Origin of the sequence: Acetomicrobium sp. S15 = DSM 107314, assembly GCF_016125955.1 — a bacterium.
GTDB lineage: Bacteria > Synergistota > Synergistia > Synergistales > Thermosynergistaceae > Thermosynergistes > Thermosynergistes pyruvativorans.
The window spans coordinates 1-57,224 of the sequence record NZ_JADEVE010000221.1; the positions used below are offsets into that span (position 1 = coordinate 1).

53 protein-coding genes, 1 tRNA gene, 1 pseudogene and 1 riboswitch (1 of these 56 running past the window's edge) are annotated in these 57,224 nt (G+C 55.0%); of the genes and pseudogenes, 32 read left to right on the top strand and 23 right to left on the bottom strand.

Features of this window, described 5'->3' with window-relative positions; all coding sequences use genetic code 11:
• Nucleotides 1–459: 459 nt before the first annotated feature.
• From aroF to aroD, 7 genes are read left to right on the top strand one after another with little or no spacing between them, the layout of a single operon-like run.
• A complete protein-coding gene (gene aroF, locus EZM41_RS06305; protein ID WP_232619139.1) occupies nucleotides 460–1,515 on the top strand; it encodes a 3-deoxy-7-phosphoheptulonate synthase in 1,056 nt (351 codons plus the stop codon).
• Nucleotides 1,491–2,366, top strand: coding sequence for a prephenate dehydrogenase (locus EZM41_RS06310; RefSeq protein WP_198470282.1), 876 nt, complete (start codon nucleotides 1,491–1,493; stop codon nucleotides 2,364–2,366). Before aroF ends, EZM41_RS06310 begins: the two co-directional genes overlap by 25 nt.
• Entirely contained in the window at nucleotides 2,363–3,652 is a 1,290-nt protein-coding gene (gene aroA / locus EZM41_RS06315; RefSeq protein ID WP_198470283.1) for a 3-phosphoshikimate 1-carboxyvinyltransferase, read from the top strand. Before EZM41_RS06310 ends, aroA begins: the two co-directional genes overlap by 4 nt.
• A complete protein-coding gene (aroE, locus tag EZM41_RS06320) occupies nucleotides 3,649–4,503 on the top strand; it encodes a shikimate dehydrogenase (protein ID WP_198470284.1) in 855 nt (284 codons plus the stop codon). Before aroA ends, aroE begins: the two co-directional genes overlap by 4 nt.
• Nucleotides 4,500–5,672 (top strand): chorismate synthase, encoded by a 1,173-nt coding sequence (gene aroC / locus EZM41_RS06325; RefSeq protein ID WP_269778871.1) that lies wholly within the window; start codon nucleotides 4,500–4,502, stop codon nucleotides 5,670–5,672. Before aroE ends, aroC begins: the two co-directional genes overlap by 4 nt.
• Nucleotides 5,665–7,266, top strand: coding sequence for a 3-dehydroquinate synthase (aroB, locus tag EZM41_RS06330; RefSeq protein ID WP_198470285.1), 1,602 nt, complete (start codon nucleotides 5,665–5,667; stop codon nucleotides 7,264–7,266). Before aroC ends, aroB begins: the two co-directional genes overlap by 8 nt.
• Nucleotides 7,263–8,039: a type I 3-dehydroquinate dehydratase gene (gene aroD / locus EZM41_RS06335; protein WP_198470286.1), complete on the top strand. Its 777-nt coding sequence runs from the start codon at nucleotides 7,263–7,265 to the stop codon at nucleotides 8,037–8,039. Before aroB ends, aroD begins: the two co-directional genes overlap by 4 nt.
• Here the strand turns inward: aroD and EZM41_RS06340 are convergent.
• The 13 genes from EZM41_RS06340 to EZM41_RS06400 form a co-directional block, all read right to left on the bottom strand.
• Nucleotides 8,006–9,037, bottom strand: coding sequence for a branched-chain amino acid ABC transporter permease (locus EZM41_RS06340; RefSeq protein ID WP_198470287.1), 1,032 nt, complete (start codon nucleotides 9,035–9,037; stop codon nucleotides 8,006–8,008). The genes aroD and EZM41_RS06340 overlap by 34 nt on opposite strands.
• Nucleotides 9,038–9,043: 6 nt before the next feature.
• The gene (locus EZM41_RS06345; protein ID WP_198470288.1) at nucleotides 9,044–9,940 is read right to left on the bottom strand and encodes a branched-chain amino acid ABC transporter permease; all 897 of its coding nucleotides are present in this window, start codon (nucleotides 9,938–9,940) and stop codon (nucleotides 9,044–9,046) included.
• Between the two features lie 19 nt (nucleotides 9,941–9,959).
• Nucleotides 9,960–10,676, bottom strand: a complete 717-nt coding sequence (locus EZM41_RS06350) for an ABC transporter ATP-binding protein (RefSeq protein ID WP_198470289.1) — start codon at nucleotides 10,674–10,676, stop codon at nucleotides 9,960–9,962.
• Entirely contained in the window at nucleotides 10,673–11,434 is a 762-nt protein-coding gene (locus EZM41_RS06355; protein ID WP_198470290.1) for an ABC transporter ATP-binding protein, read from the bottom strand. Before EZM41_RS06355 ends, EZM41_RS06350 begins: the two co-directional genes overlap by 4 nt.
• 73 nt (nucleotides 11,435–11,507) lie before the next feature.
• Nucleotides 11,508–12,734 (bottom strand): ABC transporter substrate-binding protein, encoded by a 1,227-nt coding sequence (locus EZM41_RS06360; protein ID WP_198470291.1) that lies wholly within the window; start codon nucleotides 12,732–12,734, stop codon nucleotides 11,508–11,510.
• 26 nt (nucleotides 12,735–12,760) lie between these two features.
• Nucleotides 12,761–13,750, bottom strand: coding sequence for an ornithine cyclodeaminase family protein (locus EZM41_RS06365; RefSeq protein ID WP_198470292.1), 990 nt, complete (start codon nucleotides 13,748–13,750; stop codon nucleotides 12,761–12,763).
• A 22-nt stretch (nucleotides 13,751–13,772) separates the two neighbouring features.
• Nucleotides 13,773–14,909, bottom strand: coding sequence for an NAD(P)/FAD-dependent oxidoreductase (locus EZM41_RS06370; protein ID WP_198470293.1), 1,137 nt, complete (start codon nucleotides 14,907–14,909; stop codon nucleotides 13,773–13,775).
• A 106-nt stretch (nucleotides 14,910–15,015) separates the two neighbouring features.
• Nucleotides 15,016–16,176: an NAD(P)/FAD-dependent oxidoreductase gene (locus tag EZM41_RS06375; protein WP_198470294.1), complete on the bottom strand. Its 1,161-nt coding sequence runs from the start codon at nucleotides 16,174–16,176 to the stop codon at nucleotides 15,016–15,018.
• On the bottom strand, nucleotides 16,173–18,248 hold the full coding sequence (locus EZM41_RS06380) for a 2Fe-2S iron-sulfur cluster-binding protein (protein WP_198470295.1): 2,076 nt from the start codon (nucleotides 18,246–18,248) through the stop codon (nucleotides 16,173–16,175). The genes EZM41_RS06375 and EZM41_RS06380 overlap by 4 nt, the downstream gene beginning before the upstream one ends.
• 352 nt (nucleotides 18,249–18,600) lie before the next feature.
• Nucleotides 18,601–19,830, bottom strand: a complete 1,230-nt coding sequence (locus EZM41_RS06385; RefSeq protein WP_198470296.1) for an amidohydrolase family protein — start codon at nucleotides 19,828–19,830, stop codon at nucleotides 18,601–18,603.
• A 51-nt stretch (nucleotides 19,831–19,881) separates the two neighbouring features.
• Entirely contained in the window at nucleotides 19,882–21,270 is a 1,389-nt protein-coding gene (locus EZM41_RS06390) for a sodium:solute symporter family protein (RefSeq protein WP_198470297.1), read from the bottom strand.
• Between the two features lie 521 nt (nucleotides 21,271–21,791).
• Nucleotides 21,792–22,202 carry an ImmA/IrrE family metallo-endopeptidase gene (locus EZM41_RS06395; RefSeq protein WP_198470298.1) on the bottom strand — a complete coding sequence of 137 codons (411 nt, stop codon included), beginning with the start codon at nucleotides 22,200–22,202 and terminating at the stop codon, nucleotides 21,792–21,794.
• Between the two features lie 95 nt (nucleotides 22,203–22,297).
• Nucleotides 22,298–22,450 (bottom strand): hypothetical protein, encoded by a 153-nt coding sequence (locus tag EZM41_RS06400; protein WP_198470299.1) that lies wholly within the window; start codon nucleotides 22,448–22,450, stop codon nucleotides 22,298–22,300.
• 252 nt (nucleotides 22,451–22,702) lie between these two features.
• Between EZM41_RS06400 and EZM41_RS06405 the strand changes: the two genes are divergently transcribed.
• Nucleotides 22,703–22,778: transfer RNA gene (locus EZM41_RS06405), tRNA-Thr, on the top strand.
• Nucleotides 22,779–22,849: 71 nt separating this feature from the next.
• Here the strand turns inward: EZM41_RS06405 and EZM41_RS06410 are convergent.
• Entirely contained in the window at nucleotides 22,850–23,305 is a 456-nt protein-coding gene (locus EZM41_RS06410; protein WP_198470300.1) for a pyridoxamine 5'-phosphate oxidase family protein, read from the bottom strand.
• A gap of 234 nt (nucleotides 23,306–23,539) precedes the next feature.
• On the opposite strand from EZM41_RS06410, the gene EZM41_RS06415 reads away from it, so the two are divergent.
• Together EZM41_RS06415 and EZM41_RS14180 are read left to right on the top strand one after the other, a co-directional pair.
• Complete coding sequence (locus EZM41_RS06415; RefSeq protein WP_198470301.1) at nucleotides 23,540–24,472, top strand: hydroxyacid dehydrogenase; 933 nt, start codon at nucleotides 23,540–23,542, stop codon at nucleotides 24,470–24,472.
• A gap of 144 nt (nucleotides 24,473–24,616) precedes the next feature.
• Nucleotides 24,617–24,748, top strand: a complete 132-nt coding sequence (locus tag EZM41_RS14180; RefSeq protein WP_269778872.1) for a hypothetical protein — start codon at nucleotides 24,617–24,619, stop codon at nucleotides 24,746–24,748.
• On the opposite strand, the gene EZM41_RS06420 is transcribed toward EZM41_RS14180, so the two are convergent.
• Nucleotides 24,745–25,188: an MOSC domain-containing protein gene (locus EZM41_RS06420; RefSeq protein WP_198470302.1), complete on the bottom strand. Its 444-nt coding sequence runs from the start codon at nucleotides 25,186–25,188 to the stop codon at nucleotides 24,745–24,747. The two genes, EZM41_RS14180 and EZM41_RS06420, sit on opposite strands and share 4 nt — an antisense overlap.
• A 42-nt stretch (nucleotides 25,189–25,230) precedes the next feature.
• Nucleotides 25,231–25,947 carry an SIMPL domain-containing protein gene (locus tag EZM41_RS06425; protein ID WP_198470303.1) on the bottom strand — a complete coding sequence of 239 codons (717 nt, stop codon included), beginning with the start codon at nucleotides 25,945–25,947 and terminating at the stop codon, nucleotides 25,231–25,233.
• A gap of 212 nt (nucleotides 25,948–26,159) precedes the next feature.
• Nucleotides 26,160–26,283, top strand: a riboswitch (molybdenum cofactor riboswitch).
• Between EZM41_RS06425 and EZM41_RS06430 the strand changes: the two genes are divergently transcribed.
• From EZM41_RS06430 to pruA, 3 genes are all read left to right on the top strand, one after another.
• Entirely contained in the window at nucleotides 26,276–26,968 is a 693-nt protein-coding gene (locus EZM41_RS06430) for a response regulator (RefSeq protein WP_198470304.1), read from the top strand. It overlaps the preceding riboswitch by 8 nt.
• Before the next feature lie 130 nt (nucleotides 26,969–27,098).
• Entirely contained in the window at nucleotides 27,099–28,532 is a 1,434-nt protein-coding gene (locus tag EZM41_RS06435) for an aldehyde dehydrogenase family protein (RefSeq protein ID WP_198470305.1), read from the top strand.
• 156 nt (nucleotides 28,533–28,688) lie between these two features.
• On the top strand, nucleotides 28,689–30,320 hold the full coding sequence (gene pruA / locus EZM41_RS06440) for an L-glutamate gamma-semialdehyde dehydrogenase (RefSeq protein WP_198470306.1): 1,632 nt from the start codon (nucleotides 28,689–28,691) through the stop codon (nucleotides 30,318–30,320).
• Between the two features lie 153 nt (nucleotides 30,321–30,473).
• Here pruA and EZM41_RS06445 read toward each other — a convergent pair whose 3' ends face one another.
• From EZM41_RS06445 to thiE, 5 genes are all read right to left on the bottom strand, one after another.
• Nucleotides 30,474–31,643 (bottom strand): M20 family metallopeptidase, encoded by a 1,170-nt coding sequence (locus EZM41_RS06445; protein ID WP_198470307.1) that lies wholly within the window; start codon nucleotides 31,641–31,643, stop codon nucleotides 30,474–30,476.
• Between the two features lie 79 nt (nucleotides 31,644–31,722).
• A complete protein-coding gene (locus tag EZM41_RS06450) occupies nucleotides 31,723–32,412 on the bottom strand; it encodes a hypothetical protein (protein ID WP_198470308.1) in 690 nt (229 codons plus the stop codon).
• A 12-nt stretch (nucleotides 32,413–32,424) separates the two neighbouring features.
• Nucleotides 32,425–33,126, bottom strand: a complete 702-nt coding sequence (locus EZM41_RS06455; protein WP_198470309.1) for a DUF5058 family protein — start codon at nucleotides 33,124–33,126, stop codon at nucleotides 32,425–32,427.
• A 202-nt stretch (nucleotides 33,127–33,328) separates the two neighbouring features.
• The gene (locus EZM41_RS06460) at nucleotides 33,329–34,129 is read right to left on the bottom strand and encodes a hypothetical protein (RefSeq protein ID WP_198470310.1); all 801 of its coding nucleotides are present in this window, start codon (nucleotides 34,127–34,129) and stop codon (nucleotides 33,329–33,331) included.
• A gap of 5 nt (nucleotides 34,130–34,134) precedes the next feature.
• On the bottom strand, nucleotides 34,135–34,791 hold the full coding sequence (gene thiE, locus EZM41_RS06465) for a thiamine phosphate synthase (RefSeq protein WP_198470311.1): 657 nt from the start codon (nucleotides 34,789–34,791) through the stop codon (nucleotides 34,135–34,137).
• A 123-nt stretch (nucleotides 34,792–34,914) separates the two neighbouring features.
• Between thiE and EZM41_RS06470 the strand changes: the two genes are divergently transcribed.
• Both EZM41_RS06470 and EZM41_RS06475 read left to right on the top strand, forming a co-directional pair.
• Nucleotides 34,915–36,003, top strand: coding sequence for an outer membrane protein assembly factor BamB family protein (locus tag EZM41_RS06470; RefSeq protein WP_198470312.1), 1,089 nt, complete (start codon nucleotides 34,915–34,917; stop codon nucleotides 36,001–36,003).
• A 172-nt stretch (nucleotides 36,004–36,175) separates the two neighbouring features.
• On the top strand, nucleotides 36,176–37,021 hold the full coding sequence (locus EZM41_RS06475) for a UDP-2,3-diacylglucosamine diphosphatase (protein WP_198470313.1): 846 nt from the start codon (nucleotides 36,176–36,178) through the stop codon (nucleotides 37,019–37,021).
• A gap of 102 nt (nucleotides 37,022–37,123) precedes the next feature.
• Here the strand turns inward: EZM41_RS06475 and EZM41_RS14660 are convergent.
• A pseudogene (locus EZM41_RS14660) lies at nucleotides 37,124–37,316 on the bottom strand (transposase); the annotation flags it as partial.
• Nucleotides 37,317–37,396: 80 nt separating this feature from the next.
• Here EZM41_RS14660 and EZM41_RS06480 point away from each other — a divergent pair.
• The 6 genes from EZM41_RS06480 (at nucleotide 37,397) to EZM41_RS06505 (ending at nucleotide 43,609) form a co-directional block, all read left to right on the top strand.
• The gene (locus EZM41_RS06480; RefSeq protein WP_198470314.1) at nucleotides 37,397–37,927 is read left to right on the top strand and encodes a hypothetical protein; all 531 of its coding nucleotides are present in this window, start codon (nucleotides 37,397–37,399) and stop codon (nucleotides 37,925–37,927) included.
• Between the two features lie 196 nt (nucleotides 37,928–38,123).
• On the top strand, nucleotides 38,124–38,531 hold the full coding sequence (locus EZM41_RS06485; RefSeq protein ID WP_198470315.1) for a hypothetical protein: 408 nt from the start codon (nucleotides 38,124–38,126) through the stop codon (nucleotides 38,529–38,531).
• Between the two features lie 165 nt (nucleotides 38,532–38,696).
• Nucleotides 38,697–39,365: a protein-L-isoaspartate(D-aspartate) O-methyltransferase gene (locus EZM41_RS06490; RefSeq protein ID WP_198470316.1), complete on the top strand. Its 669-nt coding sequence runs from the start codon at nucleotides 38,697–38,699 to the stop codon at nucleotides 39,363–39,365.
• Between the two features lie 84 nt (nucleotides 39,366–39,449).
• Entirely contained in the window at nucleotides 39,450–42,239 is a 2,790-nt protein-coding gene (gene ileS / locus EZM41_RS06495) for an isoleucine--tRNA ligase (protein WP_198470317.1), read from the top strand.
• 18 nt (nucleotides 42,240–42,257) lie between these two features.
• Nucleotides 42,258–42,635: a TraR/DksA family transcriptional regulator gene (locus EZM41_RS06500; RefSeq protein WP_198470318.1), complete on the top strand. Its 378-nt coding sequence runs from the start codon at nucleotides 42,258–42,260 to the stop codon at nucleotides 42,633–42,635.
• Nucleotides 42,575–43,609: an RluA family pseudouridine synthase gene (locus EZM41_RS06505; RefSeq protein ID WP_342449252.1), complete on the top strand. Its 1,035-nt coding sequence runs from the start codon at nucleotides 42,575–42,577 to the stop codon at nucleotides 43,607–43,609. Before EZM41_RS06500 ends, EZM41_RS06505 begins: the two co-directional genes overlap by 61 nt.
• Here EZM41_RS06505 and EZM41_RS06510 read toward each other — a convergent pair.
• Nucleotides 43,539–45,212, bottom strand: a complete 1,674-nt coding sequence (locus tag EZM41_RS06510) for an NFACT family protein (protein WP_198470319.1) — start codon at nucleotides 45,210–45,212, stop codon at nucleotides 43,539–43,541. The two genes, EZM41_RS06505 and EZM41_RS06510, sit on opposite strands and share 71 nt — an antisense overlap.
• A 410-nt stretch (nucleotides 45,213–45,622) precedes the next feature.
• Here EZM41_RS06510 and lat point away from each other — a divergent pair, with 410 nt between their 5' ends.
• From lat to flgL, 11 genes are all read left to right on the top strand, one after another.
• Complete coding sequence (lat, locus tag EZM41_RS06515; RefSeq protein WP_198470320.1) at nucleotides 45,623–46,984, top strand: L-lysine 6-transaminase; 1,362 nt, start codon at nucleotides 45,623–45,625, stop codon at nucleotides 46,982–46,984.
• Between the two features lie 84 nt (nucleotides 46,985–47,068).
• On the top strand, nucleotides 47,069–48,133 hold the full coding sequence (locus EZM41_RS06520) for a DUF3084 domain-containing protein (RefSeq protein WP_198470321.1): 1,065 nt from the start codon (nucleotides 47,069–47,071) through the stop codon (nucleotides 48,131–48,133).
• A 17-nt stretch (nucleotides 48,134–48,150) separates the two neighbouring features.
• On the top strand, nucleotides 48,151–48,387 hold the full coding sequence (locus tag EZM41_RS06525; protein WP_198470339.1) for an alcohol dehydrogenase: 237 nt from the start codon (nucleotides 48,151–48,153) through the stop codon (nucleotides 48,385–48,387).
• A 12-nt stretch (nucleotides 48,388–48,399) separates the two neighbouring features.
• Nucleotides 48,400–48,825: a GNAT family N-acetyltransferase gene (locus EZM41_RS06530; protein WP_198470322.1), complete on the top strand. Its 426-nt coding sequence runs from the start codon at nucleotides 48,400–48,402 to the stop codon at nucleotides 48,823–48,825.
• Between the two features lie 156 nt (nucleotides 48,826–48,981).
• Nucleotides 48,982–50,184: a methionine adenosyltransferase gene (metK, locus tag EZM41_RS06535; protein ID WP_198470323.1), complete on the top strand. Its 1,203-nt coding sequence runs from the start codon at nucleotides 48,982–48,984 to the stop codon at nucleotides 50,182–50,184.
• 5 nt (nucleotides 50,185–50,189) lie between these two features.
• Complete coding sequence (locus EZM41_RS06540) at nucleotides 50,190–50,864, top strand: ComF family protein (protein WP_198470324.1); 675 nt, start codon at nucleotides 50,190–50,192, stop codon at nucleotides 50,862–50,864.
• 31 nt (nucleotides 50,865–50,895) lie between these two features.
• Nucleotides 50,896–51,216 (top strand): hypothetical protein, encoded by a 321-nt coding sequence (locus tag EZM41_RS06545; protein WP_198470325.1) that lies wholly within the window; start codon nucleotides 50,896–50,898, stop codon nucleotides 51,214–51,216.
• 89 nt (nucleotides 51,217–51,305) lie between these two features.
• A complete protein-coding gene (flgM, locus tag EZM41_RS06550) occupies nucleotides 51,306–51,596 on the top strand; it encodes a flagellar biosynthesis anti-sigma factor FlgM (protein ID WP_198470326.1) in 291 nt (96 codons plus the stop codon).
• A gap of 4 nt (nucleotides 51,597–51,600) precedes the next feature.
• Complete coding sequence (gene flgN, locus EZM41_RS06555) at nucleotides 51,601–52,050, top strand: flagellar export chaperone FlgN (protein WP_198470327.1); 450 nt, start codon at nucleotides 51,601–51,603, stop codon at nucleotides 52,048–52,050.
• Between the two features lie 13 nt (nucleotides 52,051–52,063).
• A complete protein-coding gene (flgK, locus tag EZM41_RS06560) occupies nucleotides 52,064–54,547 on the top strand; it encodes a flagellar hook-associated protein FlgK (protein WP_198470328.1) in 2,484 nt (827 codons plus the stop codon).
• Nucleotides 54,548–54,571: 24 nt separating this feature from the next.
• A protein-coding gene (flgL, locus tag EZM41_RS06565) for a flagellar hook-associated protein FlgL (RefSeq protein ID WP_198470329.1) crosses the window boundary here: on the top strand, nucleotides 54,572–57,224 show its 5' portion. It continues 320 nt past the right edge of the window; 2,653 of the gene's 2,973 nt are visible here — the first part of the coding sequence; the start codon lies at nucleotides 54,572–54,574; the stop codon falls past the right edge of the window.

Here is a 57,224-nt window from a genome sequence, read left to right on the forward strand (position 1 = left end):
GTATCTGGATAGCCTCAAAACCCCCTTAAAGAAAATTTCATCCAAAAGGGATTGTCGGAGTGGTTGCCCTTTTCGTCAATTGTGGGGAAACAATGAGATTTCGAAGAGATTATTTTTGAGGAAAACCGGGGGGTTGACAAAGGCGTTACAGGTGTGTAAGATACATCAAAATTGAGATTTTATGGCGGAAGGGGAGCAAAAGGTGATCGATCTGCCGCGTAACAGCGGTTCCGCGCATGCATACTTTAACTATTACTTTAGCTACGGCCAGTGGCGATATTATTACGCCAGTGGCCTTCCAATGCGTGGAAATCGATCACCGGCATGCCGAGGCGGTCCATAGAGTAAAGCTAAAGTAGCCTAAGCATACGAGTAACAAGATAAAGTAAAGAGATAGCCGGAGTTCGGTTTCCACATCCGAACCCGGCTATTTTGTTATATAAAGGGAGGGCATGAGCGATGAAAAGAGTGGTAGTGAAGATGAGAAAGAGCGCGACGAAATTGGAAGTGGCTCAAGCGTTGCGGTTGATGGAGTGCAGAAACTTAGAAGCCCGCTTCGTCAATCATCCGGATGGGTGCATGGTAGTTGCGGAGGGGGAGGTAAGGGACCTCTCTTGGCTGGAAGATTTGGCGGGGGTGGAGGAGGTTGTCGAGACCAAATCGGCCTTTCCCTTGGCGAGCCTCGATGTGAGGACGACGCCCACGACAGTTTCTCTCGCACCAGGCGTGTGGATTGGCGGCGGCGAGGTGGCCGTGATCGCCGGGCCCTGTGCCGTGGAGGATAGGGATCAGATTTTGACGACGGCTGAATCGGTAAAAGCATCAGGCGCCAAGGCTTTAAGGGGCGGGGCATACAAACCCAGGACAAACCCTTATTCGTTCCAGGGCCTCGGAAGCGAAGGCATATCGCTCTTGGAGGAGGCGCGATCTCTCACTGGGCTTCCGATCGTTACGGAAGTTATGGCCCCTGAGGACGTGGAGTGGCTCCTGCCTCACGTGGATGTCTTTCAGGTGGGTTCGAGGAATATGCAAAACTTTTCTCTCCTGAAGACGTTGGGCAGGGTGGACAAGCCGGTCTTGCTCAAGCGCGGCATGATGGCCACCATAGACGAGTGGCTCCAGGCAGCTGAGTACGTATTGGCCGGTGGAAATTCTAACGTCATCTTATGCGAGCGCGGCATACGCTGCTTTGAAAAGCGCACCCGTAACGTTTTAGATCTCAGCGCGGTTCCTCTTATAAAATCACTGAGCCACCTCCCCATCGTAGTGGATCCGAGTCATGGCACCGGATGCAGAAACCTCGTCCCGAGCATGAGCCTGGCTGCGATCGCTGCGGGCGCCGATGGCCTGATCGTAGAGGTTCACCCCAACCCAGAGAAGGCCTTGAGCGACGGCGATCAGTCTTTGACGCTCTCTGAGTTCGCATTGCTCATGGAAGCCGTGAGACAGCTCGCTTCTGTCCTGCCCGGACGGGCAAAGGAGGAGGTTTTATGCAGCTCCGCTTCGGTAGCGTAGGCGTAGCAGGGGTGGGGCTCATAGGCGGGTCGATATCGCTTCGCCTGCTCCGGGACGGCCTGGCGGACGAGGCGAGGGGTCTGGATGTAGACGCCTCGGCCCTCGATTTTGCCCGCTCGCACGGCATCATATCTAATGTTTCTTCTTCTGAGAGTGAATTTATGCGCGGTCTGGAGGTTTTGATCATAGCTACGCCGATCGGACAAATGGAGGAACTGAGTCTGAAGCTCATTCCTCACGCAGGAGGCGATCTTAAAGTCGTAATCGACGTGGGGAGCACGAAGGCAGTCGTGGGAAAGCGGTTAAGCGAGATCTGGGGTGAAATATACGTAGGACTGCATCCCATGGCCGGCAAAGAGCTCGTGGGCCCCCAAAATGCGTCGCCCGACCTATTCGAGGGCGCCTGCTGTGCCATCGTGCCACAGCCTCCTACTTCTGAAAAGGCTTTATCTATTGCATTTGAGCTCGCCAGGGCTATAGGTGCTTCTCCCATCCGGATGAGCCCAGAGGAACACGACGCCATAGTAGCGTGCACGAGTCATCTGCCCATGTTTTTGGCCATTGCCCTGTCTGCTGCAGTTGGTGCCGAAAAGCACCGCCTTCCGCTCCTGCCGAAGCTAGTAGCCGGCGGCTTCCGCGACACAACGCGCGTTGCATCGGGTTCACCCTGGCTTGTTTCCGACGTCTGGGCCACCAATGCATCTAACATACTTCCGCTCTTGGACAGGGTCATCCAATTGCTCTGCAAAGTTAAGACGTCTTCGCCCGAGGAGATCGAAGCCCTCGCCCGAGACGCCAAGGCCGCGAGGGAGGAAATCCTCTTGAATGCACCATCGAGGTGGACGATATGAGGCGCATATCGCCTGCGACGGGGGTGAGGGGGAGGGTCGCCCCTCCTGGCGATAAATCCATATCTCACAGGGCCGCCATATTTGGCGCGCTCTCGTACTCCGGGATCGAAGTGGAAAATTTCTCCCCCGGCGCTGATTGCGCCAGCACGCTGCGCTGCCTCAAACTGCTCGGTTGCGACGTGGAACGAAAGGGTGGGCACGTGCGTGTGAGTTGCGAGGTTTTACGCGAGCCAGAAGAGGTGCTCGATGCCGGAAACTCCGGCACCACGGCTCGGTTGTTATGCGGCTTTATAGCGGGAGCACAAGATATATTTGCTGTAATCACGGGCGATTCCAGCCTCAGGAGGCGTCCCATGGATAGGGTCGCAAGGCCCCTTTTGGCCATGGGAGCCAGCATAACGGGTCGCGAGCACGGGAATAAGCTTCCCCTTGCGCTTCGTGGGCGACGGCTGTCGGGTGGGGAGCACATCCTTCCCGTGGCGAGCGCTCAGGTCAAGTCGGCGCTGCTTATAGCTGGTCTGTCGGCTCAGGGCAGCACTACTGTAATAGAACCGTCCCCTACGAGGAATCACACAGAGCTTCTCCTCAATTTCCTCGGTGTACCCATAGAGAGCGAGGGCAACAGGGTTACAGTTTACCCCTGTTGCGATCTGCCGGGCGGCAAGTGGCGCATCCCAGGAGATTTTTCGTCCGCTGCCTTTTGGATCGTGGCCGCCGCCATATTGCCGGAGTCCGAACTTCTCATCGAGGGCGTGGGGGTCAACCCGACACGCACGGGGTTGCTTTCCGTCTTGAAGCGCATGGGCTTAAATATAGAGATGAGAGAAAAAGGCACTTCAGGCGGAGAGCCCGTAGCTGACATATTGGTAAAGCCCTCGTCCCTCGAGGGGACAAAAGTTACGCCTGACGAGGTTCCTCTCATGATAGACGAACTGCCGATCCTTGCCGTGGCTGCCGCTCGAGCTAATGGCTTGACGGAGGTGAGGGGGGCCGTAGAACTGCGCGTAAAGGAAAGCGATCGCATTCGCTCAATGGCCATAGGTTTGAGGAAACTCGGCGTCGATATAGAGGAACTGTCCGATGGATGGAAGATCCGCGGGCCGGCCAATATTGTCGGCGGCAGGGTCAGGTCTTACGGCGACCACCGCGTTGCCATGGCTTTGGCCGTGGCCGCTCTATTCTCCGCTGAACCTGTAGAAATAGCAGGCGATGCCTGCGTAGATATTTCATATCCCGGCTTTTTTGATGTGCTTGAAGGGCTATCTTTAAGGAGAGAGAATTCATGATAGATGCGAACACCTCCCTCATCGCCCTGTTGGGAAATCCCATCAGCCACAGCTTATCGCCGCGCATGCACATGGCCGCAATTTCCCACCTGGGGCTCAACATCTGCTATCTCGCTTTCTGCGTACCCGAGTCCCGCTTCGAGTCGGCCTTCTGCGGATTGGAGGCGCTCGGAGCAATGGGCGCCAACATTACCATACCGTTCAAGGAGCGCGCCTTTGCTTTGGTCGATCACTCAGACATCTCTGCTGAAGCGACTGGCGCCGTGAACACGATAGTATTTGCCGAGAACGGCTCCGTGGGCTACAACACTGACGTAATTGGAATAAAAGAAGCTTTGAAGTCGTTGGGGCACACGTCGGGGAGCGCCCTGCTTTTGGGCGCTGGCGGCGCCTCGCGGGCGGCACTCCATGTCCTGGCGGAGAGCGGTTTTTCTCCGATATGGATTGTCAATAGAAGCGAAGATCGCGTCCAGAAGCTCATAAAGGGCCTCAAGAAACGCCTTCCGGATGCTGAAATCGAGGTTTTGCCCTTCGGCAATTTTCCTCCGTCTCCATCGGTCGTCATAAACGCGACATCGCTCGGCCTGCAGGGCAACCCTTACCCGGAGGGTTTCGTCGATTCTCTCTTGGGCGCGGCGGATTGTGCGAAAGTGCTGGACCTCGTATATTCGCCCCATGGTGCCACGCCCCTCGTGGATGCCGCCAGAAGGCGCGGCATGGCCGCGATCGACGGGATAGAGGTGCTCCTTCATCAGGGAGCAGCCGCCTTTGAGCTGTTTACCAAGGAAAAGGCGCCCCTCGACGTGATGCGGCGCGCCATCGAATCGCGAAGCGGAGGCGAAGAGGCATGACGGCGTTGCGCTTCCTCACGAGCGGCGAGTCTCACGGCCTCGGTTACTTAATCGTTGTCGAGGGACTGCCGGCCGGCCTCGAGGTGAGGCTCGACAGGGTAAAGGAAGAGTTGGCCAGGCGGCGGAGGGGGTTTGGGCGCGGCGAGCGCATGCGGATCGAGCGCGACCTCTTAGAGATATGGGGAGGGGTGAGGGATGGCGTCACGACAGGCGCTCCCGTGGGATTAGCGCTCAAAAACTCCGAATGGGAGCTGTGGAAGTCGGCCCTCGACCCGCAGAAGATCGAGAAGGAGGAGGCAGAATCGAAAAAGATAACGCGTCCGCGCCCCGGCCATGCGGATCTCTCTGGGGCGATCAAATACAGCCACAGGGACATGAGAAACGTCCTTGAGAGGGCGAGCGCGAGGGTCACGGCCGCCTGGACGGTAGCTGGCACCCTTGGGCGCTTGCTGCTTGAACTCTTGGGAGTTGAAGTCAGGGGCGCTGTCACCTCCATAGGCGGTGTATGCGTGGCTCCGCCACAGAGCGAGTCGGAGTGGGCTTTTGCCAGAAATTCCTCTATGGGGTCTCCTCGCCCTGAGGACGAAGAGCTGCTCGAGAGGGTTGTGAGGTCGGCGATGGAGAGAGGAGACAGCGTCGGCGGGACGTTCGTGATATCGGCCGTGGGCTTGCCGCCGGGCATCGGCTCATATGTCGAGTGGGACCGACGGTTGGACGGCCGCCTAGCCGCAGCCCTCATGGCTATCCCCGCCATAAAGGGCGTGGAGGCGGGCGACGGCTTTTCTTTAGCGGATCGCTTGGGAAGCGAGGTGCACGACGAGATCCTTCTCCGCGACGGGGGACTCGCCCGGGCCACGAACAGAGCGGGAGGCCTCGAGGGCGGCATGACGAACGGCGAGGAGGTCGTCGTCAGAGCGGCCATGAAACCTATACCCACGATTAAAAACCCCTTAAGGACTGTCGACATTGAGACCGGGATGGTTATGACGGCCCATGCGGAAAGAAGCGACACCTGTGCCGTGCCGGCGGCCTGCGTAGTAGGGGAGGCGATGGCTGCCTGGACCTTGGCGGTGGCGGTCCTCGAGCAGTTCGGCGGCGATACTGTCGATGAGCTAAAAAGCAGATTTACGCTTTATCGCGAAAGGGCGAAGGGGTTCCTCGATGGTTAGGCAAAAGATATTCCTCGGAGGGTTCATGGCAGCGGGGAAGACGGCAGTAGGCCGGGAGTTGGCGAGGCGGCTTCGCCTTCCCTTCGTCGATACGGATAGCCTGGTAGAGGCGCAGGCGCACATGGAAATCCATGAGATCTTTTCCAGGCACGGTGAGGGCGCCTTTAGGTCGCTCGAGGCCAAGGTCGTCGAGGAGGTCTGCTCTTTGGAGGGCGTGATCGTGGGGCTCGGAGGTGGCGTGCTGGCAAACGACGAGCTAAAGCGCAAGGTATTATCCAGTGGCGTCTTGGTCGTCTTGGATGTGACGCCTGATACCGTCCGCCGCCGCGTCGAAAATGAGAAGGGCAGACGCCCGCTCCTCGAGAGGGAAGACATAGAATCCCTCATGAGCCGAAGGCAATCGGCATATGCAGAAGCACATCTCCACGTCAAAACCGACGATCGCTCCGTTGAAGATGTGGCCGAAGAGATCATCGGGGCCTTGAACCTCAGCGAGCCTGAAGACGAGTCTGATTTCCACGTCCTTTGGGGGAGGACCGAAGGGAGAAGCTATCCTGTCGTCGTAGGCAGAGGGGTCATATCGCGCTACAGAGAGATAGTGCCGGACTTGGATCCGGTGCCACCCTTCTTAGTGAGCGACTATATGACGGGGGCTCTCTACGCCGATCTCTTGGGTGAGAGAAAGGGGCTCTTTCTCCTGCCCAGGGGCGAGGAGGCTAAGACCCTGAGGGAGCTCGAAAGGCTTTACGCCGCACTTGCAGAGTGTGGCGTCGACCGCTCTTGCTGGATCATGGCGCTCGGGGGAGGTACGGTGGGAGATCTCGCCGGCTTCGCCGCGGCTACGTGGATGCGAGGCATAGACGTGGTGCAGTGTCCTACCACGCTCTTGGCGCAGGTCGATAGCTCCATAGGCGGCAAGACCGCTATAGATCTTCCCCAAGGCAAGAACCTCGTGGGGGCGTTCCATCAACCGAGGGCCGTCGTTGCAGATGTGGACTTTCTCCAGACCCTCCCCGAGAGGGAATATCGGCAGGGGTTGGGAGAGGTCGTGAAATATGGCCTCGGCGAGGATTTTCCCTTCTTTCGCTGGCTTTTGGACAACGTCTTTAGGCTGATTCAAAGGGATCCCCTTTGTCTTGAAGAGGTCGTGAGGCGGTGCATTGCGATGAAGTTGGCCGTCGTGGAGGCCGACGAGAGGGAGCAGGGCGACCTTCGCAGTAGACTCAATTTAGGGCATACCGTTGCCCATGCCTTGGAGGCCTCGTCCGGCTATGGCGGGTGGAAGCACGGTGACGCCGTAGCTGTGGGCCTGGTCGTGGCTACTCGCCTGGCGTGCATGGTGGGCGAATGCGGCGAAGATCTCTTGGGCGACCTCGTCAACCTCTTGCGCTCTTTGGGATTGCCCACGGCGCCGGATCGGCCATGGGAGGAGATCGTCCCTTACTTGATGCGCGATAAGAAGTTCCGCCGCGGCAGACCTCGCTTGGTCATACCGAGGGAGGGAAAGGTTTGTTCCGTGCGCGACGATATATCGCTTGAGCTGTTGGAGCGCGCCTATAACGATGTGCGCGCCAGGGAGGCGGCGGTCTTATGAGGCCCCTGCCCAAGGAGCCCGTATATTTGCGGGACAGGGTGATAGGGGCAGCTCGCCCGGCGATCTGCATACCGCTCGTCGCAACGGATAGAGAAGATGCGCTGGAAGAAGCGAAAAACATGGTCTCCCTCTCGCCCGATGTGGTGGAGGCGAGGGCGGACTTTTGGAGCGAATCCTCGAGCTTAGATGCCGCCTGTGCCCTTCTTTCTGATGTCAGGCAGATCTTGGGCGACATCCCGCTATTGTTGACGTGCAGGAAAAAAGAAGAGGGGGGATACAGGCATATCGATCAAGATAAAAGGATTTCGCTCTACGAGAGGGCCGTTGCGATGGGCATTGCTGACGCTGTCGACGTGGAGCTATCCTGCGGCCAAGAGGTCATCGGCAGAGTGAAGGAGGTTGCCCGCTCGTATGGCGTGGCCCTCGTGGTCTCCTTCCACGACTTCGATGCCGTTCCTCGCAATATGGAAATCGTGGAAGTGTTGGAAAGGGAGTTCGAGGCTGGGGCGGACATCGCAAAGGTGGCCGTCATGATAAATTCGCACGAAGAGGGGCTTGAGCTGCTCGCCTCTACGCTCGAGGCGCGGCGCAGATACACGAAGCCTATAGCGGCAGTTGCCATGGGCGAGATGGGCGCTTTCTTGCGCCCTTTGGGATGTTTTTTCGGCTCAGACCTGACCTTTGCCTCCTCCGGCAGGGCATCCGCCCCGGGGCAGCCGCCATTTGAGGTGATTAAGCGTTACATGGACATGTTGTTTGGCTTTGTGGAATAGCTCGCCTTCTCCCGTATGAGGCCGTAAGGTCTGAAATTGAGGATTAAAAGCAACACTAAACCCATCAGCAGATATTGAAGCCAAACCGGGTCGAAGGGTAGGAAGGAAAGGGCATATTTGTAGGAGACAATCAGTTTTTGCAGCGTTATAAAGGCAAAGGTGCCGAGGAGCACCCCTAAGTTGCTCCCACTCCCGCCGAAGACCACCATTACCCAAGGGAGAAAGGTCCAATCGAACCGGCCCAGGGCGCTCGGGGCTACGCCCGATGTATAGAAGGCATACATTGCCCCGGCTAAACTGCATATGATGCCACCGGCTACGAGGACGTTCAGCCTGATCTTCGTCACGTCCTTGCCGAGCGATGCCCCGGCATCCGGATTATCCCTCACCGCCCGGAGCACCCTTCCCATGGGCGACCTTTCTATGGCGCTCAAGTAGACCCATACAACTAAGGCCATGGCGCAGTTGGCGAGTGACGCTACGGCGAACCGGTGGTCCAAAGACCACGCCCATACATCGGGAACCTGTACCCCCAAGGGGCCACCTACCAATGGCTCGTAATTCCCGCCTATGATTGCCAATACCTCTCCTAAGGCCAATAGCGATATAGCTAGGTAGTCTCCTCCGAGCCTCACGGCCGGGTAGCCGGACAAAAGCCCTAAGAGGGCACCGATCGCCGCGGCAACGAGGAGGGTTGCAATTAAGATGCCCATGGCCATCGATGGGTTCTGTTGCAAAGACTGGTTTATTTGGGAGTTTATTATCACGTTATTCCATATCATGTCTTTGGCGAGGCTCGAATCCACACGAAAGAGTCGCATTCCCATCCTTACGGGGAGCCATCCCGCAACATACGCCCCTCCCGTGAACGAGAGCACCAATCCGAAATTTGCTATGCCCGTGTAGCCGAGCTGCAGGCGCAGGCTCAGATTTAACGTCAGGTATATGCCGAAGATGGCAAGCAAGTCCACCAGGAACAATAGCCACTGTTCGCTCATTTGCCTTTATCCCCTTTTCATGCTGAATCCGCTCAAGCCCTGGGGCAAAAATTGAAGGGTCAGCACCAATACGATCATTGGGATCAGATCCTTATAAGGTATAACTTGCGGCCCGATCCATGAGGATAACAGGTCTATTCCATAGATTTGGGTGAACCCCAGGACTACGCCAGCCAGCAGCGGGCCGTACATCTTACCTGTACCGCCGAATATGCTTACGGCAAACATCGTAGCTATCATGGTCGTGCCTATGCTGGGGTTGCACTGGAAGCGCAGCGGCAGGAGGCATCCGGCGAGGCCCGTGGCTCCCCCCGCCAGACACCAAGAGAGGAGCGACAGGCCCCTGGCATTTGCCCCCATCACCGTCGCCAAGACGGGTTGGTCCACCATCGCCCTCAGCGCTAGTCCGGTCCTGGTGTATTGCAGAAAGATGTAATAACTACCGGTGACGAAGGCCAACGCAGCCCAGGAAACCCAGAGGACCCCTGGTTGCCCCCACAGGTAGAAATCCAAACGCGTGAGCAAAAAGCTCTTGGCTGATATATGGAAGACGTTTTGTAGGTAGTCGCCATAGATGTTGATTGCGGCCGTGAGGACGAGGCTTATGGCTATCGTGACCACCAATAGCAGTATTGTGGAGGCGCCCTTTGCCCTTATCGGCTCGACGCCGACAAAGAAGACGAGGCCGCTTAAAGCCGCGCAGACGAGGAACGCTATAGGGAGAGTCAGATATGGATTCCACGCCAAGGTGGCCGTGAGCGTGAGGGTCACGTAAGATCCCACGGTTACCACTTCACCATGAGCCACATTCCACACGCCCGTGGTCCTTCGTATGAGGGTGAGCCCAAATCCCATGAGGCCGAGCAACGCAGAGTAGGTCAAAGCGTCAACCAGTAAAGCCAATATTTACCCCCCTTCCCCTTCACGACAACCCCAGGTAGGTCTTCATGATGTCGGAGCGGGACATGAGATCCTCCGGCTTCCCGGAGAGCATCACCCTTCCGCTGACCAATAAAGAACAGCGATCCACCACATTCAATATTTTCTTCAAGTTTTGCTCGACTATAAGCATGCTCAGATGCCCTTCATCCTTCAATTTCCCGATCAGCTCGGCGATCTCTCCGGCGGCGACCGGTGAGAGGCCGGTGGTGGGCTCGTCCATGAGCAGGAGCTTCGGTTTGCTCATGAGGGCCGAGGCCAGTGCGACCATTTGCCTCTCGCCTCCGCTCAGTGTGCCTGCTGTTCTGCGAAAGAATGCCTTTACCGGCTTCACCAGGGACAACACCTCTTCAATTTGTCCCTTGACTTCCCTCGCGGGCAGGGCAAGTCCTCCCATCTTCAGGTTTTCTACTACCGACATACTGGGGAAAACGTTGCCCTCTTGTCTCAAGTACGCGATCCCATTCCTTGCCACCCTGTAAGGTCTCTCATGGCCGATCTCCTTGCCGTTGAAGGTGATGCTGCCCGAAGATATGTCGGCCAGGCGAAAGATGGCGTTTAAGAGCGTGGTCTTGCCGCTGCCGTTCGGCCCAGCTATAGCTACAGCCTCACCTTCACCACATTCGAGGCTCACGTCATAGAGGACGTGGATGGCGCCATACCCGGCGTTCAACCCGTCGAGGCGCAAGAGATGGTTCATTCTCCGAGATACACCTCCTTCACCCGACTGTCGCCCAAGACCCGATCTACGCTACCTTCCGATATGAGCGCGCCCTGGTGCATCACATAAACGTAGTCGGCGTATCTGAGGGCTATGTCGAGCCTGTGCTCAATCACTAAGAAGGTGAGGCCGCGCTCATCCCGCAGGTGAACGAGGAGGGAGAAGACCTCGTCGGCCATCACTGGATCCACTCCGCAGATGGGTTCATCCAGGATTACGAGCTTGGCGTTGGCCATGAGGGCCCTCCCTAATTCTGTGAGTTTTATGTGGCCTGTGGAGAGCGAGGTCACTATCACATCCCAATAGGGGAGAAGCCCCAAAGCCTTGGCCACGCCGAAGGCGCGACACATGCCTTCCTCTTCCCTGGTTTTCCACCGTCCTTTGAATGCACACCAGATGAGCGACTCTCCGGGGCCTGTATCGCAGGCCACAAGCAGGTTGCCGAGGACGCTCAAGCTGCTGAAGGGGGCAGGGAGTTGAAACGACCGCACCATCCCCTCCCTGCATATGCGGTGCATGGGCCAGCCGGTGATGTCTCTGTTCTCAAAGTAGATCTGGCCGCCGTCCGGCCGCAGAAAGCCGGTGATGACGTTCACCAGGGTGGTCTTGCCGCTGCCGTTCGGCCCTATGAGCAGGGTGATCTTTTCTCTCGCTATAGAAAGGCTCACCCCGTTTACGGCTTTGAGCCCGCCGAAGCTCTTGCTCACGTCGCGGATGCGCAATATCCCTTCGGGCATCTACATTCCTCCGTGTGCATATTTAAGGAGGTATAACCCTGCGCTGCAATCCAGCGCAGGGTTATACGGCTGCCTATTTTGAGGATGCTTCAGAGAGGCTCCCTGTGGCTGCGTCATACTCGAAGAGCTTGACCCAAGAGGGCTTGCCTTCGATATCTTTTACTGCGAAGAAGTCGACGTTGAGCGCCTTCCTGTCGCCGAGCTCGTCGAGCTCGGTCCAGCCGCTGACGCCGTAGTAGTTGTAGGCCACGTGGGGGAGTGCGGCCTTCACTGCCTCACCGTCGCCGGATTGAGCGCACAGTGCGGAGAGGGCGGCAAGCCAAGCGCAGTCGTACGCCACTAGGCTGTAGATGTCGAGCGTCTCGCCTATCCGCTCCTGTGCGTACTTCAGGAGATCCTCTTTCTTCGCGGATGCGGGGGCCGAATACATGGGGGAAATTATTGAGACCTTCGACGCCACCTCTCCAGCGTCGCGCAGTATAACGCTGCTGTGGGCCACGGCGTCGCCGCCCGTCCATGTGAGCGAAAGGAGCGGGCTCTTTCTCGCTTGTGCTTGGCTCAAAACCTGGGCCAGGTCTTCCCACGTGAGCGTCACGACCGCGACTTTCTGGGTTCCGACTTCCTTCACCGCGGGCTCTACAGCCCTTTCGAGCGCCGAAAGCTCGCCGGAGAACTCCCTCGTCCCTCCTGCAAACTCCACGCGTTCCAAAATCTTCCCACCGCGCGCCTGGAACTCCTCGACGAAGCGGTTCGCTATTGATATATCACAGGGATCCTTCCTCACCAGAAGGGCCACATGCGTAAAGCCCAGATGCTCGATTAGTTCTGCGAGGGCCACCCCCTCCATGTCGTCGTGCGGTATGGGCCTGAAGACGTAATCGTTAGGAACGCCGAGCTCGGCCACGGTGGAGAAGGAGGAGACCACGGCAATCTTGTTAGCATTGGCGTAGCCCATGATCAAACGCGTGTCGGCGCTGTCTAAGAGCCCCACTACGACCTTCACCCCTTGTGCGGCCATGGCTTTGAGCTTCTCTAACGTCACGTTGGCCTTGGTCTCCGTGTCCTCGTAGAGAAATTTGAAGGTGATCGGCAAATTCGCCTCAGAGATAAACTTCGCTATGTCCGCCTCAGCCTTCTCCAGGGCCACCCTGCCCCTCGTTCCGTAACTGGCGAAGTCTCCTGTGAGTGGCACGAACGCCCCTATCGAAACGATCTGTTTTTCGGCCGACCACGCTGGAGCGCACAGCGACGCGATCAAGAATACCGACAGCAGGATACACCAACGGAACTTGCTACTCATCCCTCATCACCCCTTTATGTACCTTTTTACAGGGAGACCTCTAAGCCCACCTTCGCTTCGAGAGCCCTCTTGTAGATCTCCCTGGCAGTGACTACGTCCTGGACTCCTATCCCCACCGTCTTGAAGACTGTTATTTCTTCATCATTGCTGCGCCCCCTTGTGTGTGCGGCCACCAGCTCTCCTATCTCTCCTGAGATGATAGAGGCGTCAAAAAACCCTTCTTTAATGGGTATGATGAAGTCGCCCGCCTCCGATAACACCGCTTCCCGCGAATCCACGAACACCCTGTCGGCCCTCTTGAGGAGGTCTGGGGGGAGCTCTTGCATTTGAGGCGTATATGAACCTATGCCGTTGACATGAGCGCCGTCCTTGACTTTGGCTCCGGGGAAGACTGGCGCCTTGGAAGTGGTGACCGTGGTTATCACATCGGCGCCATCTACGGCCTCTTCGGGCGCCCTTGCAAGCGCAATTCTCACGCCCCTTTTGCCCCATTTCTCTCCCGCGCTTCGGACAAGGCTTTGAGCTCTGGTAACGTCAACATCGAAGACCCTTATCTCCTTCAGCCCTCTGACGGTCAACATGGCCTCAAGTTGGTAGAGGGCCTGTCCTCCAGCTCCGATTATGGCGCCCACCGCTGCATCTTTGCGAGATAGGAGGTCTGTGGCTGCTCCTGCAGCTGCCCCGGTGCGAAGCTGCGTGAGGTACGTACCGTCCATGATCGCGCATACTTCTCCGGTCTGTGGCTCCAAGAGCACCATTGTAGCTGGGACCGCCGGGCGCCCGACCTTCACGTTGTTGGGAAATACGGATACGATTTTAACTCCCAGGGACTCCGTCTCCTCGACGTAGGCGGGCATAAAGAGCGCTCCTCCAGCGTATTTCGGCACGCCGATGTTGGTCCTCAAGGGCACAGCCGCCTTCCCTTCGGAGAAGAGCTTGAAGGCGAGTTTTACGGCCTCTATGGCCTCCTTCATGGAATAGACCCTTTGCATCTCTTCTTTCTTGAGCAGAAGCACTCGGCATACCTCCTTGCTCTTATTAAATACAGGCCGGCTCGAAAAAGAGATCGCCCTCCTCGAAGCGGCTGTAGCGAAAGGGAGATACGTCTATGAACGGTTCTTCGCCACAGACGATTTCAGCCATGATTCGCCCTATGGATGGGGCAAATTGCAGGCCATGGCCGCTCCATCCGCAGTCCAAGAAGAAGCCCTCCACAGGGGTAGCTCCCACTACGGCTTGCGAGTCAGGCGTTACGTCATAAGTGCCCGCCCACTGCCGCACAACCCTGACACCCGCCAGGGAAGGCATCTTCGAGAGCACTCTCTTAGTCGCTTCGTGCAGGAATTCCCAAGAGCTTTCGTCGCTGATCTCCTTTATGTCTAAAGGGTTTCCCCACCCTAATATGAACGTCCCATTTGGGCACTGTTTCCAATAACTGCCGTCGTCCATGCACAGCACGAAGGGGTGCCTTATGCGCTCAACAGGCTCGGTTACCAAGAGTTGATGCCTTTCAGGCGTTATCGGAACGTAGAGCCCCACCCATGAGGCTATATGTGCGCTCCACGGCCCCGCTGCGCAGATTACGGCTTCAGCGTGGCAATCGCCAATGGCGGTTTGCACCCCCCTCACTCTGTCCTTCCAGCGCAGGAGTCCTGCAACCGGTGTCTCGGCATAGATTTCGGCGCCGAGACGCTTTGCGGCGTGGGCGTAGGCGAAGGTAAGCGTGTGAGGATTTATGTGCCCGTCCTTAGGGCACCAGCTCGCCCCCAACATGCCACGTACGTCGAGAGCGGGGGCCACCTCCTTTATTTCTTCGGGCGATAGGATGGACGACGGGATGCCCAAAGAATTTTGCAGCGACACATTTTTTTCGAGCTGTTGGAGCTGCGCCTCGCTATACGTGATCCAAAGATACCCCGATTGTTCAAATTCGAGTGGAAAGGGAGGGTCTAATTCCTCTTTCAGGGAGGCCAGATGCTCGAGGTTGTATATGGCCAAACGGCAGTTCACCTCCGTGCCGAACTGGTGCCTGGCTCCGGCCGCACTCCTGCCGCTCGCCCCGGAGGATAGATAACTCCTCTCGAAGAGGGCGCAGCGCACGCCCTTTTTGGCCAAGTGATAGGCTATGGAACAGCCGTGAACACCTCCGCCTATTATCGCCACATCGACAACCATGCCTAAAGTTCCTTCCTTAAACATTTATTTTGGGATTATTTTAGTAAGACAGATGGCAATGTCAAGCTCACCGAGCGCCTGCGATTTGCTCCTTTGTGTAGAATGCCTACCGGAGCGCCTCCTGGCGTGCAAAGGCGCGGTATGGGGAGAGGATCTCCAATGTTTCCCGGTCCTCGGGCGTGAGTCTGTGAGTCAACATGCGCGATAGGAGTTCTCCGAGGCCTGGCCCGAGCATTACCCCCTGCCCGCACATCCCTATCGCCATGAGATATCCTTCCACTTCCTCGCTCCAACCCACGAGCGGGGAGCCGTCCGGCGTCATAGGGTAAAGGCCGCGCCACTGCCTTCGCACACGCAGGTTTGAAAGCCTCGGCATGATCCTGATCATTCGCCTGGCCGCCTGCGGCAGAAAAGCGCTCGTCTCTCGTCTGTCCTCTCCCCAGATGAGGGGATCGGGGGTGAAGTTGAAGGTAAATTGACCGCTGGCGAGCTGGTGAAAGTAGAGATTGGCTGACCCTGGAACCGGCCGGATGTCAACCACCATCGGGTCAAGGAAGTGAGCCACCGGCTCGCTCACCCCGGCCTCGTGGCAGTCGGGTCGCACTGGATGTTCAAAGCCGAGCATCGCGCCGACCTCGCGCGCCCACGGGCCTGCGGCGTTGACCACCACGTCGGTGCCGTAATCGCCCTTATTCGTGCGCACCGACCGCACCCTGTCGCCGAGCTTTATAAGTTCCACCACGCGCTCGTTCAGGTGGAATTCGGCTCCATGGCGGCGCGCCTCGTCGTAAAAGGCGCGGTTTAAAAGCAAGGGTGAACAGTGCCCGTCGTCGGGGGAATAGGTTCCGCCGATCAACCCTTGCGGGTTTAAGTCGGGCACGATCTCCAGAAGCCCTTCTGCGTCATGCCAATCGATGTTGAGTCCATAGCGATGCTGGATTTCGAGGAGGTCTTTCAAGGTCCTCTCCTCGCGATGGGTGTAAGCGACGAAGAGATAGCCGCCCGGTCGCCACTCCACGTCGTGGCCGTGTGTCTCCCGCCACGTGGAGATGATCTCGATCGAGCGCAGGCAGAGCCTTATCTTTGCCGGGTCGGAGTGGGTGGCGCGCACGCCGCCGATGGCCGCCTTGTTCGACCCCTGTCCCACACTCGAAAACTTGTCCAAGACGAGCACGCTGAGGCCGGCTTTGGCCATGGCAAATGCCGCAGGCATCCCTACGCTCCCTGCCCCGATGACGACTACGTCGTAGTGGCTCTTGCGCTTCATTTCTCGTCACTCGCCCCTGCAAACGAGCTCAGAGGCACCTCCAAAAAGAGCGGCCGCCTGACGTAGTCGGTGACGCTTTCAAGCGGGACGCCTTCCTCGAGAAAGAGGCGCTTTATGATGGGGCCGCAAACCTTTCCGCCGCATGATCCCATCCCGGCTCGCGTCGCTGCCTTGATCTCGTTCATGTCCCGACACCCCTCTCGGATGAGCTTCCTGATCTCCTCGACCGTCACCCGTTCGCACCGGCAGGCGATCTCGTCGTCCGCAAGCCTGGATTTGACTTCAGGAAGCGGCACAGATGCCTCTGGCGCCTGTACTCGCACTCCGGCTATCTCTTCGGCGAAAGCCCTCGGGCTTTTGAGCTCAAGGAGCAGAGTTCGGTCGTTCTTTGGGATCGCCTTTACCTCCGTCACCTCGACCTCCCCGAGCGGGTTGCCTTCTTCGTCCACCGCTGTGACGATATCTCCGACGTTGAGGCTTTTCTTTGAGAGTTCGTAGGGCAGGGTGACGGTGGGCCACTCCAGGTCCTTGCGGTAGTCCACGAGTGCGATCGCCAGCCCAGGGCATACCACGACGCACCGCTCGCAGCCGATGCAGCTTTTGTCGCCTTCGACGAGCTCCGGAACCTTTCGGATGTCCTCCAGGTCGATGTGGATGAGCCCTCGCGGGCATGCCGAGACGCAAGGATTGCAGGGGATCTCTTGGCGGCAGTGGATCACCGGAAAGACCCCACCTTCGTGGTGTGGGGTGCGTTTCGGCAGGCATAATCCGGGCTTGGAGGCTAAAACTTCCGCCATGTCCTCTAACTCCTTCGAGACTTCGACATCCTCAAACCCCAGAGCGGAAGCTATCTTTAAGCCGGCTATCTCGCCGGATATGATGGCAGCAGAGGCCTCGGCGATCTCTTTGGCATCGCCGGCGGCGAAGGCCGTCATCCCGAACTCCAAGGCCTTCCGGTAGAATTCGTCCACCGGGTCCAGGCCCACCGCAACTAACAGCGTGTCGCAGGCGAAGGCCTTCTCCGTTCCCGGGATGGGGTTAAATTTTTCGTCCACCTGGGCGATGGTCACAGATTCCACTTGATCCTCGCCGTCTGCGGAGATGACGGTGTGAGAGGTGTAGATGGGAACGCCAAGGCGTGCGAGCTTGTCGCGGTGCACCTTGTAGCCGCCGCATTCGGGTAAGGCCTCGGCTAAGCCCGCCACCTGAATCCCGGCCTGGATGGCATGGTAGCCGGCGATGAGGCCGACGTTTCCTCCTCCCACGATGAAGAGCCGTTCGGCCGCCTTCACGAGGTCGCGGTTCACCAAGGTCTGGAACGCGCCGGCGCCGTAGACGCCCGGCAGAGTATTCCCGCGAAACACGAGGGACCTCTCTCTCGCTCCGGTTGAAACCAAAAGCACCTCGGGCTCGATTAAGACGTAATCTCTCCCGTTGCGCAGAATGCCCACTTTGTGATCGCTGAATACGGCCAAGGCGGCTGAGTTGAGCCACACCTCGACTGACGGGAAGGCGCGCACCTCCTCCTCCAATTTGGCGGCTATGTCTATACCTCGCGTGCCGGCGTAAACTGCGTCGCTTGAGCCGAAGAATCGATGCGTCTGGAGGACGAGCTTTCCTCCGAGGGAGAGCTTGTCTTCTACGATGAGGGTTTTTATGCTGCGCCTGCCGAGCTCGATCGCAGCCGAAAGGCCGGCTGGTCCTCCGCCTATGATGAGAGCTTGGACTTCGACCTTCTCGGTCTCGCGCATGAGGGGCACGGAATCCACTTTAGGGAGTTCGGGCAAGCCGCATACGGGCTCAACCCGCATCCCCGGCCGCACTGCGGTCATGCAGGCCTTGAGCGGTTTTCCATCAGCTATCACGAGACACTGGGCGCACTGGCCGTTGGCGCAGAAGATCCCTTGGGGCGAGCCGTCCTTCTGATAGTTGCCGAAAATGCGGATGCCGTTTGCAAAGAGCGCCGCTGCGATGGTCTCCCCCTCGTAGGCTTGGAGTTTTTCGCCCAAGAACGCAAACTCAAACGACCTTTTTCGCTCTACCTTAAGGATCGGGTGTTCTTCGATCCGCATGTATACCACCTCTTGAGCCTAAGGCGCATTCTCCCATCTCAACCGCTACTTGGCCAGAATTTTTCGGCATTTACACAAACGAAGAATAACATACATGCCTCCTGCATCTCTTTTGGAAGACTTGATCCTACACAGAATTCTATATATGAGCTTGCTCGTAAAAATGCTACGATAATGTTACGGTAATGGAAATGACATGAGTTTGTAGGAGTGGCAAATCCCAATGCCGTCTTCTGTGACATTTGGCAAAATCACATCTTTAAACGTTAGAATTACCGTCCGTACTCCAGCAAAACCAATCCATTGCGATTGATCGATTACTGGCCATGCCCATTGGTAATTTTACAATGAATCAGATGGTATTCTTGATGAAGTTACCCCCTTGCATAATGACACAAATTCTATCTCTATCTTGGAATAATTTAATTTCTTTTAACGGATCCCCATCGACGACAATGATGTCTGCTATCTTATTTGGTTCAATAGTTCCAATTTTATCCTCCATACGAAGTATCTGCGAGTTTGTTCTCGTAGCAGATACTATTGCACCCATAGGTCCGAGCACTCGTGACTTTAGTTCCAATTCCATTCCCTTATACGGTTGACCGGGTCCAATGACGTCAGATCCCGATCCAATTATAACTCTCTCAAGGTGGGCATTTGATACCGCTTCAAGGGCAGTATCGTAGACCATCTTCATCTTTCGCAAGAAATATCCTGGAACGCCGAATTCTTCTCCTCTCCTGACGATAACTTCATATGTCGTTAAGGTTGGGACATACCAACATCCCACCTCGCGCAGTAATTTAGCTGTATCACGATCCATGAAATTGCCATGTTCTATACTTCGAATGCCCGCCTTTGCAGCGTTTTGTATACTGCGATTAGAGTAACAATGTGCCATAGCATATTTACCAGCTGATTCAGCTTCATAGGCGGCCGCTTCCAATTCCTCTAAGCTATATTGACAAGCATCGGGCTCATCCGCAGGGCTTGCGCATCCACCAGCAGCCATTACCTTAACATGGTCAACGCCCCGACGAAGCTGCTCTCTTGCAGCCCTTCTTACCTCGCTCACGCCATCGCATATGACGGAACAGCCTAATATCTCTTCGTAGGGATATCTTCTATCGGTGGGCAAGCGAGGATCGCCATGCCCTCCGGTCATCGAAAGAGACAAGCCGCTTACCTTTAAACGAGGTCCTTTGATTAATCCTTGTTTTTGTGCCTCTCTAAATCCAGCATCTATTCCTCCAGCATCTCGGCAAGTGGTAAAACCCTGGCATAAAGCGTCTTCCATAATTTTCAGCGCCTTGATAACTAACATGCTGGAGTGGTTTCGCCTGGGCTGCTCATTATTGTCCAGGTCGAAAAGACCGACATGAATATGGGCATCTATCAGGCCGGGGAGGAGTGTCTTGCCGTTACAATTGATAGCTTCAGCATTAGATGGGATATGTTGTGGAATGCCTTCAACAACTTCGCGAATGATATTGCCTTCGACAATGACAGTAGCTGGGTATACCGGATCGCCTCCGTTTCCATCGATGAGGGTTGCATCACGAAAAACCACGAGTGCCACTTGAAACACCTCCTATTTGTATCAAATAGACCTTAAAAATTGTGAGCAACACTACTGCCTTGCCAACTTATTTCTGTAAGATATGGTACCAACGATTATCAAAGTAATAATTGCCGTGGGTATAGAAATTACGCCACTTTCTAAGCCGAATGGTTTCCCTAATATCTCCCACACGACGGTAACAGTTCCTCCAACGATCATTGTAGTTATGCCAGCAGCTGGCGTCGCTTTTTTCCAGATAAGTGCAGCTAACAAGACCGTTGTAATAGCTGCTCCATACATGGTATACGAGTACATCTGAACTGCGAGGACTGTAGGGAAAAATTGCACAAGAACATAACCTAATAAAGCTACACCTATCACGCCAAATCTGGACAAGCGCAATAAATGCTTGTCTGAGGCCTTTGGATTAATGAAACGATAGTATATATCGTAAACAAGGTTAGTGGCAGTCATAAGAACATAAGAGGTGCCGGTGGTTACCACAAAAGCCGTTATCGCCGCAACAGCTACTCCCCCAATGACAGTCGGCATAATTTTAGCCGATAGGGTTATTAATGCCTGGCCAGCGGGGATATTGGGGAATAAAGCCCGTGCGGCTGAAGCACCAAAGGCTACCGCTGGGTATGTCACCACTATCCCGAAAAGCCATCCCATCGCGCCATAGCGTGCATGCCTTTCGTCTTTGGCGGCGAAAAATCGCGTGTACATATTCTGATCGCCCATTACTAAAAAAAGTGTAGGTAAAATATAACCAATTAGCTTTATCGGCGATGGCCCGCCAAAGCTTAAATGCTCTTTAGGTAGTAAAGATGACAAATGAGCCCATCCGCCTGAAATATGTATAGCTATGGGAACGCCTACAAGCAGGCCTGTCAACATAAGAATGGCGCCTAAAAAATCGGTGTACGCGACAGAAAAGAGCCCTCCAGTGAAACCTATGAACGTTATAACGATAAGCGCTATTATCGTTCCTGCCGGAACAGATACCCCAAGCGTTGCATTTAATACGAAAGCCACCCCTGTGAATTGATATGAGAGAATGCCTAAATATGCAATCATCATAATGATGCTGGCAATTAAACGAGCGGCACTACCATAAGTAGCTTCTATTATGTCAGCTGCACTCTCTTTCCCTAATCTCCTTATCTTTGTTGCAAGGAAGTATAAAACTATAACCCCTAAGGGTGATGAAAACACCGATTGTATGATAGCAAACCAGGGCCCGTATAGATATGCCAGGGAATTTGGTCCACCCACAACCGTTCCGGAGCCCATCCAGGTTGCCATGAGTGTCCCTGCCAGTACTATGCCTGACAAACTGCGGCCAGCGATGATAAAATCTTCACGAGTCTTTACCCTTTTTACAAAGTAGTAGCCAACGATCGTTATTAAAACAAAATAACCTATAACACACCAGAAAGCGAAACTTATATTCATTTTTCTCACCCCTCTTTACTTTTAGGTTGTCTCAAAAGCTCACTTTGCTAAAAGAATAATCAACGACCCTCACTAATCTCCCGCGTCTTTTAATCATTGTTTCCCTGAAGGTTGTCACCCCCTTTAGTAATTTTTCCTATGTTTCTGGGACTGGCTATACAAGAATTATTGCTAAAATTAGTTGTTCTGCGTTACTTCGATTAAAATTAAAGTAAGGTAAAGTTGTCAACATACTCCTGTTAGCTAATGTTCTTTAAATACCATTATTAAGGCTATTAGTTTTTTGGAAGTCATGTAACGATTGAGCCTGATTATATTTCAACCCTTTACCTAAACTACAGAAAATTAAAGCACGTATGGCTCAGAGTGTCAAGTCTGAATTATCAGGAAATTCGGCCTTTTGCTGCCGTTTTAGCGGGAAATTGGCTATATATTCCATTTTCTTGAAATCGCTTTAGTTTTCTCTATTTTTCTGCGAATCCATGTTGAAACTGAAAGCAATTTAAAGAGGTTAAATTCCCTTACACACGAGGCCCAGTTCTTTTAGGCGTATCTCCATGGCCTGCATGGACACCATTTAGCGGCGGGCCAAACCTTGGCGTATATTTGTGCGCCTCGTGGGCAAGTGTTACCTTCGGCATCAGAAGCTCAGCAGCAAAGATATTTACTTCGCGCTCCTTCTTCGCGTCGGGTCTAAAAGCAATGCTGTGTCTGGTGCTGCAAGAATCTTCGAAGAACGAAACCGAGCTGTCGTGCCTCAGCACGAAGTGCCCGATCTCGTGCGCCAGCGAAAACCTCTGCCTGTAGGCGGAGCGCTTCGCGTTGACGGCGATGACCGGCTTCCCCGGCCTGGTGTGAACGAGCATCGCGTCTATCGTTTCGGCCTTGCCCTCGATGACGTCTATGTCGAGGCGTCTTACCGCTGCGGCCAACAGCGACGGTATGTCAGGGCGCCAAGCTCCGCATAGAGCCTGCGCGCCGCTATCTTGGGGTCCATGCTCCGCACCGCCTCTTGAAGCGCTTCCCTTTAAGCCTTCGCTCTCTCGTTCACGGCCCGCAGGGCATACGACAGCGTATCCACCATGAACTTCCTGTTGACCTTGGAGAGCCTCTCCCAGTTCGATATGACGCCCCGCAGGTTCGCCACTATCTCGACGTAGCGTTTGGCCAGGATGCTCAAAAGCTTTTCCAGCTCTGCCGTGAGCTTGTCAGTTTCTCTATGGGGACGTTTAACTCGAGTTTAACAGTTCTGGCCAAGAAATGATGCCACGCAGGGCAAAAACCGCATGGTTGTGGGATTTTTAGTTTCGAAAGCTCAATTTGTGTAATGCTACATCCGCATGTCATATGCACGTTGACGATTTTCGGGTTGGGCGTTAATATCGTGTCGTCTTCGGCTTGGCAAGGGCAATCTGCATGCCGCATTTGAGGTGCCGGTGTAGCTCAATAGGCAGAGCAGCTGACTTGTAATCAGCAGGTTGGCGGTTCGAGTCCGCCCGCCGGCTCCAGCGTAAATGTAGTACGTAAAGCGTGATTAGTAACGCGCGGGAGATGAGGCTCAAGAGACGGCCTTTTTCTTTCAAACGTTTTTCTTCCCAGTGAGCGAGTCGGCACGGATCTTCCAGACCAGCACACGGTCTAAGGCTGCCTCGGGAAACTCGAAGGGGCCTTTCGTGTAATGCTCCATAAAGATCTCAAGCGCCGCGGCTTTTTCGGCGGCATCTTCCACGAGTTCTACCCTTCCTGAGCCCATGACGCTGCGATAGTGCGTTGTCCAGCTGCATGGCACCGGCCCTTCTACAACCTCCCACTCCGATACGACACAAAACGATACGCGGGGGTTTTGGCGGGCAAATTCGACCTTTTTGCCCTCCTTCGCTGAGTGCAGGTAGAGAGTGCCATCTCGCCAGGCGTAATTCATGGGCACTACATAGGGCTCGTTTTCTTTGCAAAGGGCGATGTGGCACACCTTGCCCCTCTTTAAGATTTCCTCTATTTCGGCCGGGTCTTTTATCTCGCGGTCGCTCCTCCTCAAGGTGCTCCCTCCTTGTGTAGTTCTATAGGCAGACATTTTATCTTATTATACGAGATTTGTTCTTTGGACGTGTCGAGTTCTATCGAGATCTAAGGCTAAATCAGCCTTGCGGAGTCGAGCAAGATTGGCCGTAAGTCTGTTATGATAAGCGCAATTGGGGTAGCAAAAAGATGGCTGGTTTGCTATGCTGTTTCAAGTGATAATTGACACGAAGATTTTAGGGAGGCGGAAGTAATGGCAAGTGAAAGGCTTAAGGCTCTCATCATCGATGATATTAATCCTGTGGCGGCGGAGATCCTGGGAAAGTACATGGACGTGACGGTGGACAAAAGGCCATTGAAGACCGAGGAGCTCGCCTCTGTTATTGAGCCGTATCATCTTCTTATGATGCGGGTCTCGGCGAAGATCGGCCCTTCGGTGATCGACAGAGCGCCGAACCTGAAAATAGTCGCCTCGGCCACGGCAGGCCTTGACCATGTCGATCTGAGCTATTGCCGTGAGAAAGGTGTAAAAGTGATAAACGCCGCGGGCGGCAATGCCGAGTCTGTGGCTGAGCTCGCTTTCGGTTTCATGATATCCCTTTTCAGGGAGATTCCGAGGGCCAGCAAGGATGTCAAATCCGGAGTATGGAATCGGGCGGCCTATAACGGCAGAGAGTTGTTGGGAAAGACCCTCGGCCTCGTGGCTGTCGGGAACGTCGGAAGGAGAGTAGCAGAGCTTTCCAGGGCCTTCGGCATGAGCGTGCTCGCTTTTGATCCGTATGTATCACAGGAGGCGGCCCGCGAGATGGGCGTAAAGCTCGTAAGTCTGGAAGAGCTTTTGCGGGAAAGCGACGTGATTTCGATTCACGCACCCCTGACGCCGGAAACGCACCACATGATCTCTATCCCTCAGATAGCCATGATGAAAGATGGCGCATATTTGGTGAACGCGGGCAGAGGTGGCATCGTCGATGAGGCGGCGGCTTATGAAGCCCTGAAGAGCGGTAAACTTGCGGGGATGGCGGCTGACGTTATGGAGGTTGAACCGTGCCTCCGTTCTCCCCTTTATGAGCTCGACAACTTCATCGTAACGCCTCACTTTGGTGGCCAGACGCCCGAGGCCCTGAAGAGGATGGCCTCTATCGCTGCAGAGAGGGCGCTCGAGGCATTGGGGCTTAAGGCGTAAGCATCGTTCACGGAACTGCTACAGCCCGGGGTGCGGTTGGTGTTTTCTTAACCCGACTTTCGCGCCCCGGGTTGTATTTTTAGCCGGCTTCCCCATATTTGCGGCTGACAAGTGCGGTGATGGGTAGTTGGTGACGAGGCTGAGATGGATGGTTTGATCGGCTTTGAGAGCGTTGGTTATGCAGCCTTGATGAGCAGAATGGGAGCGTTTTTCATGAGCAGCGGAAGCGGAGGCAATAATAACGAACTGTTTCTAAGAGGTGGTGAGATCTCTTAGCGCTTTTTGTCTTCGGTCATGACGACTTCGTCGCCAGGCCTTACGACGCCTCCTTTGAGGACTTGGAGGAAGTAGCCTACTTTGGGCAACAGGCACCACCCTTTGTAGTCATAAGAATGGGGCTCGTCAGGTTTTTTGCCCTTTTCGGCCACGAGCAATATCACTTCGGATCCCACTTTTAGCTTTGCGCCAACGGGAATTTCACTCGGGAGGCCCTCTATGACCAAATTTTCTGCCAGCGAACCCGGCGGGAAGGAAAAGCCCGCCTCTGCCTCGGCAGCCCTTATATCCTCGGCACGCAACAGGCTCACATGGCGGTCTGAGAACCCCCTGTGGGAATCGCCTTCTATACCTTCACCGGCGACGAAGCGTGCCTCGGAAGCGCCCCTTTTTGCTTCTTGCCTTGCCGAACTAATACAGATGGCTAAGACTCGAGCCAACAGGGCACACCCCCGACTCGTAGCGAAGATTCTGCGCCAAAGTCATGGGTTCGTCAGGAAAAATTCCACCGTAGTCACTACGCGGACAGTTTTGTAGTCGGGCGAGCCCCTATCTCTGTCGTCTATTGTGAAGTAGCCTTGATTTGCCCTCCGTATCGCCCCAACATGGCTGCCGGAATCCCTGGCGAACTGCTCCGCCGCTTCTCTGGCGCTTTTAGTCGCTTCGGCGATCATTTCAGGTTTAATATCGTTCAGCTTAGTGAAAGAAAATTCGGTGGCACTGTCTTCGGCGAGGACAATACCTGCGGACACAAGCTCTCCTGCGCGCTCGAGGGCCTTTTTGACGAGGGGAACTTTGGCCGAACGTAGGGTTAGCTTTGTCACAGCCGTATAACGAAACTCCCTGTCCCTGGAGGGATCCATGTAAGGCAGCGACTTTACGTCCGTGATTTGGGGTGGCATGCTCGAAATCTCCGCTTCCTCGAAACCCATCCCCAATAAGAAGTTGTGCACTTTTGCCTTATTAGCGTCCACAAGCTGCTGAAGCCCCTCTAAATCATTCGCTGCATCACGAAAGGATATGTTCCATATAGCCAAGTCCGCCTCCACAATCTTTTCCGAGAGCCCTTTCACCGTGACGAACCGCTCCGCAGATCTGGCCTTGAGCAATGCGCCTCCCACCAAATACCCCGCCACTATGAGGCCTATTGCCAGACAAACCCCCAATGCGAAGGCGGATGAAACTCGCTCATCCCGCACAGCACATCCTCCTCCTTCACCCCGAACATCGTCCTGTTCCTTTATAGTGCAGTTAGACGCTTAGCTCATTTTATCACTTATCTTGAAGGACTATCGCAATATATGGCTTTTCATGTAGTCTTTGCCAGCCTGCACTCTTTTTGGTTGTGGTGCGAAAAGAAATTTTCGAGCGATCAAGGTTGCACGAAAGGCGAGTTTATGCTATTTACATAAAAGTACAAAACCTCCGAGCCTGTTTTGCCTAAGGGCGATCTGTCTATGGCGTCAGGCCGATAGGGCGTCTTTGGAAACGGAGATGTCCTCCCGTGTTTGAAAAGGAGGGAACAATATGCCTTCTCTTGCGGTTCTCATCGCGGACGAAGATCCGATGTTGAGAGCCCTTTATGCGGATTACCTTAAAGGCATCCCGGGTTATGCGTTAGCCGCGGAGGCCGATTTTGGAAGAGCGCTTGACAGCGTCCTGAGGGCGCAGGCCATAGACCTCGTATTGTTGGACATCTTCCTGAAAGGGTTCGGCCAGGTTGAGGGACTTCGCCGGACGAGGGCCCTTTATCCCAGAGTCGACCTGATCGTCCTTTCCGAGGGAAGGGATCCGGATGTAGTGCGCGGCGCCCTGTGTCAAGGGGCTTTTGATTACCTTATAAAACCCTTTACGTTTCAGAGGTTCAAGGCTGCCCTCGAAGCTTACCGAATTTACAATTTGGGTCTGACGCAGCGCAAGGCAGCGTGGCAGCAGGAGGAGCTGGACTGTCTGGTGAGGTCATCAATGAGAGCCCGCACGGTTTGTCCCGTACTCGTCCCGCCCAAGGGAGTACAGGTTAAACTGTTAAACGATGTCATGTCGCTGTTGCGCACCCTCGACAAACCGGTTTCAGCAATAGATTTGGGAAACAAACTTAAGATATCCCGTCCCACGGCCCGCAGGTATCTGGAGCACCTCGTCGATTCAGGGGTGGCGGAGGTGGAATATGCTTTTCGTAGGGTAGGTCGCCCCGTCAAACTTTATCGATTAAAGATATGAACAATAAGAGCTAAAGCGAGCACAAACATCCAAAAACTTTCGATCATGTTCCCCCTGGCGTATTCTTGTAAGCAAGATACTGAATGTATCTCCAGGTTAAAACAATAAGAAGCAGGGGGAATGGCGAATTATGCAAATGATTATAGGAGGCAAGAAAGTTAATTCGAGCGATGGCAGGACGAACAAGGTTTTTAATCCGGCCACGCAGGAATTGCTCGGTACCGTTCCTGTCGCTACTAAAGAAGACATCGAGCATTGTTTGGACATCGCTCAAGAGGGTAAAAAATTGTGGGCCGATACGCCCTTGGTCGAGCGTTCTAAAATTCTCGTCAAATATACAGGTTTGCTCGAAAGCCATAAAAAAGAATTGGCGACGTTGCAAAGCAAAGATATGGGAAAGCCGTTCTCGCAGTGCGTCGGTGAAGTCAATACGGCCATTATGTTGTTCGAAGGGTTTGTGGAAAGGGCGAAGCACCTATACGGAGAGACTGTGCCTGACTGTCAGCCTGGCGCAGAAAAAGACATACTTTTTACCAGAAGGGAACCCTTAGGCGTCATTGCCTGTATCCTTCCCTTTAACTTCCCTACAACTCTCTTTGCCCATAAGGTTGCACCGGCCTTGGCCTCGGGCAATGCGGTTGTCATAAAGCCCTCGTCGGATAACCCTCTCGTAGTTATACGCTTGACGGAGCTATTGTTAGAAGCCGGCGTTCCGGGTAGCGTGGCCCAGGTGATAACAGGCAGCGGGTCGATGGTGGGGAAGATTTTATGCAGCAGCACGAAAGTTAACGCTATTACGCTGACCGGCAGCACAGAAGCCGGCATCGTTGTGATGAGAGATTCTGCAGATGCCCTACATAGAGTAACACTTGAGCTCGGCGGGAATGACCCGATGGTTATTTTCGCCGATGGAGACCTGGAGTTAGCCGTTAACGAAGCTTACAGCGGGAGGATAGCAAATGCCGGCCAAATCTGTTGTTCTCCCAAGAGGTTTATCGTTCAAGAACCAATAGCTAAGGACTTTGCAGACAAGCTTAAAGCCAAGTTTGAAAAAATTGTCAAGGGCGACATCTTGGACCCCAGCACAGAATTAGGTTGTCTAATCAACGAAAACGCCGCTAAAAGAGTCGAGGAGCAGGTCAAATTAACGATACAGCAAGGCGCCAAGTGCATTTGCGGGGGCAAGAGAAACGGGGCGTTCTTTGAGCCGACCATCCTGGTCGATGTCACCCCAGACATGGACGTAGCGAAAGATATGGAGATCTTCGGGCCGGTCTTTCCGATAATCACCTTTAAAACGGAAGAAGAGGCTTTGGCTATCTCTAATAATACCAAATACGGCCTCTGCGCGGGAGTAGTTACCTCGGATGTCAATAAGGGCATCAGGTTCATGTCGAAAGTAGAGGCGGGCACGGTCGTAATTAACGGAAACAGCCGCTATAGACATATCGACCATCGCTTTGGCGGTTATAAAATGAGCGGCATCGGCCGCGAAGGCATACCGTGCACGATAGAAGAGATGACGCAGGTAAAAACCTATGTCTTGAAGGGTATTTTAAAATGATTTTTGATATGCTATAAATAGGGTGGGGTTATTTCGGACTTTGAAAACGCCCCGCTACTATAAGATAATGCCGGTTTTGGATAGCAACGGCTCCGTTTGCAGATCAAACGCTTGAGCGTGCCGTCCTTGACCTCGGCAAGAAGGAGGTCGCGCGTAATGAACAATGCTGTGTTCCGTTTTGCGGTTCCTCGTAACGAGGAGACCCTTTCTTATGCTCCGGGATCTGTTGAGCGCATCGAGATCAAGGCAGAGTTGGATCGCCAGAGCAGTCAGAAGGTCGAGATACCTGCCATAATAGGCGGCAGGGAAGTCCGCACCGGACGCTTAGGGAAGGTAGTTATGCCGCATGATCACGGCCATGTGTTGGCCAACTATCATAAATCGGGCCAACAGGAAGTCGCGATGGCCATAGAGTCTGCCCTCAAGGCCAAAGCTGAGTGGTCCAAGTTCTCTTGGGTCGACAGGGCTTCCGTCATGCTCAAGGCGGCCGAGCTCATCAGCAAGAAGTATCGTCATATCGTCAATGCCGCAACTATGTTGGGCCAGAGCAAAAATGCATATCAAGCCGAGATAGACGCGGCTTGCGAAAGCGCGGATTTCCTGCGCTTCGGTGCATACGCCGCTTCTTATATCTATGAGTGGCAGCCGTCTTCCGGTGGCGATTGTGTTAACAGGGTGGAGTATCGCCCTCTGGAGGGGTTTGTATTTGTGGTTTCGCCCTTCAACTTTACGGCCACTGCCCTAAACTTGGTCGCCTCGGTCGTGCTCATGGGAAATGCAGTGGTTTGGAAGCCTGCCACGACATCCTTATTATCCAATTACTATCTCATGAAGGTTTTTAGGGAGGCAGGCGTTCCCGACGGGGTTATAAACTTCCTGCCCGGCAAAGGGTCGGAGATAAGCGAGGTGGTGCTCAAGCATCCGAATTTCGCCGGTTTGCACTTCACCGGCTCGACGGATACGTTCACCGGACTTTGGGGCAAGATAGGACAGAACCTCGCATCTTATCGCAATTATCCCAGGATCGTGGGCGAAACCGGGGGCAAAGACTTCGTTTTGGCCCATCCTTCGGCCGACGTCGAGGAGCTGGTGACTGCTCTGGTCCGCGGAGCCTTCGAATATCAGGGGCAGAAATGCTCTGCAGCATCGCGCGCTTACGTCCCGCAGTCGCTCTGGGGTAGAGTGAGAGAGCTGTTGGTGGAATGGACAGAGGGGTTGTCAATGGGCGATGTCCGTGACTTCGGGAACTTCGTCAACGCCGTTATCGACGAGAGCTCTTTCGACAAGATCATGGGCTATATAGAGAGGGCAAAGAGTTCCGCCGATGCGGAGATCCTCGCCGGCGGCTTCGGCGACAAGAGCAAGGGCTATTTTGTGCGTCCCACCGTAATTGAAGTGAAGGATCCGCATTTTGTGACCATGGAAGAGGAGATCTTCGGTCCTGTTTTGAGCGTCTATGTTTACGAAGATAGCGCGTACGAAGATGTCCTCAGACTGTGCGACGAGACCTCGCCCTATGCCCTCACCGGCGCTGTGTTCGCCAAAGATCGAGATGCCATAGCGAAAGCGTATGATACCCTGCGTTATGCGGCGGGCAACTTCTACATCAACGACAAGCCTACCGGGGCTGTGGTGGGGCAACAGCCCTTTGGGGGTGCCAGGGCCTCGGGCACCAACGACAAGGCCGGAACCCACTTTAATCTCATGCGTTGGGTGAGTCCGAGGACTATAAAAGAAAACCTACTGCCGCCTTCTCATTGGAGTTACCCCTTTCTCCAATCAGATTAGCAGTAAATGGCAATTATCGAAATCGCTTTTAAATAACTTACATAAAACTGTTTTGTAAGTGATTGATTAAAGTAGAGTTTTAGGTGTTTTGGGTGGGAAGAGAGAAGATCAATTTTTAGTTCTTTTTCCCACCCTTATTTTGTATTGTGAACATTACGTGAGGAGCGCCGCAGCCACAGCTGCAAAGACGCGGGCGGATGTCGCCATCTTGGAGATCTCCACGTATTCGTCGGGTTGATGCGCCAACTTTGGATCGCCGGGGCCGAATATGATAGTGGGCACGCCCATGGATGGGACGAAGACGGCTGCTTCCGTGGCGAACGGAGCCTTGCCGACCTTCACGCCAGGGGCTACGCTTTGGGCTACCTCCAAGAAGCGCTTTACCACCGGTTCTTCGGGTGAGGTGTCGGCTGGCGGCAGGTCGTTGTTTATCTTTACAGAGGCCTTAAAACCGGGGAGTTTTGCCTCCAGCTTCTTGACGATTCCCTCAAGTTGAGACAAAAGCGCCTTGTGGTCTTGTCCCGGAACGGTGCGCATGTCGACTGTGGCCACGCACTTGTCGGGGACTACGTTGGTCTTAACGCCGCCGTTTATGGTGTTTATGCTCATGGAGAATCGTCCCGCCACGGGGTGCGGCTCATATGGAATCTCACTTTTTTCCAACTCAAGGAGGAGAGCCATCATGTCTTTGATGGCGTTATGTCCGAGCTCTGGCGTAGAACCGTGGGCGGTTTTTCCGTAGGTGGTGAACTCTGGCCAGAAGACCCCTCGCTCCGTCAACACCACTTCGTTATCTGTGGGTTCGGCTATGATTATGGCTTGGGCTTTCGCCAAATCCTTCCTGCTCGTCAGGCTTTTTGCCCCCATCATGTCCAATTCTTCCCCAGACGTGGCCAAAAAGATGAGATCTCCTTTCAGTGGCAAGCCTGAAGTGGCGACGGCCTTGGCCGCGGTCAACATAGCCGCGATGCCGCTCTTCATATCGGAGCTCCCCCTACCCCAGACTTTTCCCTCCGATATTTCGCCGCCGAAAGGGGGATGTTTCCAATCTTGAGCTCCCGCGGGGACCACATCCAGATGGCCGTTGAAAGCAAGCGGAGGAAGCTCATCGCTTCCCTTAAGGTGCGCCACGAGCGTGGCCCTGCTTTCGCCGTGCGGCACGAACTCCGCTTCGAAGCCCAAGCCTTCAAGATAACGGGCCACCCATTCAGCGGCGGCGCGCTCGTTTCCTGGCGGGTTTGTTGTATCGAAACGGATCAGCTCTGCGCACAGCCTCGCTAGCTCATCCTCTGAAATTTTAGAAAACAATCCTCCGTATTCCATGTAAAATCCCTCCTCGTCTTCAAGGCTTAAAATTAGGGTAGAGCGAGCGGCAAGAGCCGCTCGCTTAAACAAAGCAAAACTACGCCTCGATCTTGAGGAAGCGGAGCATGGCCCAACCTACGACCATCGTCCCCAAAACGCATATGACCAAAGCCCATGCGGAGTGCACTTTGTAGAGTATGGGCACCAAGGCCAAAACGAAGGCAAAGGGAGCGTATTTCCAGCCTCGCAGTATGAACTGTCCCCACACAGAGCCGAATACGGCTGGCAACAGGAAGCGATTGAAGGCGTCCAGGAGCCAGGCGGGGAAGAACTGCTGAATCTGGTTTATGAGGAGCGCTCCGAAAAATATGGCCGGCACGCTGACGAAGACAGAAACCGTCACGCCGACAGCTGCAACTAACTCTCCCTCCATGGTTCCTTCTTTTACTCCTGCCACCTCCTGCGCAACTGCGGCGCATGGGACGCGCAGGTTCGAGCCATTTCCTATTGTACCGCATAGATACCAGCCGGCGTTGCCCACGATGGGGTAGTATGCTATCGGCTCGCTGATATAGAAGGGAATGGCGTAGGTCATAGCTAAGCCAAAGCCCGTCAATATCGTCTGCCAATCTGGGAAGACGCCTGTGATGAAGTAGAGCCATATGCTGGGCAGAAAGAGTGCCAAAAAGATGAGAGTAGATGTAATTGTGCCAACTCTGTGAATTGGCTTGAGATAATCCCTTTCGAACGCTACTGGATCGACATGCCACTCTCTAATGGTTGCCATGGCCATCTCCTCCTAACCGGCGTAAAGCTTGCCCGCGATCATGCCCACGAACATGGCTATGCCCAGGGCCCACTCCTTGAAGTGCGGCCGCTTCATCCAATCGGCGAGTTTAAAGAGGAACATGGACGAAAGCAACGATACGACCACTGCTACGAGGAAGCCGTTGCCCTTAATGGCGTTGCTCACCGAATAATAGCTGAAGACGGCCACCATGCCGCAGGCTGCGATGACCGCCAAGAGCTTCGGGTCACCGCCGGTGAGCTTTTCCCTGACCTTGCCGAGATAGCGCGTAAATATCGCCTCTACGGACCATCCCCAACCGGCTATGTTCATTATGAATATGGCTGCAGCGAAACCCTTTATGGTAAAGCTGGGATCGCCGAACTTCTCTCCCGCAGCTATGGCTGCGTTTGAAGCCTGCACCAATTCCGTAAATACCGAGCCCACGCCCACGCCCTCGCGCTGAAACGCGAGGCCGGGGCTTATTGCCACCGCCAGGGCTATCATGATAAAGATATTTGACAATACCGGCCCTATAGCGGTGATTACTGCACCGCGCACCATAGAACGCGTCTCTTCTTTGGGGACCCCGCTATCGTGCATGAACGAGACGGCTCTTTTATAAAAGTAATATGCCATATATAAACCGAGCCCCGAGGTGATGCCCCCGCATATCCATATCCATAAGCCGTTAGCAACTTCTTTCCAATCCACGGTTTCCACCTCCCACTCTCTTCTCTCTTTCGATCAAACTGCCTCTTGGACTGTGTGTTAAGCTACTTCATCGCATCCCTCCTTTGATCGCCCCATGGCCAAAGACGCGCTCTCGCCTGCGCGCAATTGTATTTATTTTACATTGAGGCTATATATATGAAAACAATACAAATCACCTTCCGATAAGAGTCTGCCTATGCTGTTAAAGCGCGAACCATTGAGAGCGTTTCAAGCCTATATATTTCTCAGAGAGTATGTTTAGGGGCTTGGTCAAAAGCTGGAAGTTGTCGGCCACCCTTTCTAAGAATCCCTCTTTGTCGAAGCGCTCGGCCGCCGGATGTTGGGCTGCTTTTTTGTAGTAGTGTATGCCCAGCCTTGAATATTCTTCCAAACCCAGGCCTTCCCTGGCTTGCCGCCCCGTTTTTTCTTTCCTCACGTGATCGGGCAGGATGCCGACCACAAAAAGGCAGAGATCGCCTATGCGATGATAAAGGGGATAGCATTCTCCTTTGGGCAGAAGCTCGGTGATGAAAAGCAGGCTCTCCAAGTCGAGCGCGTTGAAGGGTATGGCCTTTATCTTGCCTCCCATCCGGAAGACCAGGAATCCTCTTTCAACCCTTGTAAAGGCTGCGAGCAGTTCGGCGAGATAGTTTATGATCTTCGAGTCGTTCAGTAGATTGTTCAGGCGGCTCACATCGAAAACGGCCACTCGTTCTCTTCCTACGAGCTCGAGGGTGTGAGTGCGCCCTTTCAGCTCTCGCCTCACATGCCGTAAGAGTATGCTGAACAAAAGATAAGGCGAGATGAGGAGGATCTCATCTTGTTGTTCCTCTAATTTAGACAGAAGCTTGGGATCGTCCAGCATGAGTTCAATGAGATCCTCTTTGTCGCAAATGATCCTTTTGACTTCCTCGTGATCGTTTCTTTTGTCCGCCACGGCTTTCACCAAGAAATCCAAATCGCGCTCTAAGAGACGATGAGCGATTTCTCCGCCAAATGCCATTTGCCTCACCTCTTATGTATTTCCCTCTCAGAAAGGGCAGAATCCACCGTGCGCCTCAACGATCTCGCCGCGGCTTCGATATCCTCTTGCGAAACTACGGCTGAGATCACGGATATGCCGCAAGCCCCTTCGGCGATGACCTCTCTTGCGTTTTTGGCGTCTATGCCGCCTATAGCAACGACGGGGAGCTTCGTCGATTTCACAACCCGCCTGAACCCTTCGATGCCTATCGTGTGGGCATCCCCTTTGCTTCCCGTAGGGTAAACCGCACCCGCGCCGAGGTAATCGGCACCATCCCTTTCGGCCTTGAGCGCCTCTTCTGGTGTGTGGGCCGAAGCGCCAATGATGAAGCCCGGGGGGACGATCCGTCTGGCTGCCGATACCGGCAGATCCTCCTGGCCCAAATGAACGCCGTCGCAATCGGCGGCCAGTGCCACGTCCAGCCTGTCGTTTACGATGAAGAGCGCGCCGTATTCGCTGCACAGAGCCTTCATCCTGACGGCGAGTTCGTAGAGATCTCTTCCGGGTAGCTCCTTATCGCGGAGCTGTATCGCCGTCGCGCCGCCGGCGAGCGCCGAGCGCGCCTGCGTCAATAGATCGCGCCCCTTTCCCATCTTTCTGTCAGGGATAACGTATAAAGCCAGCGAGCGCCTCAGCTCCATAGTCTTGCCTCCTATTTTTTTAAGCATTTTAACGGGTGTTAAAATATGCACAAATACCGTATATATTATAATGATAACGTGGCAAGATTAAACACATAGATATTTCATAGGGGGTGAACGATCATGAGGAGAGCCTTTGCGGCATCGTTGTGCGCCCTGCTTATAGTTTTGGGCGCCTCTTACGCGGAAGGAGCCGTGTGGTACTCCAGGGGTGATCAGTACAACAGCGGTAACTTCAACGTCAAGTTGCTTCCTCGTGGAACGCTGGCATGGAAGCTCGAGACGGGGAGCAAGATCGTGGGTGCACCGCTCGTGGTGGGCAGCACGGCATATGTGGGGAATATGGATGGCCGCATCTTCGCCGTAGACGTCAACACGGGAGGCGTGCGCTGGACATATCAGGCAGACGGTTCCATCATGGCCGCTCCGTCGGCGTTGGACAATATAATCTTCTTCGGCACCTTTGAAGGCACGCTATATGCCTTAGACAGAGGGAATGGCACGCCTCTTTGGACGTTTAAGACGGACGGTCCAATCCTCGCCTCACCTCTCGCTTTGGGGGAAAAGGTTTACGTCGGAGCCTACGACGGCAGCATCTATGCCTTGAACGTGCGCAGCGGTGCCCTGTTGTGGAACGTTCAGAGCCCGAGGGGCTTTGAATGCGCTCCGGCTATGGCCGAGGGGGTGCTCCTGGTAGGCGGTGTAGATGGCCGATTTCACGCTTTAGACCCCAAGAACGGGGTTGAGCTCTGGGGAGGCAATGCGGAGGGTTCCATCAGAGGTTCGCCTGCCTACGGTGACGGGCGAGTTCATTATGCCACCGACAACGGATACGCTCACGCGATCCGCTTGAAGGGCGTCGTGCCGCTATGGCATACCAGAGTGAACGCACCTATAGGATCTTCCCCGGCCTATGCGCAAGGGGAGATGTATCTTGGAGGGTTGGACGGTAAGTTGTATGTTTTGAACGCCGCCACCGGTCAAATATTGTGGGCTTTCTCCACAGGAGGGCCTGTTTCGTCGTCGCCGGCGCATGCCAACGGAGTGGTGTTCTTTGGCAGCTCCGATCATCGCTTTTATGCCGTGGATACAAAATCGAAAGCGGCGCTGTGGAGCTTCGAAGCCGACGATGAAATCGTCTCGGACCCAGCCGTTGCGGAAGGGCGTGTGCTCTTCGGCACGCTGAAGGGTACGCTCTACGCATTGCGTTAAAGTCATCGCTATCGCCTGAGGGTCGGGCGGCCTGACGCACGGGCCGCCCTTTATTGGTTCGGCTCTTTCGTGACTAATTTGTAACGCAATTGTCGTTTTTCTGTTACGGATTAGATTTAGTATATGATGCAAATGCCGCTCGGTGTCGCGCACGCCAGAAGGAGGTTATGGCATGGGGTCTTTCTTCCGTTCCGTCTTTATCTCCGATGCTCATTTGGGGAGTAGGTGGTGTCGGGCGCAGAATTTGGCCTCATTTTTGGCCTACACCGAGTGCGAGAACCTGTATTTGGTCGGAGATATTCTCGAAGGTGCCAAGGTCACGCGGACATCTTCGTGGCCTCGCGCGCAGATAGAGGTGTTCAATCAGATACGCTTAAAATCCGCCGAGGGGCGGGTCGTTTACCTTCCCGGGAACCATGACCACTGCATGAAAGATTTTATAGGGCAGCAGTTCGGCAATATAGAGGTGGCACCTTACGCCGTTCACGAGACCGCTGGCGGCGTGCGCATGCTCGTTTTGCACGGCGACCAGTTCGATAAAGTGGTGGAGTTGAGCCCGTGGGTCACCGTCTTGGGGGACTTGGCCTACGAGGGGGCACTATGGCTGAACTTGTGGCTGAACGGGCTTCGTTCCTGGTTGGGCATGGGCTATTGGCCGCTTTCGCAATTTTTGAAACATAAAGTCAAAGATTTTATACAGATACTTTCGGCGTTTGAGAGCGTCCTTCAGCATGAAGCGTGGAAGCGCCACTGCGACGGGGTTATATGTGGTCATATCCATAAGCCGGCCATTCGAAAGATAGGGGAAATCCTTTACGTAAATTGCGGCGACTGGGTTGAAAGCTGCTCGGCCGTGGTTGAGCACGAAGATGGCAGGTTGGAGGTATTGTATTGGCATGACATGGAGAAACCATCGCTTTACATACCTTACGCTCGCTACAAGGTGATCTATCCTCCCTTTTCCGAACCCATACCGGCAGGCCTTGTGGCGATGCTCTCCCAGCAGGATACCGCGTAAAAGCGCGCTACCGCATCGTTGCTTTACCTCGAGTCTTGTCTCACAGCAGATATTAACAAGCCTTTCCGCTTTAGGCTGATTATCCATCGTGTCGGCTCTATTTCAAACAGTGTGGAAACATTCCGGTGGCAAGAATCCCAACAATATCTTCCTCGCATAGACCGTTACGTCCCGTAGGCCAAAGGAGAGGCGCTTGAGCATCTTTATTTTGGTATTGCAGCCCTCTTTCGAAGGCATTGGTGGTCCTGTTGTCGAAGTAGTTCAGGATCGGCTGTCGCCACCGTTTTAGGGTATTGCATCGTGTTATTGACAATCTCTGCCTAAAATATCTATTATATTGCTTGAGCACGGTAGGCCTCGGGGGAGATGGAGAGCGTGAAGATAGAGCTTTTCCATGGATCATCAGAAGGACGGATGGTTCCCGCGCAAAAGGTTAAGCTCTTAGCGCCGCAAGAGGCGAAGCCTTCTGCGGACTTAGAGCGCAACCCGCGAGGCGAGAAAGTTTCGGCAAATCCGAAGGAAGAAAAGAACGAGGCCGAATTCCTCCCGGAAAGGGTCAAAAAGCGGCTCGGGTTGGAGCCGTGTAAGACCTGTCAGAACCGCCGCTATCAGGATGCCTCAAACGACCCGGGCGTATCGTTTAAGAGCCCAACCGTCGTTTCCCCCCAGGCAGCTCCGGCTTTGGTGCGTGCTCACGAAGGCGAGCATGTGCGCCGCGAGCAAGCGCGTGCCGAGGGAGAAGACCGCCGCGTCGTATACCAATATGTGCAGCTCCAAACGAGCATATGTCCGGAGTGCGGCAGAGTGTATGTCTCCGGGGGCAAAGCCGTTACGGCCACAGCTCCCCGGGCCGAAACACCCTACAGCGCTGCGCGGCAGGATGCCTCAATAGAGTTTTTGGCTTGAGCGCCTTTATCCCTTCCATGACATAGTCCGAATTTCATAGAAATTGAACCGCCATTCTGACTTTGCCATAAGGCGAGCAAAATGTGCGAGCCGTGGGTGGAGCTGCGTCGCTTGTCTCTTCGGGAACGAAAACCACGAGGGCGAACTTGCCATGTTATAATGAACGAAAACGGCACAGTATGAGGAGGGGTTGACCATGAGGCGTATTTTTAAGGCGATGGTGCTGGTCGTGGCGTTGGCATTACTGGCGCTCGTCGCTTCGGCTGGCGTGGCGCAGGAGGAGTCGGCTGACACGCGCATATCCATAGCGCCGCTTTTCGTAGACGGTAAGATTGTAGAAGACAATGTGGTTTATGTGAATGCTGTTTACATTGAAGGAGCAGTGACATCAAAAACTGGCATTGTTTCGCTTCGATGGAGGAACGACCGCGGTGGGAACGGAGACGTGCGGCTTTACGTGGGCAAGCTCGGCGAAGCCAATTTAAACGGCAAGTGGTATGTGCCGCGCGTACCCTTGGCTTTGGGCATAAATACAATTACCATCGAAGCGGTGAACCTGAACGGCGAAATCTTCTCTAAACAGGTGGTAATAGATCGGCGGTAGAACCTCAAACGTAGCATTGCGTAAGAGTGAAGCGGACCCGACTTTCATGCGATAGGAACGAGCAACTTTTGTTCCTAAGTAGCAGTAGTTTTTATCGTAGCTTCGAGCGTTTGAGTTCTTCGTAAATGACAGAAAAGCAACGTTATCAATTTGTTTAAGGATAAAATGGTGAAGGGATTTTTAGACTGGGAAGAGCACGCAAAAGAAATGACGGAGGCTCAAATCGCGTCGAGGGGCATAAGGGATAAGGCCCTGTTAGAGGCGATGACGAGGGTGCCTCGTCATCTTTTTGTACCGGAGGAACTGCGGCATCAGGCCTTCGACGATATGCCTCTGCCGATAGGGGCGGGCCAGACGATATCTCAGCCTTATATGGTGGCCAAGATGACGCTCCTTTTGGCTCCGAAGACGGGAGACAAGATATTGGAGATCGGCACAGGTTCGGGCTACCAGGCGGCGGTGTTGGCGGAGTTGGGTGCGCGCGTCTGGAGCGTCGAGAGAATTCCGGCCCTGGCGGAACGCGCCAGAGAGGTTTTGTGCGATCTCGGATACGGCGATCGTGTGACGGTCATCTGCGGCGACGGAAGGCTCGGATATCCCGAAGCTGCACCTTACGATGGCCTCATCGTCACTGCGGCGGCTTCTGTGGTGGAGCCGGCCTGGAAGGAGCAGTTGGTAGAGGGCGGCAGGTTGGTGGTTCCCTTGGCCCAGGGAATTTGGGGAGAGCGGCTTCTGCTCTGTGTGAAAAAGGCTCACGGCTTTGAGGAGTCGTATCACGACTATTGCCGCTTCGTGCCATTGCTGCCAGGCGTCGCTGACGGGAAGGACGATTGAAGCCATGTTGTATAATGGCATACATAAGCCTTTGGGCTTTGCGTGGGGACAACCCGTTTTAGTTGCGATCGAGGAGGATGTATCATGCCAAACGATTACAAAGAGACCTTAAACCTGCCCAAGAGCACATTCCCGATGCGGGCAGCGTTGGCGAAAAAAGAGCCCGAACTGTTGAAGTTTTGGAGCGACGTCGGCCTTTATCAAAAGCTCATGGATAGGGCAAAAGACTCCACGCCATTTATCCTCCACGACGGGCCGCCCTACGCTAACGGCAACATCCACATAGGGACCGCTTTCAACAAGATACTCAAAGACTTCATTCCCAAATACAAGTGGATGCGCGGTTATCGGGCGCATTACGTCCCGGGGTGGGATACTCATGGGTTGCCGATCGAACTCAGGGTCTTGAAAGATGCCAACTTGACAAAGGACTCGATCGAAGCGGTCGAGCTGAGAAGGCGCTGTAAGGCCTATGCCCTGCACTATATCGACGTCCAGAGGGAGGAATTCAAAAGGCTGGGCGTATTGGGCGATTGGGAGCACCCTTATATAACGCTCTTGCCTAAGTATGAGGCGGCGGAGCTGAATGTGTTGGCCGACATGATAGAGAAGGGATTGGTATACAGGGGCTTGAAATCCGTCTTCTGGTGCACCGACTGCCAGACCGCCCTGGCCGCCGCCGAGATCGAATATGAAGACATCGCATCTCCCTCCATATACGTGGCCTATCCGATCCTCGCGGAGCTTCCGCTCCCCTCGGATGTGAAACCCTTTGTGATAATTTGGACCACGACACCGTGGACACTTCCGGCGAGTCTGGCCGTCGCCATACATCCTTCATACGATTACGCCTTTTACAGAGTCGGCGACAGGGCATATCTGGTGGCCAAAGAATTGGCCCCACTGGTGGAGAAAGAGACAGGGTTACGCTTTGAAGAGGTGCTGCTCGAGCGCAAAGGCAAGGAGCTCGAAGGTTTAACGGCGGGGCATCCATTCTACGAAGATCGGGTTGTGCCGTTGGTCCTGGCGGATTACGTGTTGCTCGATCAGGGGACGGGATGTGTCCACACAGCTCCGGGCCACGGCGTCGAGGACTTTGAGACCGGCGTGCGGTATGACCTTCCCATATTGAATCCCGTCGACGAGAAGGGGTTTTTCCTGCCCGACACGCCGTTGGTGGGGGGGCTTTCTCTGGAAGAGGCAGAGGAGAAGATCCTTCGAGCGTTGAAAGAGAGAGGGAGGCTTTTGGGGAGATCCAAGATCGTCCATTCTTACCCCCATTGCTGGCGGTGCAAGAGGCCAGTAATATACAGGGCTACCGAGCAATACTTCGTGGCAGTCTCGGCCTTCAGGGATCGGGCGCTGAAATCCATCGACGAGGTCAAATGGATCCCCGAATGGGGTCGGGAGAGGATTTGGAACATGGTCAAAGAGCGATCAGACTGGTGCATAAGCAGACAGCGCATTTGGGGCGTTCCGATCCCAGCCTTTCACTGCGAAGATTGCGGCGAGTTGATCTTATCGGCTCCATATGTCCGCAAGGTTAGCGAGAAAGTGGCTCTTCGCGGGACAGACGTGTGGTGGGAGGAATCGCCCGAGGAATTGTTGGGAAGCCTGTGTAAGTGTCCGAAGTGCGGCAGCAGTCGCCTGAGGAAGGAAACGGATATCTTAGATGTCTGGTTCGACTCAGGCTCGAGCCATGCGGCTGTGCTTGAAGCGAGGCCCGACTTGCGCTGGCCGGCCGATATGTACCTCGAGGGCAGCGATCAGCACAGAGGATATTTTCAGACATCCCTTCTCACGTCCGTGGCTACAAAAGGGCGCGCTCCCTATGACTCGGTCCTCACCCACGGCTTCATAGTTGACGGAGAAGGGCGGAAGATGTCCAAGTCGCTGGGCAACGTGGTCAACCCGCAGGACATTATCGGCCAGCACGGTGCCGATGTCCTGCGGCTGTGGGTCGCGTCTACCGATTATCGCAATGATGTGAGGATCTCCGATACCATACTGAACAACTTGATCGAATCGTATAGGCGCATCCGCAACACGATCCGCTTTATGTTGGGCAATCTCTTCGACTTCGATCCGAAAGAAGACAGCGTCTCGGCTCGCGATATGGAGGAGATCGACAGGTGGATCCTCTCCCGCCTGCAGCGGGTGATCGATCGGGTTACGAGGGGTTTTGAGGATTACGAGTTTCACGTGCCGACCTTCACAATACATCAGTTCTGCGTCAACGACCTTTCGGCCTTCTACTTGGACGTGAGCAAGGATCGCCTCTACGTGAATGCGCCTTGCGACCACTCCAGGAGGAGTTGCCAAACCGCCCTCTGGGTTATCCTTCGCTCCCTGCTCGAAATGCTTTCGCCGATCTTGAGCTTCACGGCAGAAGAGGCGTGGCAGTGCCTCCGCAGCATCGACGGTTCGCTTCCGGAGAGCGTCTTTTTGAGTTCGTGGCCCGAAATTGACCGCGAACTCGAAGATCCGTCGCTTGAGGAGAAGTGGCAACGCATTCTGACCGTGCGAGGAGCTGTCAGCAAGGTCCTTGAAGAGGCGCGCTCGAAGGGGCTTATAGGTCAGTCCTTAGAGGCATCGGTGGGTATCGAAAGAGCCGAAGAATTTGAAGATATGGCCAGCCTGGACGGCGCCCTGTGGGAGATGGTCTGCATCGTATCGCGCTTCGAATGGGTGGAGGGCGCTGTCGCGGGAGACGTGATCGGTAGAGACGAGGACACCGGCTTGGTGATCGGCGTGAGCAGGGCGCCTGGCGGCAAGTGCCCTCGTTGTTGGAAATATTCCACTTATCTGTCGCCTGACGGGCTCTGCCCTCGATGCGAAGCGGTGCTCGAGTCGCTTTCGAGTTCGAGGACGTAAGGCAGCGAGGAAGCCGTGATGGAGGAGTTTTTGTTAAATCTCAAAGCCAAGCTTGAGCGGGAGGCCAGCGATATAGCTTCGCTGCTGGACTCTATGGCCGAAGAGGGCGGGGCGAGTTCGGCGGTTGAGATGGCTCGCGCTACTCATAACCACCCAGCCGACTCCGCCTTAGGCCTCATGGAGAAGGAGCTCGCCGTCGGGAATGTGGCCCTCTTGAAGGAGTTGCTCGAAGACATCCGCCATGCCCTGCGCAAGCTGGATGCGTGTCCCGAGAAGTTCGGCATGTGTGAACGCTGCGGCAAGCCCATCGATATAGAAAGGCTGGAAGCCAGGCCGTGGGCGAGGTATTGCGTCTCTTGCAAGCAGAAGATAGAGGCGAAAACGAAGGGCAAGTGACCTCTGCGTTTCATGAGCCTTTTTCGGAAGACCAGAACGAAGATTTTGACGAGGATGAATTCAAGGGGACGAGCGTCTCCCTTGGAGCCGCAGAAGACAACCCAAGGCTCGATCTCTTCCTCGCAAAGGAGTTGGGTGTATCTCGCTCTTACGCCAAGAGCCTCGTTATCGAGGGCAGAGTTCGCACCCTGAGAGAGGAAGCCCGCCTGAAGCCGTCGAGCAAGGTTCGGGCGGGTGCGAGTTTTGTGATATCCCTCCCGCCGCCTCGCGAGCTCGAGCTGGAGCCGGAACCCGTGGCGTTCGGCGTGGTATACGAAGACGATGACATCGCCGTGATCGACAAGCCGGCCGGGTTGGTGGTCGCTCCCGCTCCGGGCCATTGGAGGGGAACGCTGCTCCATGGCCTCCTGTATCGTTTTCCGTCTATGAGGGTTATAAACGGCACAGAGAGACCGGGCATGGTCCATCGCCTCGATGCCGGCACATCCGGCTTGATGGTGGTGGCCAAAAACCTTCATGCTCAGGGCTTCCTGATGGAGTTGTTTCGTCAGAGGAAGGTCAAAAAGGAATACATCGCCTTGGTCAAGGGATCTCTTCCCCGCAAAGAGGGGTCCGTAGACGCGCCGATAGGGAGGGACCCGAAGAACAGGTTGCGCATGGCGGTTGTCCCTCACGGCAAGCCTGCCGTTACGCGTTACGAAGTATTATGGCTTCGTCAGGGATGTTCGCTCACGATTTGCCGTCCGGTCACCGGAAGGACGCACCAGATCCGCGTCCACATGTCGTATTTGGGCTGTCCTATCGTAGGGGATATCCTCTATTCGCCTAAAAGCGACGAGCGCCTCGACCGCCCTTTCCTCCATGCGTGGCGACTTGCCTTCCCTCACCCGACGAGGGGTGAAGTTATAAACTTTCGTTCCTTCCTGCCTCCCGACCTGCGCCAATTTCTTCGAGGGAGGTTTTCCACGCCGTAGGCGATACTACGAGGCTCTTGGCGTCCGTGTAGGTGACGTGAGCCATGCTGCCCGGAATAGCTCTCACATGTTTTTTGAGCGTGTAATCAACGGTGACCTTCTCTGCGAGCCTGGCCTTGCTGTAGTAGGCGGCCAACGATGCCGCAAAGAGAAGGGCTTTTTCGCTCATCCCCCCGCCTGTGATAACGACGTGGGACCCCGGGATATCTTTGGCGTGCAGCCACATGTCGTTCGGGCGAGCGGCCTTGAAGGTGACGAACCTGTTGCCTTTGGCGTTTAAACCCACCAATATACGCCCTCCCTCCGGGAGCCTGAAGGTCAGATGCGGCGGGGTGCTCTCGACCCTACGCCCGCGTTCCTTTTTGGCGGCGATTTCGTCCAGGAGTGGCTTGACTTCGTCGGGGAATTCGAGGATCCCCAACATCTCGATCTCCTCTTCAACTTCGGCGATTTCTTTTACGAGTTTGTCCCGTTTCGCTTCGAGCGGCTTTATGTCCCTTTTGTATTTCTTAAAAAGAGAAAAATAACGCTTCGCGTTCTCTATAGCAGATTTGTCGGGGTCGAGCGGAATCTCTACAGGCCCTTCCTCCTTCCAGCCCTGAAGGGTTACCTTCTCCGTGCCTGGCGATACGCTGTCGGCATAAGCCAAAAGGATCTCTCCCCAGTAAGACCATCGCGAAGCCATATGTGTGCTTTGGATGACCCTTTCTACACCCTGCAATTTGTTGCGCAGCAGCTTGACCTTTGAGAGCATGGCTTTGCGGACGCACAGTTTTGCTTCCCCTACATAGCTTGCAAGTGTCGGCAAAAAGGTGGTTTCACGGCACGCCGATAGGGGGGATCCCGCAATAGCCCTCGCTTCGGGCAAGAGTTTCGGAAAGACCGCAAGGTAGTTGTTTATCTTCTGCACGACGAAGGCGTGGTTCCATCCTTCGTCTAACAGCGAAGATATGAGGGCGCGCCACTCCTCGGGCGAGTAAAGCTCCCAGTGCGTTTCTATGTGCCGCAAAAGGCCGGGACCGAGCCCTTTAAGCCTGCTTAAGTTTTCTCGCGTTAAGGCGACTTCCTCGAGCGTCACGCCGTCGAAGGGAGGCGGAACTTTGTACGGAAGCCCAGGAAGGAGGGATCTGTAGCGGTTTTCATCTCTGTGGACGTGTCGCGCGCACTCCACTATGCGGTCAGATTCGTCTAAAATGAGCAAGTTCGAAAACTTCCCCGTGGCTTCCAGCACCAAAGCCCTCGTCGAGGCAGCGCCGGCTCCCAGGCTCCTGCGAAAGGAGAACTTCAAAACGCGGTCGTCGCCGATCTGCTCTATGTCTTCCAGCGCGTATCCCGCTATGTGACACTTTAGCGCTTCTTTGATGGGCGGGACCTTTTTCGCCCACCCCTTTATTTCCTTCAGGTCAGAGGGGGAAATGCGGGAAAGCCCGTAAAATCTGGCATCCCAGGAGAAGAAAAGCCATTCCCTCCCAAAGCCCAGCGCGGCCCACTGATCTCCTGCCTCTGCGGATATCGCCTTGCTTCTTTTGTACGATGCGGAAAGTTCCCTCTCCCAGGCTTTTACCATCTCCGGCCCTATTGTCGCTCCGACGACTGTTGTCATCGATTCTTCCTCCACCCATTAATATGCGTCTTGCAGTGAACGATTATAGCGCTCTTAAACCCTTAATGGCCGGGTAAAGATGCCATGACGAAGGGCCTTTTAGAAGCCCTGCGCCTGCGCGCAGAGGCTAAAGACATCCGTGCCGAAAGGGCGTATACTAACCTAAAGAGATAACCTTGTTTTTCATGTCCTTTTATACTCGACGGGGATAGCCTTGAAAAATTTTAGCGGAGCAGTTCAATTTTAAATTTTAAGATAAATCGTCCGATATCGCAAAACGTGAGCCTCGCTTTATGGTAACGCCGTCTTGGCGTTCGTTTCAGCTTGACCCCTTTTCTATATGGCCTTAGAATCGAAAATAAACTGGGGCGTCTTAAAAATTTAGAGAGCTTAGTTGGGAGGTTTGAACGATGACGCAGGTCAAGTGGGGAGTAAAACCGGAGGATGTGTTCTCGATACTTGAGAAGTGGATCCTGCGAGATGGCTTCGACATAGTGATCGACATGGAGCGTTCCAAGGGCAGCCGCATCGTGGACGCCGTTACCGGTGATGAGTGGCTCGATTTTTATACATTCTTTGCCTCGGCTCCCTTCGGCATGAACCATCCGAAGTTGGCCAACGACGAATTCAAGGAGAAGATCTTCCGCGCCGCCATAAACAAGGTGGCCAACTCCGATATATATACGGTTGAGATGGCAGAATTCGTGAAGGTCTTTACCGAAGTGGCACTTCCGCCCGGTTTCGCGCATCTCTTTTTCATCGACTACGGCACGCTGGCGATCGAAAACGCCTTCAAGGTGGCTATGGACTGGAAGGTGCGTAAGCTCCTTTCGCGCGGCAAAATTTCTAAAGGCGACGCCGTATCCGGCAAAAAAGGTACAAAGGTCATTCACTTTAGAGAGGCCTTTCACGGCAGGAGCGGTTATACGCTCTCCGTGACGAACACGGCAGATCCGAGAAAACACTTCTACTTCGCCAAATACGGCTGGCCCAGGGTCATAAATCCCAAGATCGCATGGCCATTAGAGGAACATCTTTCCGTCGTGGAATGGCTTGAGTCAGTGGCTGTAAGCCAGATCGAGCAGGCCTTCTGGGACAATCCGGACGACATATGCGCCATCGTCATCGAGACCATCCAGGGCGAGGGCGGGGACAACCACTTCAGGACGGAATTCTTTAAGAAGTTGCGCAATCTGGCGGATGAGAATGAAGCCATGTTGATATTTGATGAGGTCCAGTGCGGCATGGGGATAACGGGGAAAATGTGGGCCTTCGAGCACCATGGTGTGGCGCCCGATATATTTGCCTTCGGCAAGAAATCGCAAGTCTGCGGCATCGCCGTAAGCCCGCGCGTTGACGAGGTGGACGAGAATTGCTTCCGCGTATCGAGCCGCATAAACTCGACCTGGGGAGGCAACATATGCGACATGGTTCGCGCCACGAGATATCTTGAGATATACAGGGACGACCATGTGCTCGATTACGTCTCTTCGCAGGCCGGGCCGCGACTGATGCAGGGGTTGGAGGAATTGCAGAAAGACTTTCCCGGCCTCGTCTCCAACGTCAGGGGCAAGGGGTTGATGTGCGCCTTCGACCTTCCCTCATCTCAAGTTCGTGACGCATTTTTGCAGCGCGCTCGCGAAAATAAGGTCCTCATTCTGCCCTGCGGCAGCCGCTCGATACGTTTTAGGCCTGCCCTCAACGTCTCGTTTGAGGATATGGACAGCGGCCTTGAGGCGATTCGTCGTTGCCTCGCAAAGCTCTCCGGTTGAACCGGATGTGTTCGCTAAAGGGCTGGTTGCGTCTTTGGCTTTGCGATCCACTACTTAGCCCGTAAAACATAGGAGGATGGCGGTGTGGTGAATTTTTGGTCTGAGATAAACTGGCAGCTGATCCTCTCGCTGGTCGTGATAGGTGGCTTGGTGGCCTACCTCGGCGACATAGTCGGGACGCGCATAGGAAAGCGCAGGATCTCCCTCTTCGGCTTGAGGCCTCGCCACACCTCCTCGATTATAACTGTCGTCACTGGTATTTTGATAGTAGCCGGGACATTCGTCGTGTTGGCCGCAACTTCCGAGACGGTTCATACCGCCCTATTCAGCATGAAATTCATACAACGCCAGATTTCAAGCCTCACAGAGCAGCTTCAGGAGAGCCGTCAGGAGCTTGAGGAGTTGGAAACGGAGCGGGACAGCTTGAGATCTCAAGTGGACGACCTCACCGCGAGGCGGCGCAGCCTCGAGGAAGAGGTGGCCAATCTGAAAAAAGAGGCAGAGGAGCTGCGCCGCGGTTTAGAGCAGATGCGCGAGGAGCGCATTTTGGCCTTCGCCGGCGAGCTCTTGGGACAGGTGTCGGTTGGGCCGAACGCGAGCGCAGAAGAGGTCCAGGAGGCCTTGAATGCGCTGGTGAGGCAGGTGGCCGTCATGGCTTCGCTGCGTATAGGCACAAGGCCAGAAGACGTCACCGTGGCGATTCCGGAAGATCAATGGAAAAAAACGACTGAGCAGCTCGTGGGAGCTCCCGAAAAGTATGTCATTCGCATGATCGCCGAGTCGAACCTCGTGCGAGGCGACGCCGTCCACGGCATTTTGGAGTTGCACGAGAGCCGCCTCATATACCGCAGCGGGCAAGAACTCATAAGCCACACCTTCACCGAGCCGCTATCGAGGGAGAAGGCAGAGGAAGAGCTTTTGTCGCTGCTACAACAGGTCAACAGTCGCTCTGTGGCCGACGGCATTTTGCGCGACCCATTGCGCGGCACCGTAGGTAACATCTCGGCGAGCGACTTCTTCGACGCCGTCGACGAATTGGTCGACAAAGAGCCTCCCTTCTCGGTGACGATAGAGGCGAGCGATGACATCTATACAGAGGGGCCTGTGAGGGTTAAAATAAAAGTTGAGGGGATTCCCTCTCATACTTAAGAGGAGCGCGATTGAAGATGCTGATCGTTGCGTGTCAAGTCTGCGGTGAGGTGAAGGTCCTTGCCGGGGCGCCCGATTCCGACGGTATGGCTCGTATACACTGGGTGTGTGGGCAGTGCGGCAGCGGCCAAGTGGTTCAGGTTCCGGTCAAGCAGGACGCGCGTGGCGATTTGCGCCGGATCATAGGCGGGCTTTGCGTTACGAAGTGCGGCGAATATGTGACCGCAGAGGGATCGTCGGAGGAAGAGGGGTAACCCGACAGGGCGATGCCCAAGACTGAGGGGTACCTTTTCTACGACAGTGCACGCGCCATCACTCCTGAGGAGCTGCAGGAACTCTATCGCTTTGCCTACTGGGGTAAAAGCCGCACAATAGACCAGATAGCGCGCATGCTGTCTAACAGCAGTATGTGTTTTTCCGTGCGCCACGAGGGGAAGGTCGTCGCCTTTTGCAGGGTGCTCACCGACTTCGTTTTTCGCGCCTCTTTATGGGACTTTCTCGTCCATCCCGATCACCAGGGCAAGGGCGTCGGGTCTGCGCTTGTCGATTACGCTTTAAATCACCCGGCCATCAAGGATATTCCGCTCATCATCACATATACGCGCGATCTGGCCTCTTTTCTCGAACGCCACGGTTTTGAAGGCGATGAAGGCGCTTTGATCTTACTGCGGCGCCCTTTGGAATATTCGTGAGGGGGCTTGACAGTTTACCTCTAAGAGGGTATAAGGAACGTCGTCAAAAAATAACCCCCGCATAGGCGGGCCCTGGATGCTGATGACATATCGGCGCTGGGGCTTTTGTTGTGAGCCCAGGAGGCCGTCTAAGGGGGAGTCTGGGAGGTGTTTCTCATGCCCGTGGGGCGCTTCCTGGTAACTTCGGAATCTGCCACCGAAGGTCACCCTGATAAGTTGGCCGATCAGATTTCAGATGGCATATTGGATGCCATACTGACCGAAGATCCGATGGGGCGTGTGGCTTGCGAGACGTTGGTCACGACCGGCTTGGTTATGATAGCCGGAGAGATAACTACCAGTTGTTACGTGGATATACCTCGACTTGCGCGCTCAATAGTAAAAGATGTGGGCTATACCAGGGCCAAGTACGGCTTCGACGGTGACACCTGTGCCGTCGTCACTGCCATAGACGAGCAGTCTCCGGATATCGCCCAAGGGGTCAACCGCGCCTTAGAGGTGCGGGAGTCCGAGATGGACGATGACGAGATAGACCGTATAGGTGCCGGCGATCAGGGCATGATGATAGGATATGCCACCAACGAGACCGAAGAGCTCATGCCTATACCGATAACGCTCGCTCATAAGCTGGCCAGGCGGTTGGCCTTCGTTCGCAAGGCCAAAACTCTTCCTTATCTTCGCCCGGACGGCAAGACACAGGTGACCGTGGAATACGAAGCGGACAAACCTAAGCGCGTTAGTGCCATAGTGGTATCGGCCCAACACCATCCGGCGGTAGAGCAAAAACAGCTCTGCGATGAGATAAAAGAGCATGTCATCGATGTCGTTGTCCCTCCCGAGATGGTGGACGAGCGCACCAAGATATTCATTAACCCCACCGGGCGTTTTGTGGTCGGCGGGCCTCTTGCCGACACCGGCCTCACGGGGCGGAAGATCATGGTGGATACTTACGGGAGCGTGGTGCCTCACGGGGGCGGCTGTTTTTCGGGGAAAGATCCTACGAAGGTGGACCGCACCGGAGCATATATGGCCAGATACGCGGCCAAAAATGTGGTCGCCTCGGGGTTGGCCGATAAGTGCTTGATCCAGGTCGCCTACGCCATAGGCGTAGCCAGGCCTTTGGCCATCTATGTCGATACGTTCGGGACCGGCAATGTTTCCGATGAGGAGATAACGCACCTGGTGAAGGAGCATTTCGACTTTCGCCCTGCCGCCATGATCCGCGATCTGGATTTGAGGAAGCCCCAGTACAGACCCTTGGCGGCTTACGGCCACATGGGGCGGATCGACCTCGACCCGATCCCTGCGTGGGAGCGCACGGATCGCGCTCAAGACTTGCGCCGAGCTGCGGGTGCTTAGGCACGTTGCACAGGCGTTATCTTTTCGGTATTTCGAGGACTTTCTTGGATGTGGCGAGCCACATGGTCTTTCCCGTCCATTGTCCGGTTTGCGGTAAGGCAGGCGTGGTGGCGTGTCAGGCCTGCCTTGATGCTCTCATCTCGCCTAAACCTCCCAAATGTCTCCTTTGCGGTAAGTCCTTCCCGTGCCCTTCACATCCTGCGTCGCCGGCTCTTCTTTTCGGTGCGTTGCACGACGGCAAGGCGCGTGATCTCGTTTTGCGCCTCAAGTACGACGGATATAAGGCTTTGGGAAGGGAAATGGGGCGCGCCTTGGCGAGGAATTTGCGAAGGCCCGAGGGAGAGCTGCTCGCTCCCGTGCCATTGCACAGGCGGAGCGAACGACCGTATAACCAAGCCCGCGCACTGGCTTGTGGGGTTTCCGATGTATGGGGAATCCCGACCGAAGAAGGGCTTAAGTGGATCGCGGATGTGGAGCCCCAGACGAGACTCGGCGCTTCCTCCCGCAGGACCTTGCCCAAGGGCGCGCTCGAGTGGAGGGGTTTGCCCTTGAATGGGAAGGCCGTTATAATTGTCGATGACGTATGCACGACGGGCTCTACGCTTTCGTGCGCGGCATGCGCCGTCGAGAGGGCCGGCGGCTTTCCAGCGGCTGCGATTGCTTGGAGCGTCTCGCTTTGAGAGACGACTCTTGCGTAAAGGGGGTAGGGAGTTGGCGTGCAAAGAATTGAATCAACAGGGTTTGCAAATGCTCACGAGAGAGATCGTCGAGACGGCTCATCCGCTTAAAATAGTGCTTTTCGGGAAAGCGGACGAAAGTGGGTGGACGAACGACCTCGACTTGCTCGTTGTAGTGCCCGAGGAGGTCTCCCTCAGGCAGACTGCCTTTATGCTGCGAGAACGCATGCGCTGCATGGCCGTTCCCTTTAAGCTCATAATAACTACCCCCAACGACTTAGAGAAACCAAAACGCCCCCTCGGTCTGATCTACCGCCACATAATTGAAAGCGGAAGGGTGATTTACGCTGCTTAAAAAAGAGGGGAAGTGCCTCTAAAGCCCTCGTCGGCTGTGGCCGAAACTTATATGTCTTGAGGGTGAAGAAAGAATGGCGGGTGAGCGCTATGATAGACAAAATTAGAGGTATCTTCGGGACTCAGCCGGTGGATAAGGTAAGGCAGCAGAAAACAGAGGTCAAAGAGCGAAAGGATAAGGCCGACGGCGTCGAGGTCAGCCCTTTCGCCAAAGAGTTGGCTGCTGCGTCCGCTGAGATGAAAAAGATCCCCGATGTGCGGCAAGAGAAGGTAGAACAGATCAAAAAAGAAATAGAAGGCGGAACCTACTCTCCCGACTTGCGCGAAGTAGCGCGGAGGCTTTTTCTGGCCGGCATATTGAGAGAAGACAAGGAAAGTTAAGATTATGTCGGCAGAAGGTTTGATTAAGTCTACACTCTCCCTCATCGAGGAGATTGAGGCTACGGTTGAATGTTTGGTCTCGCAGAGAGAGGCGCTCACCAGCGGGCGCCTCTCTGACATACAGGGCCTCCTCCAAAACGTAAGGCACGTCGCGGTTAAAGCGCAGGAGGCGGAGAGGGATCGCCACCTGAAAGCTGTGGCATTGGCTAAGCAGTTGAGGTGCGATCCTTCGGCTCAGGCAATAGCGTTGCGTTTGCCCGAAGACGAAGCGGCTTCACTTGCGAGTGCGGCTAAGCGGTTGGATATAGTCGTGAGGAAGTTGCGTTCGGAGTTGGAGATCTACGGACGCCTCTTGGAGGAAAGCTCCACCTTGGGCGAATTGCTCATTTCGCGCTGGCGCGAAATCGGTAACGGTTTCGGGGGCCTCAGAGGCGGTTTTGAGGTAAGGGGTTAGGGGGGGAAGGCGGATGATCAACTCTTTCTTCGGCCTGGAGATGGGGCGCCGGGCCATGGATTATTTCAGGCGCGGCATGGAGACGGCGGGGCACAACATAGCCAACGCAGACGTGGAAGGGTATTCCCGCCAGCGGGTCGAGGCCTCCACGACAGAGCCGTACACGGTTCCCGGTATGAGCCGCCCGGAGATCCCTCTGCAGATCGGGACAGGTGTCAAGGTCGATGCGATAGTCAGGTTGCGCGACGCCTTTTTGGATGCCCAATATAGAGAGGAAGCGTCTTTGCAAGGCTACTGGGAGGCCCTCGAGCAGGCCATAAACAACATCGAACTCTTCGTGAACGAGCCCGCCGGCGAAGGTTTATCGAGCGCCTTAAACGCTTTCTGGTCGGCCTTGGAAGAGCTGCAGAAGCGCCCCGAAAACAGCGCCGCTCGCGAGGGAGTGATCCAGAGCGCCCAAAGCTTAACCGTTTTTCTCTCACAACTCGCTCGAAACTATGACCAGTATAGAGTTTCTTTGAACAACGATTTGAAGCTCTCCGTAGAAGAAGCGAACTCGTTGATAGACCAGATCGCCGCCCTGAACGGAACCATCGCCGAAATCCAGGCGGTGGGCGGCAACCCCAATGACCTGTTGGACAGGCGCGACCTGTTGGTGGATAAATTGAGCCTTTTGCTCGATGTGTCGGTGGCATCGACAACCGATCAGGCCGACGGGGACTTCAAGATAGACCTCCACGGCAAGACTTTGGTGCAGGGAACGCAAAGCAGGCACCTCGTGCTCGTCTCTATGGCGGGCAACGAGGGATACTACGACGTGCAGGTCGAAGACAACCTCTTCGATCAGGTGTCAGATCCCTCCGTCCTCCTGGCTATTGTCGAACAGCGCGCTGCGGAGGCGGTTCATTCCGTCCGGGTAAATCGCCTGGCCACGGAGACGGCGTGGAAGGTCGGCTCTACGGGTGGGCTTTCAAACGTCACAAGTCCCGACCAGGCCTTGAATTTGCGAGGCTCCTTTGGCCTTCAGGTCAGTTCGGGCGGCGTAATTAAAAACTCCATCAGCTTTGCCGACTCCGGCGGTAGAGTCTTGGGAACCCCCGGGCCGGGAGAGCCCACGGAGTATTCGTTCCGCCTCGCTGCGGGTGGTTTTGAAAGCGTTGTTACAGTGAAATGGAATAGCACCGATAATAGATGGGATATTTCAGACAACCTGGGCAATACGAATAGTGCCGGAAGCGACCTTTACCTTGCGGATTTAGAGGGCTTTGTCAACAACCATTATTCGTCCGACCTCAATGCCTCTGTGGATTCCTCTCGCCTCGTGCTCGAATCTGTCGATCACAACCTCATATCCATGACCGATATCAAGGGAGACCTTGCATCGAAAATGGGCCTTGCCGATGCGGGCAAAACCGTGACGATAGACGTAGTGGAGGAAGACACCCTTCAAACGATAGCTAACAAGATAAACAGCGCCTATGCTGCCGCCTCCGGAAGCCCGAGCGCTCCGGAGGAATGGCTTAATGCCTCCGTGAAGGAGTCCATATACGGCTCTTACTATCTCGAGCTCGAAAGCCACGTCGTGGGCGAGGCCTACCGCATAAATGTCTTGGGCGACGAGGGAGGAAGCTTCTATGCGGCCCAAAACCTCGGCCTCACCGACGGAAGCGGGAGGACCAACGTCATAGAAGCCGCCGAAGACGCCCTCTTCCTCTTTGACGGAAGGGAATACCTGTCGTCGAGCAACGCCTTCAAAGACGCCAGGCGGATCACGCCCGACGACGGCTACGCCGCGTCCACGTTAGAAGAAGTGTCTCCGGGGGTGCGCTTGACGCTTCAGTCGACCGGGGACACGAGCATAACCGTCCTCCACCACGTCAAGGGAGGCAAGATCCTCGGGTTGCTCGAGGCCCGCGATGACATCATTTTGAGCCACCTCGACAGCTTTGACGAGCTGGCTTACCGCCTGGCGCTCGAGTTCAACGCAATCCATCGAGCCGGCCACGGCATAGGTGACAACGCCGAGCTCACCGGCATATCCTTCTTCAAACCCCTCCCCTCACTCGCGGGAGCGGCCGAGGGCCTTTCCGTAAACAGCGCACTAGTCGAGGATTCGAGCCTCATAGCCGCTGCCAGCGGCGACGGCACGGGGCACAGCGTCGGAAGCGGAGACGGGTCAAACGCCCTTCGGATGGCGCAGCTGAAGCAGAGCAAGGTCTTGAAGGGCAGGAGCGCGAGCTTCAACGAGTTCTATGAATCCTTCATTGCTACCCTCGGCGCTCAAGGGCAGCGGGCTCGCACCATGGCCGATAATCAACGGGCGCTTATGAACCAGATCAACGCGCAAAGGCAGTCGGTCATGGGCGTGAACATCGACGAAGAGATGATGGACATCATCAAGTTTCAGCAGGCTTTTAACGCGATGGCTCGTTATATTACGACCATCGACGAGATGCTCGACGTCATCGTGAACCGAATGGGCATAGTGGGCCGTTAGCGCTTTTTGCAGGAGGGGATCGAAATGAACCGCGTAACCAACTCCATGATGCAGCAGGTCTTTCTTTCGGATATGCACAAAAACCTGACTCGCATGTTGGACCTTCAGAGGCAGATGTCCACGGGCAAGCTATACCAGCGTCCCTCTGACAACCCGATCGGCGTGGTGCGCGAGCTTTCGATAGACACCTCCCTCGTGGAAAACCGGCAGTACATAAAGAACTTGGACGATGCCATCTCCTGGCTCTCGTACACCGACAGCGCTTTGGACCAGATCACGAACGTGGCTCAGCGCCTCAGAGAGCTCGCCATATACGCCGGAAACGGTGCCCTTTCAGATGTCGATCTGGACGCGATCGCACAAGAGGTCGAGCTGTTGCAGGAAGAGCTTCGCCAGACCGCAAACTATGAGGTGGAGGGAAGGTTCATCTTCGCCGGCCTCGCCACCGGGGAGAGCCCTTTCGTCCGAGACGAGCAGGGTCACGTAGTTTACCGTGGCAACCTGCGCAACATAGCGTTCGAGGTCGGGCGGTTCGAGACGGGGCAAGTCTCTGTCCATGGGCGCGAGGTGTTTCCAGAAAACGAGAAGCAATACATCATAAAGAGCGTTGACCTCCCTCTCGACTTTCGATGGGAAGGGCGGAGCGAAATACTCCAATTTCAAGTGGGCGACCGAGTCGCAAAGGTTCGCATACCCGAGGTGTGGTCGGACGACGACAGGAGCGACACTACACAAAACCCCGATTTCAACGAGTTTCGCGACCCTGGCGAAATAGGCGGCTATTCTTTGGATGAGATCGCCGAAATTATAAACAACTCGCTCGATATGGGCGACGTGGGGCGGATCGTCTCCGTCTATGTGGAAAAAGACGCCGGCCGAGGTGTACAGCGCCTCGTCTTTAAAAGCCACACGGGAGAGCCCATCCAGGTTACGGGTTGGCCCGAGACGGACCCAGAAGCCGCGGAAGAAGGCGTTAAAAGCCTTCCTGTTGGCACTGGATGGTCGGCTTCTTCAAGTGGCGAAATCACGATAGAATGGAAAGACGGCACTTCGCAGTCCGTGACGATTGAAGCCGGCGATGACCTTGACCACGTGCGCCAAAAGTTTTTGGCGCTTCCAGATGTGGGTGCCATTGTAGATGGCGACAACCTCATCGTGTATAGCCGCACGCCTGGCAGGTCCTTTGCGCTCCGCACGAGCGGCTCCGGTACGGATCTCTTTGCCGACGGAACGACCTCGCAAGCCTTAAATCGCCCGAAAGACCACAGCCACATCGACCTTGCGTCACTTTTGGGCATGGAGACCACGCTTAAAAGCACAGAATTTAATTTCCTTGGTTATGACACCGTAACCAACCCGCTCCACTGGAAGATCAAAAGCGGTTCCAACTCGGCCGAGTTATTTATCAACTACGACCCAAATCTCACGGCGGAGGAACTCGCCGCTCGTCTCAGGAACGTAGCGGGCGATTGGCTCGAGGTCATCGTCCAGACCGACGAAAACGAGCCTTCTTCGGGCTCGTCCCCGCACTCAGGTGACAACGAGGAAGCTGCTACGACGCGCCTGATTTTGAGGACCAAAACGGGTGAGCCTTTGACGATTTATGACGGCGAGTCGGCAGGGTTACAATATGCTGCTAAACTTGGTTTGTCCACGGCCTTGACATCAGACGTTGCTTCACTAAATTTCCCTGCCGGCGTGGACCCGAACATGCCCATGCTCATGTCCGTCTTCGTGGGCGATAAGGAATTCTCGGTAAAGATATATCAGGACCAGATTTTAAGCGGCCTCGACGTGGCGAAAGAGATCGTCCGCCAGGTGGGTGAAGACCTTTTGGGCGTCGACGACTTCGGCGACGCGACCGGAGCCGGGGGTTTTGCGCTCTATGCCAAGACCGGTGAGCCGTTAAGGATCGTAGATCGCCCCTATGGAGACCCGACCTTGGCTAACTATTCAGCAGGCCTTGCCCTGCAGCTTGGGATACATGCCGGGATCATCGGCGATCCCGTGGCCCAAAATGTTCCTTTGAGCGACGGAAGCTTCAAGATCGTAACGCTTGGCCATACGGTTGAAATCCCGGTCTCTTCGACCGATTCTCCCTTAGACGTGGCGCGCCGCATCAGGGAGTTGGCCGGAGGGTGGCTCGACGTCACATATTACGACGGCGATATCTCAAGCAACAGTAATAATATCCGTTTAGCCATAGCCGCCAAGGACGGAAGCCCTTTGAGCATTTACGACATATCTGGCGGCAACGCCGAAGCCCTCGAAATCGACAATTCCGTCAGGGTCCAACTGGAACCTTCTCTTCCTACATCTGGAACGCTTGCCATCACCGTGGACGGCTACACTCACAAGATAGACCTCGCGCAGGCCGACCTCGACTCTTCCGGCGTCGTAACGCCACAAGAATTGGTGAGCGTCATCAACGCCCGCTTTCAGGGGCAGGACGTCAGGGCCGAGCTCGTTAGCGAGGGCGGAAATGATTATCTCGTCCTCTTTTCTCCTCGGGGTCTTACGATAAATGTAACAGATGACCCAAGTAACAGTGTATTTATTGATGACCCGGTTTCAGGTAATTCAGTTTCGTCTGCAAACCGCGGCGGCTCCGGCCCGTCAAACCAAGTTTTGGCGCGCCGCACGGCGGCAAACCAAAACGAGACCGATTTCTTCGGCC

What these genes read in the sequence shown, in the direction of transcription:
- EZM41_RS06350 (WP_198470289.1), bottom strand. Translation starts at nt 10,676, where the DNA reads ATGAACCATCTCTTGCGCCTCGACGGGTTGAACGCCGGGTATGGCGCC.
- aroD (WP_198470286.1), top strand. Translation starts at nt 7,263, where the DNA reads ATGAGGCCCCTGCCCAAGGAGCCCGTATATTTGCGGGACAGGGTGATA.
- EZM41_RS06470 (WP_198470312.1), top strand. Translation starts at nt 34,915, where the DNA reads ATGAGGAGAGCCTTTGCGGCATCGTTGTGCGCCCTGCTTATAGTTTTG.
- EZM41_RS06390 (WP_198470297.1), bottom strand. Translation starts at nt 21,270, where the DNA reads ATGAATATAAGTTTCGCTTTCTGGTGTGTTATAGGTTATTTTGTTTTA.
- EZM41_RS06435 (WP_198470305.1), top strand. Translation starts at nt 27,099, where the DNA reads ATGCAAATGATTATAGGAGGCAAGAAAGTTAATTCGAGCGATGGCAGG.
- EZM41_RS06525 (WP_198470339.1), top strand. Translation starts at nt 48,151, where the DNA reads ATGCTGATCGTTGCGTGTCAAGTCTGCGGTGAGGTGAAGGTCCTTGCC.
- EZM41_RS06475 (WP_198470313.1), top strand. Translation starts at nt 36,176, where the DNA reads ATGGGGTCTTTCTTCCGTTCCGTCTTTATCTCCGATGCTCATTTGGGG.
- EZM41_RS06500 (WP_198470318.1), top strand. Translation starts at nt 42,258, where the DNA reads ATGGAGGAGTTTTTGTTAAATCTCAAAGCCAAGCTTGAGCGGGAGGCC.
- EZM41_RS06355 (WP_198470290.1), bottom strand. Translation starts at nt 11,434, where the DNA reads ATGCCCGAAGGGATATTGCGCATCCGCGACGTGAGCAAGAGCTTCGGC.
- flgK (WP_198470328.1), top strand. Translation starts at nt 52,064, where the DNA reads ATGATCAACTCTTTCTTCGGCCTGGAGATGGGGCGCCGGGCCATGGAT.
- flgN (WP_198470327.1), top strand. Translation starts at nt 51,601, where the DNA reads ATGTCGGCAGAAGGTTTGATTAAGTCTACACTCTCCCTCATCGAGGAG.
- aroA (WP_198470283.1), top strand. Translation starts at nt 2,363, where the DNA reads ATGAGGCGCATATCGCCTGCGACGGGGGTGAGGGGGAGGGTCGCCCCT.
- EZM41_RS06375 (WP_198470294.1), bottom strand. Translation starts at nt 16,176, where the DNA reads ATGAAGCGCAAGAGCCACTACGACGTAGTCGTCATCGGGGCAGGGAGC.
- EZM41_RS06460 (WP_198470310.1), bottom strand. Translation starts at nt 34,129, where the DNA reads ATGGCATTTGGCGGAGAAATCGCTCATCGTCTCTTAGAGCGCGATTTG.
- aroC (WP_269778871.1), top strand. Translation starts at nt 4,500, where the DNA reads ATGACGGCGTTGCGCTTCCTCACGAGCGGCGAGTCTCACGGCCTCGGT.
- EZM41_RS06490 (WP_198470316.1), top strand. Translation starts at nt 38,697, where the DNA reads ATGGTGAAGGGATTTTTAGACTGGGAAGAGCACGCAAAAGAAATGACG.
- pruA (WP_198470306.1), top strand. Translation starts at nt 28,689, where the DNA reads ATGAACAATGCTGTGTTCCGTTTTGCGGTTCCTCGTAACGAGGAGACC.
- EZM41_RS06380 (WP_198470295.1), bottom strand. Translation starts at nt 18,248, where the DNA reads ATGCGGATCGAAGAACACCCGATCCTTAAGGTAGAGCGAAAAAGGTCG.
- EZM41_RS06485 (WP_198470315.1), top strand. Translation starts at nt 38,124, where the DNA reads ATGAGGCGTATTTTTAAGGCGATGGTGCTGGTCGTGGCGTTGGCATTA.
- lat (WP_198470320.1), top strand. Translation starts at nt 45,623, where the DNA reads ATGACGCAGGTCAAGTGGGGAGTAAAACCGGAGGATGTGTTCTCGATA.
- aroE (WP_198470284.1), top strand. Translation starts at nt 3,649, where the DNA reads ATGATAGATGCGAACACCTCCCTCATCGCCCTGTTGGGAAATCCCATC.
- EZM41_RS06310 (WP_198470282.1), top strand. Translation starts at nt 1,491, where the DNA reads ATGCAGCTCCGCTTCGGTAGCGTAGGCGTAGCAGGGGTGGGGCTCATA.
- aroF (WP_232619139.1), top strand. Translation starts at nt 460, where the DNA reads ATGAAAAGAGTGGTAGTGAAGATGAGAAAGAGCGCGACGAAATTGGAA.
- thiE (WP_198470311.1), bottom strand. Translation starts at nt 34,791, where the DNA reads ATGGAGCTGAGGCGCTCGCTGGCTTTATACGTTATCCCTGACAGAAAG.
- EZM41_RS06415 (WP_198470301.1), top strand. Translation starts at nt 23,540, where the DNA reads ATGGCAAGTGAAAGGCTTAAGGCTCTCATCATCGATGATATTAATCCT.
- aroB (WP_198470285.1), top strand. Translation starts at nt 5,665, where the DNA reads ATGGTTAGGCAAAAGATATTCCTCGGAGGGTTCATGGCAGCGGGGAAG.
- EZM41_RS14180 (WP_269778872.1), top strand. Translation starts at nt 24,617, where the DNA reads ATGGATGGTTTGATCGGCTTTGAGAGCGTTGGTTATGCAGCCTTGATG.
- metK (WP_198470323.1), top strand. Translation starts at nt 48,982, where the DNA reads ATGCCCGTGGGGCGCTTCCTGGTAACTTCGGAATCTGCCACCGAAGGT.
- EZM41_RS06530 (WP_198470322.1), top strand. Translation starts at nt 48,400, where the DNA reads ATGCCCAAGACTGAGGGGTACCTTTTCTACGACAGTGCACGCGCCATC.
- EZM41_RS06430 (WP_198470304.1), top strand. Translation starts at nt 26,276, where the DNA reads ATGCCTTCTCTTGCGGTTCTCATCGCGGACGAAGATCCGATGTTGAGA.
- EZM41_RS06360 (WP_198470291.1), bottom strand. Translation starts at nt 12,734, where the DNA reads ATGAGTAGCAAGTTCCGTTGGTGTATCCTGCTGTCGGTATTCTTGATC.
- flgM (WP_198470326.1), top strand. Translation starts at nt 51,306, where the DNA reads ATGATAGACAAAATTAGAGGTATCTTCGGGACTCAGCCGGTGGATAAG.
- EZM41_RS06510 (WP_198470319.1), bottom strand. Translation starts at nt 45,212, where the DNA reads ATGACAACAGTCGTCGGAGCGACAATAGGGCCGGAGATGGTAAAAGCC.
- EZM41_RS06450 (WP_198470308.1), bottom strand. Translation starts at nt 32,412, where the DNA reads ATGGCAACCATTAGAGAGTGGCATGTCGATCCAGTAGCGTTCGAAAGG.
- EZM41_RS06340 (WP_198470287.1), bottom strand. Translation starts at nt 9,037, where the DNA reads ATGAGCGAACAGTGGCTATTGTTCCTGGTGGACTTGCTTGCCATCTTC.
- ileS (WP_198470317.1), top strand. Translation starts at nt 39,450, where the DNA reads ATGCCAAACGATTACAAAGAGACCTTAAACCTGCCCAAGAGCACATTC.
- EZM41_RS06445 (WP_198470307.1), bottom strand. Translation starts at nt 31,643, where the DNA reads ATGGAATACGGAGGATTGTTTTCTAAAATTTCAGAGGATGAGCTAGCG.
- EZM41_RS06370 (WP_198470293.1), bottom strand. Translation starts at nt 14,909, where the DNA reads ATGGTTGTCGATGTGGCGATAATAGGCGGAGGTGTTCACGGCTGTTCC.